The organism is Enterobacter cloacae complex sp. IR5401, assembly GCF_049238425.1.
Classification (GTDB): Bacteria; Pseudomonadota; Gammaproteobacteria; order Enterobacterales; family Enterobacteriaceae; genus Enterobacter; species Enterobacter hormaechei_C.
The window spans coordinates 115,343-173,013 of the sequence record NZ_JBMKHN010000005.1; the positions used below are offsets into that span (position 1 = coordinate 115,343).

49 protein-coding genes and 1 riboswitch (2 of these 50 running past the window's edge) are annotated in these 57,671 nt (G+C 55.9%); of the genes, 21 read left to right on the plus strand and 28 right to left on the minus strand.

Annotation, left to right across the window (positions count from 1 at the left end; translation table 11 throughout):
- The 20 genes from lpxC to leuO form a co-directional block, all read right to left on the minus strand.
- Positions 1 to 346, minus strand: the beginning of a protein-coding gene (gene lpxC, locus ACOTX1_RS09585) for a UDP-3-O-acyl-N-acetylglucosamine deacetylase (RefSeq protein ID WP_003856337.1). Its footprint begins 572 nt before the window's first position; 346 of the gene's 918 nt are visible here — the first part of the coding sequence; the start codon lies at positions 344 to 346; its stop codon lies off the left edge, out of view.
- Positions 347 to 447: 101 nt separating this feature from the next.
- A complete protein-coding gene (gene ftsZ, locus ACOTX1_RS09590) occupies positions 448 to 1,599 on the minus strand; it encodes a cell division protein FtsZ (RefSeq protein WP_003856338.1) in 1,152 nt (383 codons plus the stop codon).
- Positions 1,600 to 1,662: 63 nt separating this feature from the next.
- Positions 1,663 to 2,919, minus strand: a complete 1,257-nt coding sequence (gene ftsA, locus ACOTX1_RS09595) for a cell division protein FtsA (RefSeq protein ID WP_003856340.1) — start codon at positions 2,917 to 2,919, stop codon at positions 1,663 to 1,665.
- Entirely contained in the window at positions 2,916 to 3,758 is an 843-nt protein-coding gene (ftsQ, locus tag ACOTX1_RS09600; protein ID WP_003856342.1) for a cell division protein FtsQ, read from the minus strand. The genes ftsA and ftsQ overlap by 4 nt, the downstream gene beginning before the upstream one ends.
- A gap of 1 nt (position 3,759) precedes the next feature.
- Entirely contained in the window at positions 3,760 to 4,680 is a 921-nt protein-coding gene (locus ACOTX1_RS09605; protein ID WP_003856344.1) for a D-alanine--D-alanine ligase, read from the minus strand.
- The gene (gene murC, locus ACOTX1_RS09610) at positions 4,673 to 6,148 is read right to left on the minus strand and encodes a UDP-N-acetylmuramate--L-alanine ligase (protein WP_023315393.1); all 1,476 of its coding nucleotides are present in this window, start codon (positions 6,146 to 6,148) and stop codon (positions 4,673 to 4,675) included. Before murC ends, ACOTX1_RS09605 begins: the two co-directional genes overlap by 8 nt.
- 59 nt (positions 6,149 to 6,207) lie before the next feature.
- A complete protein-coding gene (gene murG, locus ACOTX1_RS09615) occupies positions 6,208 to 7,272 on the minus strand; it encodes an undecaprenyldiphospho-muramoylpentapeptide beta-N-acetylglucosaminyltransferase (RefSeq protein ID WP_003856347.1) in 1,065 nt (354 codons plus the stop codon).
- On the minus strand, positions 7,269 to 8,513 hold the full coding sequence (gene ftsW, locus ACOTX1_RS09620) for a cell division protein FtsW (protein WP_023315391.1): 1,245 nt from the start codon (positions 8,511 to 8,513) through the stop codon (positions 7,269 to 7,271). Before ftsW ends, murG begins: the two co-directional genes overlap by 4 nt.
- Entirely contained in the window at positions 8,513 to 9,829 is a 1,317-nt protein-coding gene (gene murD / locus ACOTX1_RS09625) for a UDP-N-acetylmuramoyl-L-alanine--D-glutamate ligase (RefSeq protein ID WP_023315390.1), read from the minus strand. The genes ftsW and murD overlap by 1 nt, the downstream gene beginning before the upstream one ends.
- A gap of 2 nt (positions 9,830 to 9,831) precedes the next feature.
- On the minus strand, positions 9,832 to 10,914 hold the full coding sequence (mraY, locus tag ACOTX1_RS09630) for a phospho-N-acetylmuramoyl-pentapeptide-transferase (RefSeq protein ID WP_003856353.1): 1,083 nt from the start codon (positions 10,912 to 10,914) through the stop codon (positions 9,832 to 9,834).
- Complete coding sequence (gene murF, locus ACOTX1_RS09635) at positions 10,908 to 12,266, minus strand: UDP-N-acetylmuramoyl-tripeptide--D-alanyl-D-alanine ligase (protein WP_023315389.1); 1,359 nt, start codon at positions 12,264 to 12,266, stop codon at positions 10,908 to 10,910. Before murF ends, mraY begins: the two co-directional genes overlap by 7 nt.
- Positions 12,263 to 13,750: a UDP-N-acetylmuramoyl-L-alanyl-D-glutamate--2,6-diaminopimelate ligase gene (gene murE / locus ACOTX1_RS09640; protein WP_023315388.1), complete on the minus strand. Its 1,488-nt coding sequence runs from the start codon at positions 13,748 to 13,750 to the stop codon at positions 12,263 to 12,265. The genes murF and murE overlap by 4 nt, the downstream gene beginning before the upstream one ends.
- Complete coding sequence (locus tag ACOTX1_RS09645) at positions 13,737 to 15,503, minus strand: peptidoglycan glycosyltransferase FtsI (RefSeq protein WP_023315387.1); 1,767 nt, start codon at positions 15,501 to 15,503, stop codon at positions 13,737 to 13,739. Before ACOTX1_RS09645 ends, murE begins: the two co-directional genes overlap by 14 nt.
- A 15-nt stretch (positions 15,504 to 15,518) precedes the next feature.
- Positions 15,519 to 15,884, minus strand: a complete 366-nt coding sequence (gene ftsL / locus ACOTX1_RS09650) for a cell division protein FtsL (RefSeq protein WP_003856363.1) — start codon at positions 15,882 to 15,884, stop codon at positions 15,519 to 15,521.
- Positions 15,881 to 16,822 carry a 16S rRNA (cytosine(1402)-N(4))-methyltransferase RsmH gene (rsmH, locus tag ACOTX1_RS09655; protein ID WP_003856366.1) on the minus strand — a complete coding sequence of 314 codons (942 nt, stop codon included), beginning with the start codon at positions 16,820 to 16,822 and terminating at the stop codon, positions 15,881 to 15,883. The genes ftsL and rsmH overlap by 4 nt, the downstream gene beginning before the upstream one ends.
- A gap of 2 nt (positions 16,823 to 16,824) precedes the next feature.
- Positions 16,825 to 17,283, minus strand: a complete 459-nt coding sequence (gene mraZ / locus ACOTX1_RS09660) for a division/cell wall cluster transcriptional repressor MraZ (protein ID WP_003856368.1) — start codon at positions 17,281 to 17,283, stop codon at positions 16,825 to 16,827.
- 591 nt (positions 17,284 to 17,874) lie between these two features.
- On the minus strand, positions 17,875 to 18,879 hold the full coding sequence (cra, locus tag ACOTX1_RS09665; protein WP_003856369.1) for a catabolite repressor/activator: 1,005 nt from the start codon (positions 18,877 to 18,879) through the stop codon (positions 17,875 to 17,877).
- 179 nt (positions 18,880 to 19,058) lie between these two features.
- Positions 19,059 to 19,550, minus strand: a complete 492-nt coding sequence (ilvN, locus tag ACOTX1_RS09670) for an acetolactate synthase small subunit (protein ID WP_003856371.1) — start codon at positions 19,548 to 19,550, stop codon at positions 19,059 to 19,061.
- A gap of 1 nt (position 19,551) precedes the next feature.
- Positions 19,552 to 21,276, minus strand: a complete 1,725-nt coding sequence (gene ilvI / locus ACOTX1_RS09675; RefSeq protein WP_003856373.1) for an acetolactate synthase 3 large subunit — start codon at positions 21,274 to 21,276, stop codon at positions 19,552 to 19,554.
- 376 nt (positions 21,277 to 21,652) lie between these two features.
- Positions 21,653 to 22,597, minus strand: coding sequence for a transcriptional regulator LeuO (gene leuO, locus ACOTX1_RS09680; RefSeq protein WP_023315386.1), 945 nt, complete (start codon positions 22,595 to 22,597; stop codon positions 21,653 to 21,655).
- Between the two features lie 628 nt (positions 22,598 to 23,225).
- On the opposite strand from leuO, the gene leuL reads away from it, so the two are divergent.
- The 5 genes from leuL (at position 23,226) to leuD (ending at position 28,085) form a co-directional block, all read left to right on the plus strand.
- Entirely contained in the window at positions 23,226 to 23,312 is an 87-nt protein-coding gene (gene leuL, locus ACOTX1_RS09685; RefSeq protein ID WP_057979999.1) for a leu operon leader peptide, read from the plus strand.
- Positions 23,313 to 23,403: 91 nt separating this feature from the next.
- On the plus strand, positions 23,404 to 24,975 hold the full coding sequence (leuA, locus tag ACOTX1_RS09690; protein WP_023315385.1) for a 2-isopropylmalate synthase: 1,572 nt from the start codon (positions 23,404 to 23,406) through the stop codon (positions 24,973 to 24,975).
- On the plus strand, positions 24,975 to 26,066 hold the full coding sequence (gene leuB / locus ACOTX1_RS09695) for a 3-isopropylmalate dehydrogenase (protein ID WP_023315384.1): 1,092 nt from the start codon (positions 24,975 to 24,977) through the stop codon (positions 26,064 to 26,066). Before leuA ends, leuB begins: the two co-directional genes overlap by 1 nt.
- Positions 26,067 to 26,068: 2 nt before the next feature.
- Complete coding sequence (leuC, locus tag ACOTX1_RS09700; protein ID WP_003856382.1) at positions 26,069 to 27,469, plus strand: 3-isopropylmalate dehydratase large subunit; 1,401 nt, start codon at positions 26,069 to 26,071, stop codon at positions 27,467 to 27,469.
- A 10-nt stretch (positions 27,470 to 27,479) separates the two neighbouring features.
- Positions 27,480 to 28,085 (plus strand): 3-isopropylmalate dehydratase small subunit, encoded by a 606-nt coding sequence (gene leuD / locus ACOTX1_RS09705; protein ID WP_023315383.1) that lies wholly within the window; start codon positions 27,480 to 27,482, stop codon positions 28,083 to 28,085.
- 91 nt (positions 28,086 to 28,176) lie between these two features.
- On the opposite strand, the gene ACOTX1_RS09710 is transcribed toward leuD, so the two are convergent.
- The 3 genes from ACOTX1_RS09710 to sgrT form a co-directional block, all read right to left on the minus strand.
- The gene (locus ACOTX1_RS09710) at positions 28,177 to 28,329 is read right to left on the minus strand and encodes a Hok/Gef family protein (protein ID WP_010427008.1); all 153 of its coding nucleotides are present in this window, start codon (positions 28,327 to 28,329) and stop codon (positions 28,177 to 28,179) included.
- Between the two features lie 216 nt (positions 28,330 to 28,545).
- Complete coding sequence (locus ACOTX1_RS09715; RefSeq protein WP_023315382.1) at positions 28,546 to 29,724, minus strand: sugar efflux transporter; 1,179 nt, start codon at positions 29,722 to 29,724, stop codon at positions 28,546 to 28,548.
- Between the two features lie 121 nt (positions 29,725 to 29,845).
- Positions 29,846 to 29,998 (minus strand): glucose uptake inhibitor SgrT, encoded by a 153-nt coding sequence (gene sgrT, locus ACOTX1_RS09720; protein ID WP_003856388.1) that lies wholly within the window; start codon positions 29,996 to 29,998, stop codon positions 29,846 to 29,848.
- Positions 29,999 to 30,086: 88 nt separating this feature from the next.
- Here sgrT and sgrR point away from each other — a divergent pair, with 88 nt between their 5' ends.
- The 4 genes from sgrR to thiQ all read left to right on the plus strand — a co-directional run bounded on the left by sgrR (position 30,087) and on the right by thiQ (position 35,165).
- Positions 30,087 to 31,742: an HTH-type transcriptional regulator SgrR gene (gene sgrR, locus ACOTX1_RS09725; protein WP_023315381.1), complete on the plus strand. Its 1,656-nt coding sequence runs from the start codon at positions 30,087 to 30,089 to the stop codon at positions 31,740 to 31,742.
- A gap of 36 nt (positions 31,743 to 31,778) precedes the next feature.
- A riboswitch (TPP riboswitch) is annotated at positions 31,779 to 31,879 on the plus strand.
- Positions 31,880 to 31,910: 31 nt separating this feature from the next.
- Positions 31,911 to 32,894 carry a thiamine ABC transporter substrate binding subunit gene (thiB, locus tag ACOTX1_RS09730; protein WP_003856391.1) on the plus strand — a complete coding sequence of 328 codons (984 nt, stop codon included), beginning with the start codon at positions 31,911 to 31,913 and terminating at the stop codon, positions 32,892 to 32,894.
- Complete coding sequence (gene thiP / locus ACOTX1_RS09735) at positions 32,870 to 34,480, plus strand: thiamine/thiamine pyrophosphate ABC transporter permease ThiP (RefSeq protein ID WP_023315380.1); 1,611 nt, start codon at positions 32,870 to 32,872, stop codon at positions 34,478 to 34,480. The genes thiB and thiP overlap by 25 nt, the downstream gene beginning before the upstream one ends.
- The gene (thiQ, locus tag ACOTX1_RS09740) at positions 34,464 to 35,165 is read left to right on the plus strand and encodes a thiamine ABC transporter ATP-binding protein ThiQ (protein WP_032608486.1); all 702 of its coding nucleotides are present in this window, start codon (positions 34,464 to 34,466) and stop codon (positions 35,163 to 35,165) included. The genes thiP and thiQ overlap by 17 nt, the downstream gene beginning before the upstream one ends.
- A gap of 477 nt (positions 35,166 to 35,642) precedes the next feature.
- Here the strand turns inward: thiQ and ACOTX1_RS09745 are convergent, their stop codons facing one another.
- On the minus strand, positions 35,643 to 36,410 hold the full coding sequence (locus tag ACOTX1_RS09745) for a DedA family protein (RefSeq protein ID WP_017383796.1): 768 nt from the start codon (positions 36,408 to 36,410) through the stop codon (positions 35,643 to 35,645).
- Positions 36,411 to 36,528: 118 nt separating this feature from the next.
- Positions 36,529 to 37,374: an arabinose operon transcriptional regulator AraC gene (araC, locus tag ACOTX1_RS09750; RefSeq protein WP_003856402.1), complete on the minus strand. Its 846-nt coding sequence runs from the start codon at positions 37,372 to 37,374 to the stop codon at positions 36,529 to 36,531.
- Between the two features lie 337 nt (positions 37,375 to 37,711).
- Here araC and araB point away from each other — a divergent pair, with 337 nt between their 5' ends.
- The 6 genes from araB to rluA all read left to right on the plus strand — a co-directional run bounded on the left by araB (position 37,712) and on the right by rluA (position 47,936).
- Positions 37,712 to 39,421, plus strand: coding sequence for a ribulokinase (gene araB / locus ACOTX1_RS09755; RefSeq protein WP_023315377.1), 1,710 nt, complete (start codon positions 37,712 to 37,714; stop codon positions 39,419 to 39,421).
- A gap of 10 nt (positions 39,422 to 39,431) precedes the next feature.
- Positions 39,432 to 40,934 carry an L-arabinose isomerase gene (gene araA, locus ACOTX1_RS09760; protein WP_003856405.1) on the plus strand — a complete coding sequence of 501 codons (1,503 nt, stop codon included), beginning with the start codon at positions 39,432 to 39,434 and terminating at the stop codon, positions 40,932 to 40,934.
- Between the two features lie 86 nt (positions 40,935 to 41,020).
- Positions 41,021 to 41,716, plus strand: coding sequence for an L-ribulose-5-phosphate 4-epimerase (gene araD / locus ACOTX1_RS09765; RefSeq protein WP_015572655.1), 696 nt, complete (start codon positions 41,021 to 41,023; stop codon positions 41,714 to 41,716).
- 156 nt (positions 41,717 to 41,872) lie between these two features.
- The gene (polB, locus tag ACOTX1_RS09770) at positions 41,873 to 44,230 is read left to right on the plus strand and encodes a DNA polymerase II (protein ID WP_023315376.1); all 2,358 of its coding nucleotides are present in this window, start codon (positions 41,873 to 41,875) and stop codon (positions 44,228 to 44,230) included.
- 127 nt (positions 44,231 to 44,357) lie between these two features.
- Positions 44,358 to 47,264, plus strand: a complete 2,907-nt coding sequence (rapA, locus tag ACOTX1_RS09775; RefSeq protein ID WP_003856411.1) for an RNA polymerase-associated protein RapA — start codon at positions 44,358 to 44,360, stop codon at positions 47,262 to 47,264.
- Between the two features lie 12 nt (positions 47,265 to 47,276).
- Positions 47,277 to 47,936: a bifunctional tRNA pseudouridine(32) synthase/23S rRNA pseudouridine(746) synthase RluA gene (rluA, locus tag ACOTX1_RS09780; protein WP_003856412.1), complete on the plus strand. Its 660-nt coding sequence runs from the start codon at positions 47,277 to 47,279 to the stop codon at positions 47,934 to 47,936.
- Positions 47,937 to 47,966: 30 nt separating this feature from the next.
- Here the strand turns inward: rluA and djlA are convergent, their stop codons facing one another.
- Positions 47,967 to 48,782, minus strand: coding sequence for a co-chaperone DjlA (djlA, locus tag ACOTX1_RS09785; RefSeq protein WP_023315375.1), 816 nt, complete (start codon positions 48,780 to 48,782; stop codon positions 47,967 to 47,969).
- A gap of 239 nt (positions 48,783 to 49,021) precedes the next feature.
- Here djlA and lptD point away from each other — a divergent pair, with 239 nt between their 5' ends.
- From lptD to apaH, 6 genes are read left to right on the plus strand one after another with little or no spacing between them, the layout of a single operon-like run.
- Positions 49,022 to 51,373: an LPS assembly protein LptD gene (gene lptD / locus ACOTX1_RS09790; RefSeq protein ID WP_006810140.1), complete on the plus strand. Its 2,352-nt coding sequence runs from the start codon at positions 49,022 to 49,024 to the stop codon at positions 51,371 to 51,373.
- A 53-nt stretch (positions 51,374 to 51,426) separates the two neighbouring features.
- The gene (gene surA / locus ACOTX1_RS09795) at positions 51,427 to 52,713 is read left to right on the plus strand and encodes a peptidylprolyl isomerase SurA (RefSeq protein ID WP_003856417.1); all 1,287 of its coding nucleotides are present in this window, start codon (positions 51,427 to 51,429) and stop codon (positions 52,711 to 52,713) included.
- On the plus strand, positions 52,713 to 53,699 hold the full coding sequence (gene pdxA, locus ACOTX1_RS09800; RefSeq protein ID WP_003856419.1) for a 4-hydroxythreonine-4-phosphate dehydrogenase PdxA: 987 nt from the start codon (positions 52,713 to 52,715) through the stop codon (positions 53,697 to 53,699). The genes surA and pdxA overlap by 1 nt, the downstream gene beginning before the upstream one ends.
- Positions 53,696 to 54,517, plus strand: a complete 822-nt coding sequence (rsmA, locus tag ACOTX1_RS09805; protein WP_023315374.1) for a 16S rRNA (adenine(1518)-N(6)/adenine(1519)-N(6))-dimethyltransferase RsmA — start codon at positions 53,696 to 53,698, stop codon at positions 54,515 to 54,517. Before pdxA ends, rsmA begins: the two co-directional genes overlap by 4 nt.
- 3 nt (positions 54,518 to 54,520) lie before the next feature.
- Entirely contained in the window at positions 54,521 to 54,898 is a 378-nt protein-coding gene (gene apaG, locus ACOTX1_RS09810; RefSeq protein ID WP_003856425.1) for a Co2+/Mg2+ efflux protein ApaG, read from the plus strand.
- 4 nt (positions 54,899 to 54,902) lie between these two features.
- The gene (gene apaH / locus ACOTX1_RS09815; RefSeq protein ID WP_015572649.1) at positions 54,903 to 55,751 is read left to right on the plus strand and encodes a bis(5'-nucleosyl)-tetraphosphatase (symmetrical) ApaH; all 849 of its coding nucleotides are present in this window, start codon (positions 54,903 to 54,905) and stop codon (positions 55,749 to 55,751) included.
- 39 nt (positions 55,752 to 55,790) lie between these two features.
- Here apaH and folA read toward each other — a convergent pair whose 3' ends face one another.
- Together folA and kefC are read right to left on the minus strand one after the other, a co-directional pair.
- Positions 55,791 to 56,270, minus strand: coding sequence for a type 3 dihydrofolate reductase (folA, locus tag ACOTX1_RS09820; RefSeq protein ID WP_003856431.1), 480 nt, complete (start codon positions 56,268 to 56,270; stop codon positions 55,791 to 55,793).
- A 114-nt stretch (positions 56,271 to 56,384) separates the two neighbouring features.
- Positions 56,385 to 57,671, minus strand: the 3' portion of a protein-coding gene (gene kefC, locus ACOTX1_RS09825; protein WP_003856433.1) for a glutathione-regulated potassium-efflux system protein KefC. It continues 579 nt past the right edge of the window; 1,287 of the gene's 1,866 nt are visible here — the last part of the coding sequence; the start codon falls outside the window, past its right edge — the gene reads right to left on this strand; it ends in the stop codon at positions 56,385 to 56,387.

Here is a 57,671-nt window from a genome sequence, read left to right on the forward strand (position 1 = left end):
GCAACAAATAAACGAACGGAGCAGCACTCCCGTCCATGATCGGGATTTCTGGCGCATCGACTTCAACCATAATGTTGTCGATACCCAGACCCGCCAGGGCGGCGTTCAGGTGCTCTACGGTAGAAATCCGCACGTCATGCTCGTTCACCAGACAAGTACAGAGCATAGTATCACGCACAGATTTGGCATCGGCCGGAAAATCTACCGGTGGATTCAAGTCGGTGCGACGATAGATGACCCCGGTATTGGCCGGCGCAGGGCGTAACGTCAGTGTGACTTTCTTGCCGGTATGTAAACCGACACCCGTCGCCTGAACGATACGTTTAAGTGTCCTTTGTTTGATCATCGTATAATCTCGCCAAATTAACTATCCAACCGAGAGTGTATATCACTAACGGTGGGCCAGTTTAGCACAAAGAGCGCAAATCCCCAAATTCCAGCCAATTCTTAGTCAGCTTGCTTACGCAGGAACGCCGGGATATCCAGATAATCTGGCTCTTTTGCCGTTTGTGGAGTCGGGTCGTTCACCACTTTCGCAGCGGGTTTTTGCTCCTGAGTCAGAGGCGCCATACCGTGCTGCTGGTAACGATCCATAACCGGCTGCTGAGTCTGTTTGTTAGTCACCAGGGTGATCTCAGGACGCTTGTCCATACCGATACCGGTGGCCACAACGGTCACACGCAGTTCGTCGTTCATTTCCGGATCAAGGGAGGTACCGATAACGACGGTCGCGTTGTCAGAGGCGAATGCACGGATGGTGTTACCCACAGTTTCGAACTCATCCAGACGCAGGTCAAAGCCAGCGGTAATGTTGACCAGCACGCCGCGCGCGCCAGACAGATCGATATCTTCCAGCAGTGGAGAGGAGATCGCCATTTCAGCAGCTTCTTCCGCACGGTCTTCGCCGCTCGCCACGCCAGAGCCCATCATCGCGTAGCCCATCTCGGACATCACGGTACGAACGTCTGCAAAGTCGACGTTCATCAGGCCAGGACGGGTAATCAGTTCAGCAATACCCTGAACCGCGCCTTTCAGCACGTCGTTTGCCGCGCCAAAGGCGTCCAGCAGAGAGATACCGCGACCCAGCACTTTCAGCAGCTTGTCGTTCGGAATGGTAATCAGAGAGTCCACGTGCTTGGACAGCTCGGTGATACCCTGCTCCGCGAAAGCCATACGCTTCTTACCTTCAAAGTTGAAAGGCTTGGTCACGACAGCAACGGTCAGAATACCTAAATCTTTAGCGACTTCCGCCACAACGGGTGCTGCACCGGTACCTGTACCGCCGCCCATACCCGCTGCGATGAAGACCATGTCTGCACCGTCCAGTGCAGCGCGCAGCGCTTCACGATCTTCTTCAGCCGCGTTGCGGCCCACTTCCGGGTTAGCCCCTGCTCCCAGACCTTTGGTGATGCCACCACCGATCTGAATCGTCTGGCCAACAGCCGTTTTACGCAGCGCCTGCGCATCGGTGTTCACCGCGAAGAATTCAACACCTTCGATGCGCTCGCGCACCATGTGCTCTACGGCGTTACCGCCGCCGCCACCGACGCCGATGACTTTAATCACCGCGTCGTTGGTTAATTCCATAGGTTCAAACATAATCTCTCTCTCCGTTGTGCCTGTCGCCCGAGACCGCTAATTCTCTCCGGTCTCTTAAAAAAATTAAAATTCTTTTCGCAGCCAGGTGTTAAGTCGTTTGACCCACGACCCCACCGAGACGCGTTTTTCCACCTCTGCCTCACCACTTAAATGGGACTCTTTCCCGTAGTGCAGCAGGCCCACCGCCGTTGAATAGTACGGCTCCTGGGCATAATCCGTTAAACCGGTGATATTCAGCGGCGCACCGATACGCACCTGCGTATGGAACACGCGCTGAGCGCAGGCCGCAAGACCTTCAATTTGCGCTGCCCCGCCGGTTAATACAATCCCCGCCGCGAGATGATGTTTCACACCCTGCTGGCGAAGCTGTTCCTGTAACTGCAAAATCTCTTCGTTGACCAGGTTGAGCAGCTCGGTATAACGCGGCTCAATTACCTCTGCCAGCGTCTGGCGTTGCAGGCTGCGCGGCGGTCGACCGCCTACGCTCGGCACTTCAACGCTCTCGTCTTTGCCGACGATAGAGCCCAGCGCGCAACCATGGCGCACTTTAATCGCCTCTGCATCGCTCGGTGGCGTACCAAAAGCGTAAGCAATATCGCTGGTCACGACGTTCCCTGCGTACGGGATCACTTTGGTGTGGCGTAACGCACCGCCGGTATAGACAGCCATGTCCATTGTACCACCACCAATATCGACCACACAGACGCCCAGTTCACGTTCGTCTTCGGTCAGCACGGAATAGCTCGCGGCAAGTCCGGCGAAAATGAGTTGGTCAACTTTCAGGCCACAACGTTCAACGGCTTTTACAATGTTCTTCGCCATATCGTTGTGACATGTGATCAGGTGCACTTTTGCCTGCATACGCACGCCCGACAGACCGACCGGATTCTTGATGCCTTCCTGGTAGTCGATCGCGTATTCCTGCGGGATCACATGCAGCACACGGTGCTCGTCGCGAACACGCACGGATTTCGCCGTGTGGACAACGTTCTCAACGTCTTCCTGCGTCACTTCTTCTTCGGAAATCGGAACCATACCGATTTCATTCTGGCAGCTGATATGCTTACCAGAAAGGGCCAGATAGACAGAGGAAATTTGGCAATCTGCCATCAATTCAGCCTGGTCGATGGCGCGCTGAACGCATTTCACCACCGACTCAAGGTCGTTTACCCCACCTTTATCCATACCACGGGAGGGGCAGCTGCCCACGCCAATGATATTGACCATACCGTCGGGCAGAACTTCCCCTACCAAAGCGGCAACCTTCGCGGTGCCAATCTCCAGTCCTACTACCAATTTTCTGTCCGTCGACTTGATCATTGTTGTTCTGCCTGTACCTGTGCCTGATTTTGTTGCTGATTAGGTTCCTCGACCGGAGCCGGCTCCCAACCGACTGCTGCGCCTGAGTCATAGCGCAAATCAACGTAGCTTATCCGTTTGCCATCCGTCTGCGCCTGCTGCTGTAAAACCGGGTAAAGTTCGACAAAACGCGCCAGACGTTTCATTGTATCGCCGCGGCCAAGGTTGAGCTTGATGCCATTCGTTAAGGTCAACTGCCAGGAACGGCGCGCCGTCATCGCAGCATCTTTTAACGTAAAGCGATCCTTAGCCAGCACCTGCCCCATCTCACGAAAACCCTGCAATACTTCGTTTTCGCTGCCTTCCGGCCCATACAACATCGGTAAATTCTGCTTGTTGACACGATCGCTCGGGACGCTGAACGAATTTCCGTCTACATCAACCATATGCTGATCATTCCAACGCGCAATCGGCACATATTCAACCAGATGAATCTTCAATTCATCAGGCCATTGCTTTCTGACACTTGCCTGTTTTATCCACGGCAGACGTTCAATCTGACTCTGAATAATGTTGACGTCCTGCGTCATAAAGGTGCCAGGCGACCCAAGCGCCAGAATCGACTGGCGAATATCATCGTTACGCGTGTAGTGTCGCTCCCCGGTCACCACCAGCTTTGAAAGCGGCAACCGCTGCGCATCTTCCATCCAGCCCAGCACCATCCAGCCGCTGATAAACACGGTGCACAGCACCCCGAGCAGGAAGATGATCCCTGCAAGACGCGTTCCATTACTCCGGCGCGAAGAGGAATATTCTTCTTCGTCATCGCGGTTGCGCGTGTTCAATGCAGCCTGAGACATATCAGCCTGCCTGGTCCAAAATACGTACAACTAATTGCGAGAAGCTCATTCCCGCCTGACGCGCCGCCATCGGCACAAGGCTATGGCTGGTCATACCCGGAGACGTGTTTGCTTCCAGCAGATAAAATTGCCCGTCACCGTCAAGCATTACGTCAATGCGTCCCCAGCCACGACATCCCAGAACATTCCACGCTTTAAGCACCAGAGACTGTAATTCGGCTTCACGCTCTGCTTCAAGACCCGCTGGGCAGAAATATTGCGTCTCATCAGAGAGATACTTCGCCTCATAATCATAGAAGACTCCGGCGGGTTGGATGCGAATTGACGGTAAAATTTCTTCGCCAAGCATCGCGACGGTAAATTCCGGCCCGCTAAGCCATTTTTCAATCAGAACTTCTTCATCATGTTGAAATGCCAGTGCTAAAGCGTCAGCCAAATCTACAGCTTTATCAACTTTGGACATTCCCACGCTCGACCCTTCACGGCTCGGCTTAACAATAACCGGTAAGCCCAGTGCCGCAATGCGTGTATTAACGCTGTCCGACAGACCCAATTCATATTCACGACGCGTCAGTGCAACCCATGGCGCAACGGGCAGGCCCGCGCCCTGCCACAGCAGTTTGCTGCGCAGTTTATCCATGGAGATGGCGGATGCCATCACGCCGCTGCCGGTGTACGGTATACCGATCAGCTCCAGCAGCCCCTGCAACGTGCCGTCTTCGCCACCGCGGCCGTGCAACGCGATGAAGGCTTTATCGAAGCCCATCGCTTTCAGCTGCGTGACGTCCACCTCTTTCGGATCAACCGGATGCGCGTCCACGCCACCTTCACGCAGGCCCGCCAGCACGGCAGCGCCCGAATTCAGAGAAACCTCGCGTTCGGCGGAAGTGCCGCCAAACAGGACAGCAATCTTATCAGCCATGACGCTCGTCCTCCTGAGTTTGCGGCTTCAGTTTGATTTCAGCTAAGGTACGGGCGATTTTGCCGATATTTCCCGCGCCCTGAATCAGGATCAGATCGTTACCCGTCAGGACCGGGGCAAGCATTTCAGCCACCTGCGCCGGGTCGGGAACCAGAATAGGATCCACTTTACCGCGTCCACGGATGGTACGACATAAAGAACGACTGTCCGCACCCGGAATCGGCGTTTCACCCGCAGCATAAACATCCAGCATCAGCAGGGTATCAACCTGAGAAAGGACGTTGGCAAAATCGTCATACAGATCGCGGGTACGCGTGTAACGGTGCGGCTGGAAGATCATGACCAGATTCTTTTCCGGCCAACCCGCACGTGCCGCTTTGATGGTTGCGTCCACTTCCGTCGGATGGTGACCGTAGTCATCCACCAGCATCGCAGACCCTGGCTTACCGTTTACCGGCTCCAGTGGGAATTCACCGAGGAAGTCGAAACGACGGCCCGTCCCCTGGAAGCTCTCCAGTGCACGCAGGATCGCTTCATCGCCAATGCCTTCTTCTGTCGCAACAGCCACCGCCGCCGCCGCATTCAGGGCGTTGTGACGTCCCGGCGCGTTCAGGGTGACATGCAGCAGGTCTTTATCCTGACGCGCGAGGGTGAAATGCCCCTGCGCACCGATCTGTTTGTAATCTTCTACGCGTACATCCGCGTCTTCGCTGAAGCCGTAGGTCGTAATTTGACGCCCGACGCGCGGCAGCAGTTCGCGAATAACCGGATCGTCCACGCACATCACCGCACGGCCATAGAACGGCAGGTTGTGCAGGAAGTTAATAAAGGTCTGCTTTAAGTTCTCGAAGTCACCCTGGTAAGTGTCCATATGGTCAGCTTCGATGTTGGTGATGATCGCCACCATCGGCTGTAGATGCAGGAACGACGCGTCGCTCTCATCCGCTTCCGCAATCAGATAACGGCTATGGCCCAGACGCGCATGCACGCCAGCGGCTTTCACCAGACCACCGTTAACGAACGTCGGGTCGAGACCCGCTTCCGCATAAATGCTGGAGACCATCGCTGTTGTGGTGGTTTTACCGTGCGTGCCGGCCACCGCAATGCCGTGACGGAAACGCATCAGTTCCGCCAGCATTTCCGCGCGACGGATCACCGGAATGCGCGCCTCATGCGCCGCAACGATTTCCGGGTTATCCGCGGAGATAGCGCTGGACACCACAACCACGCTCGCATCGCTCACGTTTTCCGGGCGATGATTGAAATAGATAGTCGCCCCCAGCGACGCCAGCTGCTGCGTAACAGGGTTTGGCGCCAGGTCAGACCCGCTGATCTGATAGCCTTCGTTAGCTAACACTTCGGCAATACCGCCCATGCCAGCACCACCGATGCCGACAAAGTGAATGTGCCGGACGCGACGCATCTCGGGCACGATAGAACGCAGTTTTGCCAGTTGTTGTGTATTCATTCTCTAAACGCCATCGACTACTTCAAAAAAATCGTGCAGCGCAACACGCGCTGCGAGAATTATGCCTGGGCTGCCAGGCTCACTTCTTTTGCCACCCGTTCCGTTGCATCCGGGATAGCGGTCGCGCGTGCGCGTTGCGCCATCTCCAGTAATACATCCCGGTTCCAGCCCGCCAGGGTAGTGGCGACCGCATCAGCGGTAAATTGTGGCTGCTCAAAAATCTTCGCGGCACCCGCTTTTTCAAGCGGCAGCGCATTCCAGTACTGCTGTCGATCTTTGTGCTGGAACGGCACAAACAGCGCCGGTAAACCGGCGGCGGCGATTTCGCTCACCGTCAGCGCGCCCGAGCGACAGACCACGACATCGGCCCATGCATAGGCTGCGGCCATATCATCAATAAATTCAGTTACTTTATGCTGCGGCTGACCTTCCTGCGCGTAGGCCTGCTCAACGGTCTGCTGAGCGCCCTTCCCGCTCTGGTGCCAGATGGTCACTGCATCACCCAGTTTTGCCGCAACCTGCGGCATCGTCTGGTTTAAAATACGCGCGCCCTGGGAACCGCCGACGACCAGCACCCGCACCGGCCCTTCACGACCCGCCAGACGCGTATCTGGCAGCGCCAGCGCCAGCACGTCCACACGTACCGGATTCCCTACGACATCCGCTTTCGGGAATGCCCCGGGGAAGGCCTGCATAACTTTGGTGGCGATTTTTGCCAGCCATTTGTTGGTCAAACCGGCAATACCGTTCTGCTCATGCAGAACAACGGGGATCCCTAATGACCACGCCGCCAGTCCGCCAGGGCCGGAAACGTAACCGCCCATGCCCAGAACGACGTCAGGCTTAAAGCGCTTCATGATGGCGCGCGCCTGACGCCAGGCATTGAAAATGCGCACCGGCGCCAGCAGCAGCGCCTTGATCCCTTTGCCACGAAGGCCAGAAATACGAATAAAGTCGATCTCGATACCGTGCTTAGGTACCAGGTCGGCTTCCATGCGGTCTGCGGTTCCCAGCCAGCGTACCTGCCAGCCCTGTTCCATTAAATGGTGCGCAACCGCCAGCCCCGGGAACACGTGTCCACCGGTACCGCCTGCCATCACCATTAACCGCTTCGGTTGATTCATCGTGAACCTCGTGTAAACGCCTGAGCTTTCTCCAGACGCGTTTCATAATCTATGCGTAACAAAAACATGATGGCCGTCGACATGATCAACAGACTCGAACCACCATAACTGATCAACGGTAACGTCAGACCTTTAGTCGGCAACATACCCGCTGCCGCCCCAACGTTTACCAGTGCCTGGAAGCTAAACCAGATACCAATAGAGCAGGCCAGGAAACCGGAGAAGCGGTGATCGATCTCCAGCGCTTTCCGGCCAATCGACATGGCGCGGAAAGCGACGAAGAATACCATTAATAGCGCCAATACCACACCGATATAACCCAGTTCTTCCCCAATAATGGAGAAGATGAAGTCGGTGTGCGCCTCCGGTAAATACTCCAGTTTTTGCACCGAGTTGCCCAGGCCTTGGCCCCAGACTTCGCCGCGGCCAAACGCCATCAGCGACTGCGTCAGCTGGTAACCGCTGCCGAACGGATCTTCCCATGGGTTCCAGAACGAGGTCACACGGCGGATACGGTAGGGTTCGGCGAGGATCAGCAGCACCACCGCCGAAATCCCCATCCCGATGATGGCAATGAACTGCCACAGTTTTGCGCCCGCCAGGAACAGCATCGCCAGCGTAGTGACAAACAGTACGACTACCGTACCGAGGTCGGGCTGCGCCAGCAGCAGGATCGCGAGGACCAGAATCACGCCCATCGGTTTTAAGAAGCCGCGAAGGTTGTTACGGACTTCGTCAACTTTACGCACCAGGTAGTTAGCCAGGTAGCAGAACAACGACAGTTTGGTGAACTCCGCCGGCTGAATACGCAGTGGGCCAAAGGCAATCCAGCGTGATGCCCCGTTAACGGAGCTCCCGACAACCAGCACGATCAACAGCATGATGATTGAGGCGATGAGCATGGCCGTACTGTGCCGCTGCCAGAACGACATCGGCAGGCGTAAGGTGATCAGCGCCAGGCAGAACGCGAGAATGATGTAAAGCCCGTCACGCTTGGCAAACAGGAAGGGGTCGTTTGCCAGACGCTGTCCGACAGGCATTGACGCCGAGGTGACCATAATAAAGCCGATCGCTGCCAGCCCCAGCGTGAGCCAGAACAGCGTGCGGTCGTACATGATCAGGCTGTCGGAATCTTTATCCCGTGAAGCCATCACCCAGCCTTTCAGCGCCGTAAACAGCCATACCAGGATACCAAATCCTGGCAGGCGCGGCATTTTCAGGAGAGGGAGAGATAAACGCATCAGCCTAACTCCTTCGCCAGGCGGGTAAAGACATCACCCCGCTGTTCGAAATTCTTGAATTGATCGAGGCTGGCACATGCTGGTGAGAGCAGCACCATATCGCCGGGCTTCACGCGTGGGGCGATAAGACGCATCGCCTGCTCCATGGTCTCGGTTTGCTCGGCGACCTCAGGACGCAACGCCGCCAGCTCGCTACCATCGCGGCCAAAGCAATACAGGCGCACGTTATCACCGTTGAGGTACTGCTTCAGCGAGGAGAAGTCAGCCGATTTACCGTCGCCGCCCAGCAGCAGGTGCAGCGTGCCATCAACGTGCAGACCGTTCAGTGCCGCCTCGGTGCTACCCACGTTGGTCGCTTTGGAATCGTTAATCCAGCGTACGCCGTTGTGCTCCAGCGCAAGCTGGAACCGGTGCGCCAGGCCGGTAAAGGTGGTCAGCGCCTTCAGGCTTGAAGATCGCGGCAGGCCAACGGCATCCGCCAGCGCCAGCGCCGCCAGGGCATTGGTGTAGTTATGCTGGCCGGAGAGCATCATCTCTTTCACGTTCAGCACCTTCTCACCTTTCACCCGCAGCCAGGTTTCGCCCTGCTGACGGTTAAGGTGATAGTCACCCATATTAATACCAAAGCTAATGCAGCGATCGTCTGCGCCGCGCACCGGCATGGTGAGTGCATCATCGGCATTCACCACGCAAACTTTGGCATTTTCATAAACGCGCAGTTTGGCCGCACGGTATTGCTGCAAGCCGAACGGGTATCTGTCCATATGATCTTCGGTGACGTTTAGGATCGTCGCCGCCGCCGCATGCAGGCTTGAAGTGGTTTCCAGCTGGAAGCTGGAAAGCTCAAGGACGAACAGCTCGCACCCTTTATCAAGCAGCATCAGAGCGGGCAGACCAATGTTACCGCCCACGCCGACATTTTTGCCCGCCGCCTTCGCCATTTCCCCCACCAGCGTGGTGACGGTGCTTTTACCGTTTGAACCAGTAATGGCGACGATCGGCGCCTGCGCCTCCCGGCAGAACAGTTCGATATCGCCGACAATCTCAACGCCTGCATCCGCGGCGGCGCTCAGGGAAGGATGCGCCAGCGCCATACCGGGGCTGGCAACAATCAGATCGGCGGCCAGCAGCCACTCATCATTCAGACCACCCAGGTGGCGTTCAACCTGCTCCGGCAGCTTGTCCAGACCCGGCGGAGAGACGCGCGTATCCATCACGCGCGGCGTCACGCCACGCGCAAGGAAAAAGTCCACGCAGGAGAGGCCGGTGAGGCCCAACCCGATGATAACGACTTTTTTGCCCTGGTAATCTGCCATGATTAACGTACCTTCAGCGTTGCCAGGCCAATCAGCACCAGCATCAGCGAAATAATCCAGAAGCGCACAATGACGCGCGGCTCCGGCCAGCCTTTCAGTTCATAGTGGTGGTGAATCGGTGCCATACGGAAGATGCGCTGACCGCGCAGCTTGAAGGAACCGACCTGCAAAATCACCGACAGCGTCTCAACCACAAACACACCGCCCATGATTACCAGCAGGAACTCCTGACGCAGCAGCACGGCGATAATACCCAGTGCGCCGCCCAGCGCCAGTGAACCGACGTCGCCCATAAAGACCTGCGCCGGATAGGTGTTGAACCACAGGAAGCCCAGCCCCGCCCCGACAATCGCCGTACAGACGATAACCAGTTCCCCCGCGTGTCGCAGGTACGGAATGTGCAGGTAATTTGCAAAGTTCATGTTACCGGTCGCCCAGGCTACCAGCGCGAAACCGCCCGCGACAAACACGGTTGGCATGATGGCCAGGCCATCCAGACCATCGGTCAGGTTGACGGCGTTGCCGGTACCGACGATCACAAAGTAAGCCAGCAAAATGTAGAACAGCCCCAGCTGCGGCATCACGTCTTTGAAGAACGGCACCACCAGCTCGGTAGCCGGGGTGTCTTTTCCTGCCAGGTAAAGGGCAAAGGCCACGCCCAGCGCAATCACCGACATCCAGAAATACTTCCAGCGGGCGATCAAACCTTTGGTGTCTTTGCGTACGACTTTGCGGTAGTCATCAACAAAACCGATGATCCCGTAGCCAACCAGAACGGTCAGCACGCACCAGACGTAGGGGTTAGACGGATACGCCCACAGCAGCACGGACACCACAATCGCGGTCAGGATCATGATCCCGCCCATGGTCGGCGTACCCCGCTTGCTGAAGTGCGATTCCGGACCGTCGTTGCGCACAACCTGGCCGAAAGAGAGTTTTTGCAGACGGGCAATCATGCGCGGGCCCATCCACAGCGAGATGAACAGCGCAGTCAGCAGGCTGACGATGGCACGAAACGTCAGATAGGAAAAGACGTTAAAGCCTGAGTAATATTTGACCAAATGTTCGGCCAGCCAAACTAACATGTCCCGTTCTCCTGTAATGCGTGCACAACCTCTTCCATGGCGGCACTACGTGAACCTTTAACTAAAACAGTCACAATCTGTTTTTCTGTAATCAATGCCTTCAGGCGTTCGATCAGTGCAGATTTATCGGCAAAATGTTCGCCAACTTCACTGGCATCGGAAATGGCCTTGCTCAGCGGGCCTGCGCTCAATACGCGGTCAAGCCCGGCGGCTTTCGCCGCTTCACCCACCTGAACATGGCAGGCTTCGCTTTCATCACCCAGCTCGGCCATATCGCCCACAACCATCACGCGATAGCCCGGCATTTCAGACAAGACCTGCACGGCCGCCGTCATTGAGCCAACGTTAGCGTTGTAGGAGTCATCCAGCAGGAGTTTGTTTTCAGCCAGCTGGATCGGGAACAGACGCCCCGGCACGGCTTTTAAATTTGCCAGACCTGCTTTGATCGCCGCGTGTGAGGCACCTACCGCCATTGAGAGCGCTGCCGCAGCAAGCGCATTGGCGATGTTATGACGACCCGGCAGGGGCAGCAGCACGTCGATGTCGCCCGTTGGGGTTGTGAGGGTGAACTCGGTGCCGTGTGACGTCACATGAATGTTGGTCGCCGAAAAATCACTGTTTGCCGCATTCGGTGAGAAGCGCCAGGTTTTACGTGAACCAATGATGCTCTGCCAGTTCAGCCAGTCGTTGTTATCGGCGTTCATAATGGCGATGCCGTCATCCGGCAGGCCGGTATAAATTTCACCTTTCGCTTTCGCCACACCGGCCAGAGAACCAAAACCTTCAAGATGTGCCGCCGCCAGGTTATTCACCAGCGCCGCTTCCGGACGGGTCAGGCTCACGGTCCAGGCGATTTCGCCCTGATGGTTAGCCCCTAACTCAATCACCGCATATTCATGCTCGTGGGTCAGGCGCAGCAGCGTCATCGGCACACCGATGTCATTATTAAGGTTGCCCGCCGTATAAAGCGTGTTACCGCACTGGCTAAGGATCGCCGCGGTCATCTCTTTAACGGAGGTTTTGCCCGACGAGCCCGTCAGTGCCACGACGCGTGTTGGCACCTGCTGGCGAACCCATGCCGCCAGCTCGCCAAACGCCAGGCGCGTATCTTTCACCACAATCTGCGGCAAATCGATATCGAGCTTACGACTGACCAGCAGCGCGCCCGCGCCGTTATCTTTAGCCTGTTGCGCAAAATCGTGGGCGTCAAAACGTTCACCCTTCAGCGCCACAAACAGGCAGCCCGCCGTCACCTTACGGGTGTCGGTGGTTACAGCCTCGATGGTCAGATCCTGACCATGCAGCACCCCCTGCAATACCGCAGCGGCCTGGCTTAACGTAATGCTAATCATGCCACCACTCCCAGCAGACGCGCTGCCGTCACGCGGTCGGAGTAATCCAGACGACGATTGCCGACAATCTGATAATCTTCATGACCTTTACCGGCCAGCAGAACCACATCGTTCTCCTGCGCCTGCATAATGGCGTTAGTCACGGCCTCCGCACGGCCTTCGACCACGCGCGCACGTCCCGCATCCAGCATGCCCGCCAGAATGTCGTTGATAATGGCCCGCGGCTCTTCGGTACGCGGGTTGTCATCGGTTACCACGGGAATATCCGCGAACTGCTCAGCGATGGCGCCCATCAGCGGACGTTTGCCCTTGTCGCGATCGCCACCGCAGCCAAACACGCACCAGAGCTTGCCAGCGCAGTGCAGACGCGCCGCTTCCAGCGCTTTTTCCAGCGCATCCGGCGTGTGGGCGTAATCCACAACCACCGTCGGCTTGCCCGGCGCGCTAAACACTTCCATGCGGCCACAGACCGGTTGCAAACGCTCAGCCGTTTTCAGCAGATCCGCCATCGGGTAACCCAGCGCCAGCAGCGTCGCCAGCGCCAGCAGCAGGTTACTGACGTTAAAGGCCCCCATCAGGCGGCTTTCAATTTCACCTTCGCCCCAGATGGAAGCGAAGCGGATCGTCGCCCCACTATCGTGGTAGTTCACCTCGACCGCCTTCAGCCAGCGGCCGCGGCAGTTCGGATTAATGCGATCTTCCATCGACACCGCCACCGCATCTGGCAGTTTTTCCAGCCAGCGGCGACCGACTTCGTCGTCGGCGTTAATGATCGCCTGCCCGTGGTGGTGAGTGGAATAAAGCAGCCATTTCGCCGCTTCGTAGTGCTCCATATCACCATGATAATCAAGGTGATCGCGGCTCAGGTTAGTAAAGACAGAGGCAGCAAATTTCAGGGCCGCCACGCGATGTTGTACCAGACCATGGGAAGAGACTTCCATCGCAGCGAAGGTCGCCCCCTGCTCAGCGAGGCCCGCCAGCACACGCTGCACGTCAACCGCCGAGCCTGTAGTGTTTTCCGTCGGGCTTACTTTGCCCAGAAGACCGTTCCCCACCGTGCCCATGACGGCACCGGTTTCGCCCAGCAGCTGCGCCCACTGCGCCATCAGCTGAGTGGTGGTGGTTTTTCCGTTGGTTCCTGTCACGCCAACCAGCTTTAACTGGTCGGAAGGTTCGTTGTAAAAACGTCCTGCCAGCGCGGAGAGACGCTCATTCAGCTGGCTGAGATAGATGACCGGCACGCCGTGCATTTCACGGATCTCACCGTCTGTTGCCTCATCTTTGGCCTCAGCAATAATGGCAGCAACACCTTGCGCAATCGCCTGCGGGATATAACGACGCCCGTCCGCCTGATGACCCACCACTGCCACAAAAAGATCGCCAGAAGCCGCTACGCGGCTGTCCAGTACCATCTCTCGCAGTGCTCGCGCAGGTAGCATAGGCACCCACGGAGCAAGAAGGTCGCGCAAATTACGATCTGCCACCTGTTCCCTCGCCTTGATTAATTACAACTTCACTTTTTTCGCCCGTCGCCAGCGCATCCGGTTCAATGTTCATGGTGCGCAACACGCCGCCCATAATAGCCCCGAACACAGGCGCGGAGACGGCGCCGCCGTAGTATTTACCCGCCTGCGGATCGTTGATGACGACCACCAGTGCAAAACGCGGATTGCTTGCAGGCGCTACGCCTGCGGTATAGGCAATGTATTTGTTGATATAGCGGCCGTCCGGCCCCACTTTTTTCGCTGTACCGGTTTTAATGGCGATACGATAGCCCTTAATTGCGGCCTTCACGCCGCCACCGCCAGGTAACGCGACGCTTTCCATCATATGCACGACGGTACGAACGATAGATTCCGGGAAAACACGTTCCCCCGGAACCGGTGGATCAACTTTGGTGATCGACAGCGGACGATAAATGCCATAGCTGCCAATCGTTGCGTAGACTCGCGCTAACTGTAAGGGAGTTACCATTAGCCCGTAGCCGAAAGAGAAGGTGGCCCTCTCTATGTCAGACCACCGTTGTTTTTGAGGATATAAGCCACTGCGTTCTCCGACCAACCCCAAATTGGTCGCCTTTCCCAGCCCAAAACGTGAGTAAGTATCTACTAACGCTGAGGACGGCATCGCTAACGCCAGTTTTGACACACCGACGTTACTCGACTTCTGTAAGACCCCGGTCAGGGTCAGTTCGCTGTAACGTGCCACGTCTTTGATTTCGTGACCGTTAATTCGATAAGGGATCGTATTCAGAACGGTATTTTCGTTGACGATGCCTCGCTGTAGAGCCGTCATCACCACCATGGGTTTTACGGTCGAACCGGGTTCAAACACATCGGTGATGGAGCGGTTACGCATTGCATCTTTTGCTGTACCGGCAAAATTATTCGGGTTGTATGAGGGGCTACTGGCCATCGCCAGCACTTCGCCTGTTGCCACATCCACCAACACGGCGCTGCCCGATTCCGCCTTGTTAAACGCGACGGCGTTGTTCAGCTCACGATAGACCAGCGCCTGCAAGCGTTCATCAATACTCAGGGCCAGGTTGTGCGCGGCCTGGCTGTCTGTCGAGGAAATGTCTTCAATGACGCGACCATAGCGGTCTTTACGCACGATTCGCTCGCCAGGCTGGCCGGTAAGCCACTTGTCGAAGCTTTTTTCAACGCCCTCAATCCCCTGGCTATCCACGTTGGTAAAGCCAATCAGGTGCGCGGTGACTTCGCCGGAAGGATAGTAACGGCGGGATTCTTCCCGCAGATGAATGCCCGGCAGCTTCAGTTTCTTAATGTAGTCAGCCATGTCAGGGTTCACCTGACGAGCAAGATAGATGAAGCGCCCTTTCGGGTTGGCGTTAACGCGTGACGCCAGCTGATCCAGCGGCATTTTCAACGCGTCTGAGAGCGCCTTCCAGCGGTTATCAAGGGTGATCCCGCCTGCGTCGTGTAACTCTTTCGGATCGGCCCAGATCGCCTTCACCGGCACGCTCACCGCCAGCGGACGGCCGGAGCGATCGGTGATCATCCCACGAGAGGTAGAAACTTCCTGCACGCGCAGAGAACGCATATCACCCTGACGCACCAGCATGTCAGGCGCGATGATTTGTAGCCACGCCACGCGTCCCAGCAGGAAACCCAGCGCCAGTAAAATGCAGCCGCAAAGCAACGCAAAACGCCAACTGACAAAGTTGGCCTGTTCTTCCTGGCGTTTTGGTTTTAGCGTTTTTGCCGCTGCTTTCATGCGTCGCGTTTTCCCTTATTTTTGTACTACGATATTTTCCTGCGAAGGATCAACATGCTGTAATTGCAGTTTTTCCGTTGCGATCCGTTCAACCCGGCTGTGATCGCCGAGCGCGTTTTCTTCAAGGATCAGATTTCGCCATTCAATATCCAGCGCATCGCGTTCCAGTACCATCTGTTCGCGCTGCGCAGTTAATAAACGGGTATGGTGAGCGGTGGTGACCACCATGACTGCCGTCACAATGATGCAAATGAACAAGCAGAGTGGCAGCTTCCCAAACCGCAAAAGATCGTCGCCGATCACGCCAGGCAAGGCATGGCGCTCGTTGCTTCCTAACGATCCCTTAACTTTGCTTAGGGTCTCTGTCACTCTGCTGATCATGCGTTCGTCCTCTCTGCAATACGCAGCACTGAACTACGGGCACGTGGATTCTCTGCCACCTCTTCTTCGCCCGGCATCAACTTGCCTAATGCTCGCAACTGACGGCCGCCCAGCTTTCTGAGTTGTTCTTCCGTCATCGGCAGCCCAGCTGGAACCTGCGGACCGCGGCTCTGTTCACGCATAAAGCGTTTTACGATGCGATCTTCCAGCGAATGGAAACTGATGATGGATAACCGCCCACCCGGGGCCAGCACGTCGAGCGAGCTTTTTAGCGCCAGCTCTATTTCCTCCAGTTCACTGTTTACCCAGATACGAACCGCCTGGAAGGTACGGGTCGCAGGATGTTTGTGCTTGTCCTTCACCGGCGTTGCCGCCGCGATGACTTCTGCCAGTTCTTTGGTACGGGTCATTGGCTCAACGCGGTTGCGCTCCACGATGGCGCGGGCAATACGTTTGCCAAAGCGTTCTTCGCCGAAGGTTTTGATTACCCAGGCAATATCCGCTTCGTCAGCAGTTTGTAACCATTCAGCGGCAGATTGGCCGCGAGTAGGGTCCATACGCATATCCAGCGGTCCATCACGCATAAAGGAAAAACCGCGTTCTGCATCATCAAGCTGTGGTGAAGAGACGCCAAGATCGAGGAGAATCCCGTCGATCTTGCCGGTCAGGCCGCGCTCAGCGACATAATCCGCAAGCGCAGAGAAAGGTCCATGCACGATGGAAAAGCGAGGATCATCGATGGTTTGCGCAACGGCAATCGCCTGCGGATCGCGGTCAATTGCCAGCAGGCGTCCTTCCGCTCCAAGCTGAGAGAGGATCAAACGCGAGTGACCACCGCGACCAAAAGTGCCATCAATATAGATGCCGTCTGGACGAATATTCAGGCCGTTAACGGCCTCATCCAGCAGCACCGTTGTATGTTTATAATTTTCCATCATATTTATAGAGACAAGTCCCGCAGCCGTTCCGATAATGTTTCGGAATCAGACTGCTCAGCGTCGATATCTTCCTTGACCTGTTGATACCAGGTCGTTTCGTCCCACAGTTCAAACTTGTTGAACTGTCCGACCAGCATCACTTCTTTAGTCAGACCGGCATGTTGCCGCAACACAGGCGCAATCAATAATCGCCCGGCGCTATCCATCTGACATTCACTGGCATGTCCCAATAACAGCCGCTGTACGCGGCGTTCCTGCGGGTTCATGCTCGACAGTCGCGACAGCTTTTGCTCAATGATTTCCCATTCAGGCAAAGGGTAAAGCAGCAGGCAGGGGGAGTTGATGTCAATGGTGCAAACCAGTTGACCCGAAGCGTTCTCAATCAGCTGGTCGCGGTATCGGGTTGGTACCGATAAACGCCCTTTGCTGTCGAGATTGACTAACGTTGCTCCACGGAACATGCCAGTCTCACCCCTCCTCACCACTTTAACCCACAAATTCCCACCTGAAGGAGTTTACGGAGCGAGGGAAAAGCTTGTCAAGCCAGGACTCTCTCTATACCGGCGCGAAAGCACCGTATTTACAGAGCAAGCGTGACCTGGCTAATTACTACACAACTGGCGAGGCAAAATTAACGTTATGAATATTTGTAAGAAAAAAACAGAATATGCACACGAGCGTAAAGACTCACTCAATATCATCGCAGGGAAATATAAAGTGTCAGTTTGCGACGCGGGCAGCATTTTAAGGCATATCGCCGGGGGATAACAGCGCCAGATTAACCTCAAAGCCAGATGGATTCGTTCGTGTGCGTTGAGGTCTGAAGGGGGGAGTAAAAAATGGCTGAATATTCATCGGCTGGCACATGTTTGTAACAAAACAATACAAAGAAATGCCCGTTAAAAATTATAATTGCACTTTTTAACGTCAAAATGGATTCAGAATAATAGCAGGCTATGAATCTTAGAGATAAATCCTAATTTTTATCCGGGAATTATTTCCCGCAATAAATGCGCTTCAAAAGGGGCAGTTTTACCGCCCCTGTGGAAATATTAATGGCGGCTCAAAATTCCGCGCCGATAGAGATTACGTTTGATACGCGTAAGTCCGGGTTTCGGTTTGCGGGGTTCATCCAGGCTTGCCAGAACAATCTCAAGCACGCGCTCGGCGACGTCGCGGTGACGCTGGGCCACGGCCAGCACCGGACATTGCAGGAAGTCGAGCAGTTCGTTATCGCCGAAGGTCGCAATCGCCAGATCGGATGGCAGTTTGCCATCGCGACGTAACGTCACATCCATCACCCCCTGCAACAGGGCAAACGAGGTGGTAAACAACGCCTGCGGCATCGGGTGCGTTTCCAGCCATTTCTCGAACAGCTGGGCAGCCGCTTCACGCTCATAGCTGTTGGCATACAGATAATGAACGTCACGCGGATCGTCTTTCCATGCCGTACGGAACCCTTGTTCACGCAGGAAGCTTACGGAAAGTTCAGGCAAAGCGCCAAGATACAGCACCGTTTCAGCCGGGAAGGTACGCAGCTCGGCAGCCAGCATTTCTGCATCGTCCTGATCGGCACCTACGACACTGGTGAAATGTTCACGATCCAGCGCACGATCCAGCGCCACAATCGGGAACGGATCGTTTGCCCAGCGCTGATAGAAAGGATGCTCTGGTGGTAAAGAGGTCGACACGATGATGGCGTCAACCTGACGTTGCAGCAGATGCTCAATGCAGCGCATCTCGTTGTCAGGCTGATCCTCGGAGCAGGCAATCAACAGCTGATAGCCCCGCTGACGAGCCTGACGTTCCAGATAGTTGGCGATGCGGGTATAGCTGGTATTTTCCAGGTCCGGGATCACCAGGCCAATCGAGCGGGTGCGCCCGGCACGTAAACCTGCGGCGACAGCATTCGGATGGTAATTATGCTCACGAACGACTGCCATCACTTTCTCAACGGTCTTATCGCTGACACGATACTGCTTTGCTTTACCGTTAATCACATAGCTGGCCGTGGTTCTCGACACGCCGGCGAGCCGGGCGATTTCATCCAGTTTCACAATTGCCCCTCAAAAAAAGAAAAAAGTCCATGGCCCTGTCAAGGTTATGGTTAAATATTTTAACATCTAAACGCAGAATAGCTTTCACGGCAACCGCTTTTGTCCGCGTTGTCGGTGGATTACGCAAAAAAAAGCCCGGCTTTGGCTACCGGGCTGAAAGAGGCGAACCTTTTGCGCAACTAACGCATGATTTTATCGCCGCGCGAGAGGCCAACAACGCCAGAGCGCGCAACTTCAACAATTTTTGCTACATCCCTGACGGAGGCCAGGAACGCATCCAGCTTATCGCTCGTTCCGGCAAGCTGCACAGTATATATAGAAGGCGTGACGTCGATGATCTGCCCACGGAAGATATCCGTGTTGCGCTTGACCTCTTCACGACCGTAACCGCTGGCCTGAATTTTCACCAGCATCACTTCACGTTCGACGTAAGCCCCCTGCCCCAGCTCGCTGACGCGCAACACGTCCACCAGTTTGTGCAACTGTTTTTCGATCTGCTCAAGCACTTTCGCATCGCCGACAGTCTGGATCGTCATGCGGGAGAGCGTTGGATCATCGGTCGGCGCAACGGTCAGGCTTTCAATGTTATAGCCGCGCTGCGCAAAAAGCCCAATGACGCGTGACAGTGCGCCCGACTCATTTTCCAGTAATACAGATAATATCCGGCGCATATCAGGTTCTCTCCGTTTTGCTTAACCACATTTCATCCATACCGCCGCCACGGATATGCATCGGATAAACGTGCTCTGTGCCGTCGACGATGACGTCCATGAAGACGAGGCGATTGTTTTTAACGTGCTCAAGCGCTTCGCCGAGCTTCGCTTCCAGCTCTGACGGATCGGTTACCCGCATGCCAATATGACCATAGGCTTCAGCCAGGCGGACAAAGTCAGGAAGTGACTTCATATAAGACTGAGAGTGACGGCCAGAATAAATCATATCCTGCCACTGCTTTACCATACCGAGGTAACCGTTATTCAGGTTCAGCACCAGCACTGGCAACTCATATTGCAGCGCAGTAGAAAGCTCCTGAATATTCATCTGTATGCTGCCATCACCCGTCACGCAGATCACCGTTTCGTTTGGCAACGCCAGCTTCACCCCCAGCGCGGCGGGCAGACCAAAGCCCATCGTGCCGAGCCCGCCAGAGTTGATCCAGCGACGCGGTTTATCAAACGGGTAATACAGCGCAGCGAACATCTGATGTTGGCCCACGTCAGATGTGACATACGCATCGCCATTGGTCAGACGCCAGATCGTCTCGATCACCGCCTGCGGCTTGATGTTCTCACTTTGTGTGTCGTACTTAAGGCACTGACGGCCACGCCACTGTTCGATTTGCTGCCACCAGTCGCGGATCTCGTCCAGCGGTTGAGACGCGGTCTCCTGCGCCAGCAGATCCAACATTTGATCCAGCACCTGTCGTGCGTCCCCCACGATCGGCACATCCGCCGGCACCGTTTTAGAGATTGAAGTCGGATCGATATCAATGTGCAGCACCGTCGCATGCGGACAGTATTTCGCCAGATTATTGGTGGTGCGATCGTCAAAACGCACGCCGACGGCAAAAATCACATCAGAATGGTGCATCGTCATATTGGCTTCATAGGTGCCGTGCATACCCAGCATGCCCAGCGCCTGACGGTGGGTAGCCGGGAATGCCCCCAGCCCCATCAGCGATGACGCGACAGGAAGATTCAGCTTCTCGATCAGTTCGCGTAGTTGCGTTTCACAGGCTGCATTGACGGCGCCGCCCCCCACATAGACTACGGGCTTTTTCGCAGCCAGCAGCGTTTGCAGCGCACGCTTAATCTGGCCTTTGTGCCCCTGCGTCGTCGGATTATATGAACGCATGCTCACCGACTCAGGCCACAGGTAAGGCAGTTTATTCGCGGGATTGAGAATATCTTTTGGCAGATCGACAACCACTGGCCCAGGACGACCGCTGGCGGCCAGCCAGAAGGCTTTTTTCAGTACGCCCGGGATGTCTTCCGTTTGTTTAACCAGAAAGCTGTGCTTCACCACGGGGCGTGAGATCCCCACCATGTCGCATTCCTGAAACGCATCATAGCCAATCAGTGACGTCGCCACCTGTCCGGAGAGAATGACCAGGGGAATGGAGTCCATATACGCAGTCGCAATGCCGGTAATGGCATTGGTCGCCCCCGGTCCGGAAGTGACGAGCACAACACCCACCTCGCCCGTGGCGCGGGCCAGGCCGTCTGCCATATGCACAGCAGCCTGTTCATGACGAACCAGAACATGATCAATACCGCCTACCGTGTGCAGCGCGTCATAAATATCAAGAACCGCACCTCCAGGATAGCCGAACACTTGCTTCACGCCCTGATCGATAAGCGATCGGACGACCATTTCCGCGCCAGACAACATCTCCATGCTTTGCCTCCAGGCTTTTGTTATAGACGGTCAACAGAATTCATTTCCGCGCCGTCTTCTGACAGGGTAAACCCATCTTATAATGTGCAGAGTGATGGATACCTTAACCGCTCGTTATGAGCCAGGCAATTAGCAAACGGAATGCAGGAATGGGCAATAAAAGCAGAAAAAACAGCTGTCAGACACGAATATGGTGAATTCATCTGCTATGAGGGGAGACGCTAATAATTCATCTCTTAAAAAGAGGATGGATCAGGAAATCATCTATTTTTAAGCCTCCCTGAGCGTCTGAAAAAATGCGCACAGAACAAAATATTGCTTGCATAAAAAACCACAGAATAAACCGCATGGTACCATGCGGTTTATTCATCCTGTCTTATCGACAACAAATATTGACCAGCAGCTCTTCCATCCATTGATGCCCTTTATCCCGCCCCGCCGCTTCATGCCAGGAAAGATAACAGGTACGGCTATTCAGCTTGAGCGGCAGAGGTAAAATTTGCAGGCTCAGCGAATCGGAGAACTCTTCAGCAAGCCAGCGCGGTGCAATAGCGACTAGCTGCGTCTGAGAAACGACATTCAATACGCTGACCATCGCCATTCCCTGATAGGCCACGCTGGCTTGTTTATCGGCAGTGTCATACCACGGCAGACTAAATGAGGCATATCTGTCCAGAGCAACCACGGCATGCTGCTCGCTGTAAACATCGCTTTCACGCAGTGGAGAATTCATACGGGGATGTTTTTTGCTGGCGACTAACACCATTTCATCTTTAAACAATGGAACACAGGCAAACTCTGGACGGCGAAACTCTTCATAGCCCAGAACGAACTCCGTTTCCTGATAACGAAGCTGGTGCTCAGTATTTTGATTTAATGATGATTTAAAAACGAGATGAATATTAGGAGCAATCTGTTCAACTTTATTATATATAACAGACGTCAAATAATTGTCTAACGGACTGCAAACACAGAGATGGAAAACCCGTTCACTGCTTAAGGGTTCAAAACCCGAGCCGGGAAGCTCATTTTGTACCAGCTGTAGCGCCTGACGAATCGAACCGAATAGCTGGAATGCACGCGCCGTGGGCTGGATACCTCTTCCATAGCGGACGAATAACTCGTCGTTAAACATCACCTTAAGTCTGGCTACGGCATTACTCACGGCAGGTTGAGACATTCCCAGAGATTGCGCTGCTCGCGTAATATTCTGCTCCTGCATAACTGCATCAAATACAGTTAACAGATTGAGATCCACTGTGCGCAACTGAGGCTTAACCCCATCATAAGTCTGTGGTTGGTTAATATTATTTTCTGGCATTTCTGACTCCACCGTCACGCTAAATTCCCTTTGCCAAGGTACAGTAATAACTTCGAAAAATATGATTTACCATGCATATACAACAAGCGAAAGGAAATTATTTAAAATTCGGAATATATAAAGAGACCCCATTCCACGAGCGACTTTACGCATCCCATAAATGAAGAGCTAAAGATCGTTCAAAAGATATCTCAAACTTTAATGTGGGCATGAAACCATAAATCAGACAAATGCACAATCAACGCACTCATTAATAATGACTTAAGTGTTATTAAACTATTAATGGCATACATCGCATTTTCATTAACAAAATGATATCAATTTTGATAACTTACTCACCCGCAAATCATTCATGTAATTTATAAATCAATGATATGAAACAGATTCCATTTCACAGCACATTGGTAAAAATAGTATGTTCAATTGCTACCAATTATATTCAAATTATTCCAGAGATGAATCGCCAGTCCAATAATAGACAATAAAATCGGTTAGACATGCAAAAACCAGCACAATTAGCTAATGTGTTTATCCTGTACTGAGTGGCCGTTTTGCCTGAGAGGGGTTGACATGAGTTGGCGTATCCAGTACCACTAAAAGCATATCGCATTCACCTGGAGCACGATTCATGATTCGCACCCTTCGTTTCACCGGTCTACTACTACTAAACGCATCCACTGTGCGCGGTAGACTGGCGGGCGAAATTCAGCGTTGAATCGTCTTCAGTAAAACTAAAAACCCGCGCCACTGCGCGGGTTTTTTTATGCTCGTAGCAAGGCGCCCTAAGACTGACAAGGACCTAACCCATGAGCCAGCAAGTCGTTATTTTCGATACTACTTTACGTGACGGTGAACAGGCATTACAGGCGAGCCTGAGTGTTAAAGAAAAACTGCAAATTGCTCTGGCCCTCGAACGCATGGGTGTAGACGTAATGGAAGTCGGCTTTCCCGTCTCCTCGCCAGGTGATTTCGAGTCAGTGCAGACCATCGCCCGCACCATCAAAAACAGCCGCGTGTGCGGTCTGGCTCGCTGCGTAGAGAAAGATATTGATGTGGCCGCGGAATCCCTGAAAGTTGCAGAAGCCTTCCGTATCCATACATTCATTGCCACTTCCCCCATGCACATTGCGACCAAGCTGCGCAGTACGCTGGATGAAGTGATTGAACGTGCGGTGTATATGGTCAAACGCGCGCGTAACTACACTGATGACGTCGAATTCTCCTGTGAAGATGCAGGCCGCACGCCGATTGATGATTTGGCCCGGGTAGTGGAAGCCGCGATTAATGCCGGAGCCAGAACTATCAACATCCCGGATACCGTCGGCTACACCATGCCGTTTGAGTTCTCCAACATCATCACCGGCCTGTACGATCGCGTGCCAAATATTGATAAAGCCATCATCTCCGTGCACACCCATGACGATTTGGGCCTGGCTGTGGGCAATGCCATCGCCGCCGTTCACGCCGGCGCGCGTCAGGTAGAAGGGGCAATGAACGGCATTGGTGAACGTGCCGGCAACTGCTCGCTGGAAGAAGTGATCATGGCGATCAAGGTGCGCAAAGACATTATGAACGTGCACACTCGCATCAATCACAACGAAATCTGGCGCACCAGCCAGACCGTGAGCCAGATTTGCAACATGCCGATCCCGGCGAACAAGGCGATTGTTGGGGCTGGCGCGTTCGCCCACTCCTCCGGTATTCACCAGGATGGCGTGCTGAAGAACCGTGAAAACTACGAAATCATGACTCCGGAATCCATCGGTCTGAACCAGGTTCAGTTGAACCTGACCTCGCGCTCTGGCCGCGCGGCGGTAAAACACCGTATGGAAGAGATGGGTTATAAGGACAGCGATTACAACATGGATCAGCTGTACGACGCATTCCTGAAGCTGGCTGACAAGAAAGGCCAGGTCTTCGATTACGACCTGGAAGCACTGGCATTCATCAATAAACAGCAGGAAGAGCCAGAACACTTCCGTCTGGACTACTTCACCGTTCAGTCAGGCTCAAGCGATATCGCTACCGCCTCCGTCAAGCTGGCCTGCGGCGATGAAATTAAAGCGGAAGCCGCCAACGGTAACGGCCCTGTGGATGCCATTTACCAGGCGATTAACCGCGTCACTGAGTACGACGTAGAGCTGGTGAAATACGACCTGACGGCAAAAGGGCACGGTAAAGACGCCCTGGGCCAGGTTGATATCGTCGTCAACTACAACGGTCGCCGCTTCCACGGTGTGGGTCTGGCGACAGATATCGTCGAATCCTCCGCGAAAGCGATGGTGCATGTCCTGAACAACATCTGGCGCGCCGCCGAAGTCGAAAAAGAGTTGCAACGCAAAGCTCAGAATAAAGAGAACAACAAGGAAACCGTGTGATGTCGAAGAATTACCATATTGCTGTGTTGCCGGGTGACGGTATTGGCCCGGAAGTGATGGCACAGGCGCTGAAAGTACTGGAAGCTGTTCGTTCGCGTTTTGCGATGAAAATTACCACCAGCCACTACGACGTGGGCGGTATTGCGATTGATAATCACGGTACTCCCCTGCCGAAAGGGACTGTAGAAGGCTGCGAAAATGCCGATGCCGTTCTTTTTGGCTCCGTGGGCGGCCCAAAATGGGAACACCTGCCGCCAGCAGAGCAGCCAGAGCGCGGTGCGCTGCTGCCGTTGCGCAAGCACTTCAAACTGTTCAGCAACCTGCGTCCGGCGAAACTGTACCCGGGGCTGGAAGAGTTTTGCCCGCTGCGCGCGGATATCGCGGCCAACGGTTTCGACATCCTGTGCGTGCGTGAGTTGACCGGCGGCATCTACTTCGGTCAGCCAAAAGGTCGCGAAGGCAGCGGTCAGCATGAGAAAGCGTTTGATACCGAGGTCTATCACCGTTTTGAAATCGAACGTATCGCCCATATCGCGTTTGAGTCAGCGCGCAAACGCCGCCGTAAAGTGACCTCTATTGATAAAGCAAACGTGCTCCAGTCGTCTATTTTGTGGCGCGAAATCGTCAGTGAAGTCGCTAAGCAGTACCCGGACGTTGCGCTGTCGCATATGTATATCGACAACGCAACGATGCAGCTGATCAAAGATCCGTCTCAGTTTGACGTGCTGCTGTGCTCCAACCTGTTCGGCGATATTCTCTCGGATGAATGCGCCATGATCACCGGCTCCATGGGTATGCTGCCCTCGGCCAGCCTGAACGAAGAAGGCTTTGGCCTGTACGAACCGGCGGGCGGCTCCGCGCCGGATATCGCAGGCAAAAACATCGCCAACCCGATTGCGCAGATCCTCTCCCTGGCTCTGCTGCTGCGCTATAGCCTGGATGCAGGCGATGCAGCAACCGCAATTGAAAACGCCATTAACCGGGCGTTAGAAGAAGGCGTCCGTACCGGCGATTTAGCACGCGGCACGGCGGCAGTCAGTACCGATGAAATGGGCGACATCATTGCCCACTATGTCGCTGAAGGGGTGTAATCATGGCTAAGACGTTATATGAGAAGTTGTTTGATGCGCACGTGGTCTACGAAGCACCAAACGAAACCCCACTGTTGTACATCGACCGTCATCTGGTACATGAAGTGACCTCTCCTCAGGCATTTGACGGCCTGCGCGCGCACAAGCGCCCGGTGCGTCAGCCGGGTAAAACCTTTGCCACGATGGATCACAACGTTTCCACCCAGACCAAAGACATCAATGCATCTGGCGAGATGGCGCGTATCCAGATGCAGGAGCTGATTAAGAACTGTAACGAGTTTGGCGTGGAGCTGTACGATCTGAACCACCCCTATCAGGGTATCGTCCACGTAATGGGGCCTGAGCAGGGGATTACCCTGCCAGGCATGACCATCGTCTGCGGCGACTCCCATACCGCAACCCACGGCGCATTTGGCGCGCTGGCGTTCGGGATTGGGACCTCTGAAGTTGAACACGTTCTGGCGACGCAGACCCTGAAGCAGGGCCGCGCCAAAACCATGAAGATTGAAGTGAAGGGCAAAGCGGCACCTGGCATTACCGCGAAAGATATCGTGCTGGCGATTATCGGCAAAACCGGCAGTGCAGGCGGCACCGGTCACGTCGTTGAGTTCTGCGGAGATGCTATCCAGGCGCTGAGCATGGAAGGTCGTATGACCCTGTGCAACATGGCCATTGAGATGGGCGCCAAAGCAGGACTGGTGGCCCCAGACGAAACCACCTTCAACTATGTGAAGGGGCGTCTGCATGCGCCGAAAGGTCAGAATTTTGACGACGCGGTAGCGTACTGGAAAACCCTGAAAACGGACGAGGGGGCAATTTTTGATACCGTTGTGACGTTACAGGCGGAAGAGATCGCCCCGCAGGTCACCTGGGGCACCAACCCGGGCCAGGTGATTTCTGTCAACGACAGCATTCCTGACCCGGCTTCCTTCGCCGATCCGGTCGAGCGCGCCAGTGCGGAAAAGGCGCTGGCCTATATGGGGCTGAAACCCGGCGTACCGCTGACCGACGTGAGCATTGATAAAGTGTTCATCGGCTCCTGTACCAACTCCCGTATTGAAGATTTACGCGCTGCGGCAGAAATTGCTAAAGGCCGCAAAGTGGCGCCGGGCGTGCAGGCGCTGGTTGTGCCGGGCTCCGGTCCGGTGAAAGCCCAGGCGGAAGCGGAGGGTCTGGATAAGATCTTTATCGAAGCAGGCTTCGAATGGCGCCTGCCCGGCTGCTCCATGTGTCTGGCGATGAACAACGACCGCCTGAATCCGGGCGAGCGATGTGCCTCCACCAGCAACCGTAACTTTGAAGGCCGTCAGGGCCGCGGTGGGCGCACCCACCTGGTCAGCCCGGCAATGGCCGCCGCTGCGGCAGTCACCGGTCATTTCGCCGATATTCGCAGCCTGAAATAAGGAGACAATCATGGCAGAGAAATTTACCCAACATACGGGCCGTGTTGTCCCGCTGGATGCCGCTAACGTCGATACTGACGCTATCATTCCTAAGCAGTTTTTGCAGAAAGTGACGCGCACGGGTTTTGGTGCGCATCTGTTCAACGACTGGCGCTTCCTCGACGATAAAGGCGAAGTGCCAAACCCGGAATTCGTCCTGAACTTTCCGGAATACAAAGGCGCCTCCATTTTGCTGGCGCGGGAAAACTTTGGCTGTGGATCGTCGCGTGAACATGCGCCATGGGCATTGACCGACTACGGCTTTAAGGTGGTTATCGCCCCAAGCTTCGCGGATATCTTCTACGGCAACAGCTTTAACAACCAGCTGCTGCCGGTGACGCTGAGTGACGAACAGGTCGATGAACTGTTTGCGCTGGTGCAGGCAAATCCGGGGATTTCGTTTGAAGTGGATCTGGAAGCGGAAGTGGTGAAGGCCGGTGACAAGACCTACAGCTTCAGCATTGATGCGTTCCGTCGCCACTGCATGCTGAACGGTCTGGACAGCATTGGCCTGACGCTGCAACACGAAGAGGCTATAGCCGCCTACGAGAAAAAACAGCCTGCGTTTATGGGTTAAAGGCAATGGCCCGCAGGGCGCGGGCCATTGATAAGGGTGCGTTGAGGCTCAACCACTCTGGAGAGGCGGGGAAAAACCCCCGCCAATACCGCTAACGTTTTGCTTCGTAAGCCAACACTGCTGCCAGCTCTGTTTTCTCCTGTCTGAAGTGCAGCTCACACAGCGAGTCGCGCACCATCCAGGTGAAGATCAACAGCGTCGTACAGATCAGAAACAAACCTAACAGCAGAGTACGTTTTGGCATTCCAGCCTCCTTATTGCTTTTCGGCAATGAAGAGACTAACCTCGCAATGTGGGTTGTGAAGTTAATCTCCCCATCAGTTTTTTGATGTGGGACTCTCCACTGTTTGCCTCTTGCGAAAGCCTGAGGCAAACAGCCTCAAGCACCCGTCACGCACTCTATGCGCCTTCTCTGCGCCTGTCAGAAAGTCGTTTCATTTCGTGAAGCCGCCTTCCAGAATCAAACGTCTTTTACCCGGCACGTCAGCATCAGCGTGACAAGCGAAATCGCTGCGATCACCCAGTACACGGATGCATGTCCATAGCTTTGCGACAGTCCCCCCTGAATCACCCCTGCCAGAATCACGCCGGTAGAGATACTGTTGGTAAACAGCGTGGTCGCGGAGCCTGCGCGCCCCGGCATTAAATCCTGGAACCAGAGCATGCCGATCCCGGCAACGATGCCGATAAATACCGCGTTAAACAGCTGTAACGTCAGCAAAGCTTCACGCGAATGGAACAGGATCAGCCCCGCGTAGAACACCACCCCAGCCGCCACGGCGACGACCATCATCCGACGCTTTCCGAAACGTTTCACGTAGTAACCCGCCAGAATCATCGCCGGGATCTCCAGCCCGGCAGCGGTGCCCATCAGAATACCCGCGAGCTTGTCGGGCAGTCCCAAATCGCTGCTGATCCACAGCGGCATATCGATGATGTACATGGTGTTACAGGTCCACATCAGCGTGGAGGCGATAAACAACATGCGGACGTTTTTATCCTGCCAGCCGCTCACCTGCGTGATGGGCTTGTCCGTCACCTGCTCTACGCGCGCCACCGATGGCAGCGCAAAGGCTATCAGCGCCAGGCTGATGACAAAAATCCCCGCCGCGATGGAAAACATGGTGGTGAAGCCGTAGTTCAGCGCCAGCATGAACGCCAGCGGGGGACCGATGACCCACGCGAGAGAGAGCTGCGCACGCATCACCGAGCTGAACATCACCACTTCCCTCGCCGAGTTGTCGGCGTACTCCCGTGCCAGGGCGAAGAGCTGCGGCATGGCGGTGTTCGCCAGAGAGGCCAGCAGCACGCCGCAGGTAATGAGCGTCAGGTAATGGCGGTTGAAGGCAAACAGCAGCGCGTTGCCCACGGCCATTGCGCAACAAAAGAGGATCAGCTTGCGGCGATCGCCCTGGCTGTCGGATCGTTTCGCCAGCCACAGGCTGACGAGGATCCCGGCAATGGCGTTGACGGTGTAGAACAGGCCCACCCAAAACGGCTGCGCCCCCACCTCGCGGCTGAGAAACAGGCTCAGCGTCGGCGCCTGTAGCGCGCCGGCTACGCCCATCATGAAGGCCACCAGCATAAAAGCGGCGTACACGCCATTCAGGCGTCGCCCCATCGTCATCAACCAGAGCATGCGCAAGTCCTTATGAAAGCGAATCGAAATTGGGTGAAATAGTAAACGAAAAAAGCCAGCAAAAAACATTTTGCTGGCGGGTGATTAGCACCAATACTCAGTCACACATGATCGAGGCGAGTTAGCGAGAAGAGGTCGGTTTCGTAACGTCCCACTGCATCAGATCTTCCAGTATTCTCAGCCGCTGCTCTGCGCACTGGCGGGCCAGCCAGGACACTCCCTTTGTCGCTGAAAAATAGTGCTGATAAAACTGACGTGCGGTAGACCTCTTCATAATTTACCTCCTCGCTTCATCGATAAGGATTATTGGCTTAATATAGGGATTAATAAATTGCTGATTTTTTGTCAGGAGTTCCCCTTTTATGCCTTCTGGTCGTCTGCAACAACAATTTATCCGCCTCTGGCAGTGCTGCGAGGGGCAATCGCAGGAGACCACGCTGAACGAGCTGGCTGAACTCCTCAACTGCTCCCGGCGTCATATGCGTACCCTCCTCAACACCATGCAGCAGCAGGGCTGGCTAAACTGGGAGGCTGAAGCCGGACGCGGCAAGCGCTCGCGCCTGACTTTCCTTTATACCGGCCTGGCGCTACAGCAACAGCGGGCGGAGGATCTGCTGGAGCAGGACCGCATCGATCAGCTGGTCCAGCTGGTGGGCGACAAAGCCGCCGTGCGCCAGATGCTGGTCTCGCATCTGGGACGCAGCTTTCGTCAGGGACGCCACATTCTGCGGGTGCTCTACTACCGTCCGATGAAAAATCTGTTGCCCGGCACGGCGTTACGGCGTTCTGAAACCCACATGGCCCGACAAATCTTCAGCGGCCTGACGCGAATAAATGAGGAAAACGGGGAACTGGAGGCGGATATCGCGCACCACTGGCAACAGCTTTCCCCGCGCCACTGGCGCTTTTTCTTACGCCCCGGCATTCATTTCCACCATGGACGCGAGCTGGAGATGCGCGACGTTATCGATTCCTTAGAGCGCGCCCGCACGCTGCCGCTCTATTCGCATATCGCGCGGATCCACTCCCCAACGGCCTGGACGCTGGATATTGAGCTATCGCAGCCGGACAAATGGCTTCCGTGGCTTCTGGGCTACGTCCCCTCAATGATCCTGCCTGCCGAGTGGCGCTCCCTGAACAATTTTTCCAGCCAGCCGATTGGTACGGGCCCCTACTCCGTTACACGAAACAACAGTAATCAGCTGAAGATCCGCGCCTTTGATGATTACTTTGGCTACAGGGCGTTGATCGACGAAGTGAACGTCTGGGTGTTACCGGATCTCAACGAAGAGCTGAGCGCAGGCCTGACCCTGGAAGGGCCAACAGCCGGTGAAAAGGCGTTCGAAAGCCGCCTGGAGGAGGGCTGCTACTACCTGCTCTTTGATAGCCGCAGCCATCGCGGGACAAACCACGACGTACGCAAGTGGATCAGCCATATTCTTGCCCCTGCTAACCTGATTTATCACGCAGAGGAGCAATACCAGACCTGGTGGTTCCCGGCCTATGGCCTGCTTCCGCGCTGGCACCATGCGCAGCCAGTGCGCAGTGAAAAACCTGCCGGACTGGAGACCATTACCCTCAGCTACTATCGCGATCACATTGAGCACAGGTTTATAGCAAGGATCATGAGTACGCTGCTGGCAGCCGAAGACGTGACGCTGGCGATACAGGAAGTCGATTATGATGAGTGGCATCGCGGAGACGTCATCAGCGATATCTGGCTCAACAGCGCAAACTTTACGCTGCCGCTTGATTTCTCGCTCTTTTCTCACCTGTACGAAGTGCCCCTGATTCAGCACTGTATCAACCGGGACTGGCAGCAGGACGCCGCACGGTGGCGGGCAGGAGAAATGGATCTGGCCGCCTGGTGTCAGGAATTACTGGCCGGGCAGACGATCGTACCGTTGATTCACCACTGGCTGCTGATCCAGGGCCAGCGCAGCATGCGCGGCCTGCGGATGAACACCCTGGGCTGGTTTGATTTTAAATCCGCCTGGTTTGCGCCGCCGGAGCCATAACGCTTTCGTAATATTCACCAAATCATTACAATAGCGCCGTTCTCAACGGGGTGCTGCATCACTGATGTGCGCTGAGATAATACCCGTCGAACCTGATCCGGATAACGCCGGCGAAGGGATTTGAGGCTGTCTCTCAAAATCCTTTGCCACTCAACCCTGAGGTGCAAAGTGTTAAAAAACGTTCTTCCTCTGCTGGCGCTGTTTGCGCTGCCTGTTTTTGCTAAGCCTGTTCTGACGGTCTACACCTACGACTCCTTCTCCGCCGACTGGGGCCCTGGCCCGGTGGTAAAAAAAGCCTTTGAAGCGGACTGCAACTGCGAGCTGAAATTCGTGGCGCTGGAAGATGGCGTCTCGCTGCTTAACCGGCTGCGCATGGAAGGCAAAAACAGCAAAGCCGACGTGGTGCTCGGGCTGGATAACAACCTGCTGGAAGCCGCCACCCAAACCAGACTGTTCGCCAAAAGCGGCGTGGCGGCAGATGCCGTTAACGTACCGGGCGGCTGGAAAAACGACACCTTCGTTCCCTTTGATTACGGTTACTTTGCGTTTGTCTACGATAAAAACAAGCTGAAGAATCCGCCCAAAAGCCTGAAAGAGCTGGTCGAAAGTGACCAGAAATGGCGCGTGATTTACGAAGATCCGCGTACCAGCACGCCGGGTCTGGGGCTGCTGCTGTGGATGCAAAAAGTTTACGGGGATAAAACGCCGGAAGCGTGGCAGAAGCTGGCCGCGAAAACCGTTACCGTCACCAAAGGCTGGAGCGAAGCCTATGGCCTGTTCCTGAAAGGCGAAAGCGACCTGGTGCTGAGCTACACTACCTCTCCGGCCTACCACATTATCGCCGAGAAGAAAGACAACTACGCCGCCGCGAACTTTGCTGAAGGGCATTATTTGCAGGTGGAAGTGGCCGCCCGCACCGCCGCGAGCAAACAGCCGGAGCTTGCCGAAAAATTCCTGAAATTTATGATCTCCCCGGCATTTCAGAACGCTATTCCGACCGGCAACTGGATGTACCCGGTCACTGACGTTGCGCTGCCGGCAGGCTTTGAGCAGCTAAACAAGCCGCAAACCTCACTGGAATTTACGCCGCAGCAGGTTGCCGCCCAGCGCGCCGCATGGATTAGTGAATGGCAACGCGCCGTCAGCCGCTGATCCCCGGCTGGTTAGTTCCCGGGCTGCTCGCCGCCGTACTGATGGTCGTCGTCAGCCTGGGTGCATTCCTTGCGCTGTGGTTTAACGCGCCAGAGAGCGATCTGCTCGCCCTCTGGCACGACAGCTATCTCTGGCACGTCATCCGCTTCTCCTTCTGGCAGGCGTTTCTCTCCGCGCTGCTGTCGGCGATCCCGGCCATTTTCCTTGCACGCGCCCTCTATCGCAGACGTTTCTCCGGCAGGCTTGCCCTGCTGCGGCTGTGCGCGATGACGCTGATCCTGCCCGTGCTGGTGGCGGTGTTCGGCATTCTGAGCGTCTATGGTCGGCAGGGCTGGCTGGCATCCCTCTTCAACCTGCTTGGTCTGGAATGGACCTTCTCCCCTTACGGCCTGAAAGGCATTCTGCTGGCGCATATTTTTTTCAATATGCCGATGGCGACGCGCCTCTTTTTACAGGCGCTGGAAAACATTCCCGGTGAGCAGCGTCAGATTGCCGCCCAGCTTGGCATGCGCGGCTGGTCGTTCTTCCGCTTTGTCGAATGGCCGTGGCTGCGACGCCAGATTGCTCCGGTTGCCGCGCTAATCTTTATGCTCTGCTTCGCCAGCTTCGCGACCGTACTTTCTCTCGGCGGCGGGCCGCAGGCCACCACCATTGAGCTGGCGATCTATCAGGCCTTAAGTTACGACTACGATCCGGGCCGCGCCGCGCTGCTAGCGATCGTGCAGATGGTCTGCTGCCTGGCGCTGGTGTTACTCAGCCAGCGGCTAAGTAAAGCGATCCCCACAGGTAGCAATAACCTGACAGGCTGGCGCGATCCGCAGGACAGCCTGCACAGCCGCGTCGCGGATTTTATGCTAATCGCATTGGCACTCCTGCTTCTGCTGCCCCCGCTGCTGGCCGTTATCGTTGATGGCCTGAATCGCAATGTGTTGTCGGTACTGCAACAGCCTGTCCTGTGGCAAGCAACGTGGACCTCATTGCGCATCGCGCTGGCTGCCGGGCTACTGTGCGTGATCCTGACCATGATGCTGCTCTGGAGCAGCCGCGAACTGTACGCGCGTCATGCCCGTAAAGCCGGACAAGCGCTGGAACTGACGGGTATGCTGATCCTGGCGATGCCGGGCATTGTGCTGGCGACCGGATTCTTTTTACTGTTCAACAGCACCATCGGCCTGCCGGAAAGCGCCGACGGCATCGTCATTTTTACCAACGCATTGATGGCCATCCCTTACGCGCTCAAGGTGCTGGAAAACCCGATGCGCGACGTCAATAGCCGCTACAGTTTGCTGTGTCAGTCGCTGGGCATGCAGGGCTGGCAGCGTCTGAAGGTGGTCGAACTGCGCGCGCTAAAGCGTCCGCTGGCCCAGGCGCTGGCGTTTGCCTGCGTGCTGTCGATTGGCGATTTTGGCGTTGTGGCCCTCTTCGGCAACGAGGATTTCCGCACGCTGCCGTTCTGGCTTTATCAGCAAATTGGCTCCTATCGTAGCCAGGACGGCGCCGTCACGGCGCTACTCCTGTTGCTGCTGTGCTTTGCGTTATTTACCGTTATCGAAAAACTTCCGGGGCGTGATGTTAAAACTGACTGATGTAACCTGGCTTTATGAGCACCTGCCAATGCGTTTTACCCTCTCCGTTCGTCAGGGAGAGCGAATCGCAGTGCTTGGCCCCAGCGGGGCCGGAAAAAGTACCCTGCTCAATCTGATTGCCGGTTTTTTACAGCCTGCCAGCGGGTCGATCGTCATTGATAATGGCGAGTATACCTACGCTCCGCCGGCTAAGCGCCCGGTGTCGATGCTGTTCCAGGAAAACAATCTGTTCAATCATCTTACGGTGTGGCAGAACATCGCGCTGGGTATGGATCCGGGGTTGAAGCTCAATGTTGCGCAGCGTCAGACGCTGGAGGCGATCGCCGAACAAATGGGCCTGGCTGCGTTTATCAACAGACTACCGGGTGAGCTTTCCGGCGGCCAGCGCCAGCGCGTGGCGCTGGCGCGCTGCCTGGTGCGCAAGCAGCCGCTGCTGCTGCTCGATGAACCCTTTTCGGCGCTCGACCCCGCTCTGCGTCAGGAAATGCTCTCGCTGGTTGAGGAGGTTTGCGAGCGCGAACAACTGACGATGCTGATGGTTTCGCATAGCATCGAAGATGCCGCACGCATCGCGCCGCGATCGGTGGTGATCGCGGAGGGACGTATTTTGTGGGATGGGGAAACAGAAGAACTTCTGAGTGGTAAGGCGGGGGCATCTTCACTTTTAGGTATTCGTGAGGTCTGATGCCCTCACCCTTGCCCTCTCCCACAGGGGAGAGGGATCCCCAGTAATTTGAAAGCAAAAGCGATAACGTTGCCTTCAGAATAACTGAGGGCTTTCAGCGATGCCCTGGTCCGGCTGTAAATCGCTGAGGCGTTTCCTGTAGGCCGGGGCGAGGCGCAGGGATGCGCCGAGAGGGCGTGGCCTGCATGGATGCAGGCTCCTGCCCGACCCGATAGCCTGAAGGAATAAGCCGAAGGTACCGCGAAGCGGCGATTTTCCGCCGGGAGCCCGGGTCGCCAGGGTGGTGGCGACTGAGCCACCCTGGCACGTTCACCGGCCATGTCGTGACAGAGTAGCAAGGAACATATAGTGAACGGAATGACCACCAGAGCCGTATGTTCCCCCTCACCCCAGCCCTCTCCCTCAAGGGAGAGGGGGCCGTCTGTGCAGGCATTATTTTGTGGGGAACCCTCAGCCCACAGGGAGAGGGAAAACACCTTAACGGCTCACCACCTTTAACAGGATCTCACCGTACACCGGCATCAGCGGGTGACGAATCAGCGCGACCAGCGCGACCACTGCCACGCCGAGCGTCAGCGGGGCCAGCCAGAGCAGGCGAGTGCGCGGAAGATAGCGCGTCAGACGATCAACACTGGCTTTCGCGCTGCGCCACAGGCGCCAGCAGAGCCAGACCGCCAGCCACAGCAGCACCGCCGTGCCCAGCAGCAGCCATTTAAACTCTCCGCTTTGCATACCGTCAGGAATATCAATCGCCGCGCCCGCCAGGATACCCGGCAGGAAGTAGAACGGCGGCCAGAAGACGCAGCCGATGATATTCGGCACCACAAACTTCGCGACGGGCAGATCCAGCATCCCGGCCACCATCGGCACCAGCGGACGCGTTGGGCCAACGAAGCGCCCCACGAGGATGGTGAACATGCTGTGCTGGTGCAGCGCATGCTCGGTTTTATCCAGCAGCGCTTTGTTTTTTTTCATGAACGACCAGCGGTGCAGCGGCTTCTTAAAGCGCCAGCCCAGCCAGAAGGAGATCCAGTCCCCCAGCAAACAGCCGATAATACCGGCCATCCACGCCTGCCAGAAATTGACCTCGCCGCTGCCGATAAGCGCCCCAAGCCCCGCCATCATCACGGTGCCGGGCAGGATCAGCCCGACCAGCGCCAGCGACTCCAGAAACGCCACCAGCGCCACGGCGATGAGCGAATACATAACGGACTGGGTAATAAAATGTTCCAGCAATGCCTGCATAACTATTCCGGTCAGAAAACGAATCAGCGATTCTGCTTAGCGCCCTGCACCGCGTCAAGGCATCAATTGTCTGAATAGTTTACAAGATGCGCCTGAAGTTCACCTGAATGTTTACCGATTATTCACATCCCGCACGGAATTCGCTCGGGCTGGCACCGGTGCACTTCTTAAACACGCGAGAGAAATAGAGCTGATCTTCAAAGCCGACGTTACGCCCGACGGTGGCGATAGGCATTCGGGTGGTGCTGAGCAGCAGTTTCGCCTGGCTGATGCGCTGATCCTCGCGCCAGCTGAGTACGCTCACGCCAAGCTGCTGGCGGAACAGATGCGACAGCCGTGACGGCGACAGGCACACATGCTGGGCGACGCTGGCAATATCAAACTGGCTGTCGGCAAGGTGGTCGCTGATGTACTGGCAGGCGTCGCGGACGCGGTTGTCCAGCGGCGGATTAAGCGACTCGTTGATGGCCTCCATGCGGCGCAGCAGCACCTGTTCAAGCAGGTTGATGGCCAGCAGTTCGGCGTAGCGCCCGCCCGCCTGCCCTGCCTCAATAATCTGTGCGAACAGCTCACGGAACTGCGCCAGATGCGCCTCATCCGGGCGATATAAACCGGTATGGGCGAAAATGGCCGGCCACGAGAGCCACTCCTGCCAGTAGGCGCGCGGACGGAAATAGACCCACTGGTGATACCACTCTTTGGCATCCGGGTGGCGCCCGTAGTGATGGATCTCCCCCGGCGGGAACAGCAGCATATCACCGGGGCGGCAGATAAACTGTTGATCCCCATTTTTGACGACTCCTTCTCCGCGTACGGTCAGGTTCAGGATATATCCCTTCATGCCAAGAGGGCGATCGACGTAAAAATCGAGATATCCCTCGGCCTCAATTGGCGTCAGTCCCGCCACCAGATGGGCGTTAAATGAGTAGCCCGGCAGTAAGGGATCGTTTTGCGGTTCGGCCATAGATTCAGTTCTCCCAAGGGTCCTGAAGGAAACCAATTGTCCATATCGATAAAAGCAGTATAAAAATGGCCCGCGAAAAGATCCAAAAAGCATCACGCCTCTTTTACGTCCGCCATGTTTCAGCCTTTCCCCCTGATTTCTCCGCCAGCACGGGCGGATAAGCAGTAACAAAAGTGTCTATAAGTGCGGCAGAAATGTCCACATAGAATATTTGCACGGCGTCACACTTTGCGTGGCTACAGCAATTTAGTCCATAAGATTAGCGGATCCTGCCTGACGATTTTTGTCCCTAGTCTCTAATGTTCTTCCATACCTGTTTTTTGGATGGAGCAACACCATGGCAATTGCAATTGGCCTCGATTTTGGCAGCGACTCAGTTCGCGCGCTGGCAGTGGACTGTACGACTGGCCAGGAGATAGCAACCAGCGTTGAGTGGTATCCGCGCTGGCAAGAGGGGCGCTACTGCGATGCGCCAAACAACCAGTTCCGTCACCACCCGCGGGACTACATCGAGTCGATGGAAGCGGCGATCAAAACCGTTCTGGCGGAGTTGACCGACGCCCAGCGGGCCGATGTCGTGGGGATTGGCGTCGACAGCACCGGCTCAACGCCTGCCCCTGTCGATGCCGAAGGCCGCGTACTGGCGCTGCGACCGGAGTTTGCCGACAACCCGAACGCCATGTTTGTGCTGTGGAAAGACCATACCGCCGTGGAAGAGGCGGAAGCCATCACCCGCTTATGCCATCAGCCGGGCAAAACTGACTACTCCCGCTACATCGGCGGGATTTACTCCAGCGAGTGGTTCTGGGCCAAGATCCTGCACGTTACCCGCGCGGACGCGTCGGTCGCACAGGCAGCGGCGTCATGGATTGAGCTGTGCGACTGGGTTCCCGCCCTGCTCTCCGGCACCACGCGTCCGCAGGATATTCGCCGCGGCCGTTGCAGCGCCGGGCATAAATCGCTGTGGCATGACAGCTGGGGTGGTCTGCCTCCGGCAGCGTTCTTCGATGAACTCGACCCGATCATCAACAAAAACCTGACATACCCGCTGTTCACCGACACCTTCACCGCCGATATTCCGGTCGGCACGCTCTGCGAAGAGTGGGCGAAACGCCTCGGTCTGCCGCAAAACGTGACCATTTCCGGCGGCGCGTTCGACTGCCATATGGGGGCCGTGGGCGCGGGTGCGCAGCCCAACACGCTGGTGAAAGTTATCGGCACCTCCACCTGTGACATTCTGACGGCAGATAAAGCCAGCGTCGGCGACCGCGCGGTGAAAGGCATCTGCGGCCAGGTTGACGGCAGCGTGGTGCCTGATTTTATCGGCCTTGAAGCGGGCCAGTCCGCCTTCGGTGATATCTATGCCTGGTTTGGCCGCGTGCTCGGCTGGCCGCTGGATCAGCTGGCTGCCGCGCATCCTGAGCTGAAAACGCAGATTACGGCGAGCAAAAAACAGCTCCTGCCGCAGCTCACCGACGCCTGGGCAAAAAATCCGTCTCTCGACCACCTGCCGGTGGTGCTGGACTGGTTCAACGGCCGTCGTACGCCGTTTGCCAACCAGCGTCTGAAAGGAGTGATTACCGATCTCAACCTCGCGACCGACGCGCCCGCGCTGTTTGGCGGCCTGATCGCCGCCACCGCGTTCGGCGCGCGCGCCATCATGGAGTGCTTCATCGACCAGGGCATTGACGTGAACAACGTGATGGCGCTGGGCGGCATCGCCCGTAAAAATCCGGTGATTATGCAGGCCTGCTGCGACGTGCTGAACCGGCCGCTGCAAATTGTGGCCTCCGATCAGTGCTGTGCGCTGGGTGCCGCGATTTTCGCTGCCGTGGCCGCAGGCGTCCATGCGGATATCCCGACCGCGCAACAGCATATGGCGAGCGCCGTCGAAAATACGCTCCATCCGCAGACTCAGCAGGCACAACGCTTTGAACAGCTTTATCAGCGCTACCAGCAATGGGCAAAAAGCGCCGAACTTCACTATCTCCCTGTCGCCGCCCCGGCCAAAAGCACCGCGGACACTACGGCAACCCTGACACATTAAGGACACGATAATGACCATTTTTAATAATTATGAAGTGTGGTTTGTGATTGGCAGCCAGCATTTGTACGGACCGGAAGCGTTGCAGCAGGTGACGAAACACGCGGAGCACGTTGTGAATGCGCTGAACGCGGAAGCCAAACTGCCGTGCAAACTGGTGCTGAAGCCGCTGGGGACTACCCCGGACGAAATCACCAACATTTGCCGCGATGCCAATTACGATGACAAATGCGCTGGCCTGGTGGTGTGGCTGCACACCTTCTCACCAGCCAAAATGTGGATCAACGGCCTGGCTATCCTCAACAAACCGCTGTTGCAATTCCACACGCAGTTCAACGCCTCCCTGCCGTGGGACAGCATCGACATGGACTTCATGAACCTGAACCAGACCGCGCACGGCGGCCGCGAGTTCGGCTTCATCGGCGCGCGCATGCGTCAACAGCATGCCGTGGTGACCGGCCACTGGCAGGATGGCCAGGCACAAAAACGCATTGGCTCCTGGATGCGTCAGGCGGTATCTAAGCAGGATACCCGTCACCTGAAAGTGGTGCGTTTCGGCGACAACATGCGCGAAGTGGCGGTCACCGACGGTGATAAAGTGGCCGCGCAGATTAAATTTGGCTTTTCCGTCAACACCTGGGCGGTGGGCGACCTGGTGCAGGTGGTGAATGACATCAGCGATGGCGACGTTAACGCGCTGGTGGACGAGTACGAAAGCAGCTACCGCCTGACGCCTGCGGCACAAATCAACGGCGACAAGCGCCAGAATGTGCTGGACGCGGCGCGCATCGAGCTGGGCATGAAGCGCTTCCTGGAACAGGGCGGCTTCCACGCTTTTACCACTACCTTTGAAGACCTCCACGGTCTGAAACAGCTCCCGGGTCTGGCGGTACAACGTCTGATGCAGCAGGGCTACGGCTTTGCGGGCGAAGGCGACTGGAAAACTGCCGCTCTGCTTCGCATCATGAAGGTGATGTCAACCGGTCTACAGGGCGGCACCTCTTTTATGGAGGACTACACCTACCACTTCGAGAACGGCAACGATCTGGTGCTCGGCTCGCACATGCTGGAAGTGTGTCCATCCATCGCGGTTGAAGAAAAACCGATCCTCGACGTGCAGTACCTCGGCATTGGCGGCAAAGCGGATCCGGCCCGTCTGATCTTCAACACCCGTACCGGCCCGGCCATTAACGCCAGCCTGATCGACCTCGGCGACCGTTTCCGCCTGCTGGTGAACTGCGTCGATGCGGTGGAAACTCCGCATTCTCTGCCGAAACTGCCGGTCGCCAACGCCTTGTGGAAAGCGCAGCCTGACCTGCCAACCGCGTCGGAAGCCTGGATCCTGGCCGGCGGCGCGCACCACACCGTATTCAGCCACGCGCTTGACCTGAACGATATGCGTCAGTTTGCCGAGCTGCACGACATCGAACTGACCGTGATTGATAACGATACCCGTCTGCCAGCCTTTAAAGACGCGCTGCGCTGGAACGAAGTCTATTACGGTTCAAAACGCTAAGCCCTGAATGCCCGGTGGCACTTCGTTTACCGGGCCTACGGTTCTGTAGGCCGGATAAGCGAAGCGCCATCCGGCAGGAGACGACAATGTTAGAAGATCTCAAACGTCAGGTACTCGAAGCCAACCTGGCGCTGCCAAAACATAACCTGGTGACCCTGACCTGGGGCAACGTCAGCGCCGTTGACCGGGAAAAAGGGGTGTTCGTGATCAAGCCTTCCGGCGTGGATTACACGGTAATGACCGCAGAAGACATGGTGGTGGTCAGCATCGAAACGGGTGAAGTGGTTGAAGGCAATAAAAAGCCCTCCTCCGATACGCCCACTCACCGCCTGCTGTATCAGGCCTTCCCGACCATCGGTGGGATTGTGCATACCCATTCGCGTCACGCGACCATCTGGGCGCAGGCGGGCCAGCCTATTCCGGCGACCGGCACCACCCACGCGGACTACTTTTACGGCACCATTCCCTGCACGCGTCTGATGACCGATGCGGAGATCAACGGTGAGTACGAATGGGAAACCGGGAACGTGATCGTCGAAACCTTCGAAAAACAGGGAATCGACGCGGCGCAAATGCCCGGCGTGCTGGTGCACTCCCACGGCCCGTTTGCCTGGGGTAAAAACGCGGAGGACGCTGTGCACAACGCGATCGTGCTGGAGGAAGTCGCCTATATGGGGATCTTCTGCCGCCAGCTGGCACCGCAGCTGCCGGATATGCAGCAAACCTTGCTGGATAAGCATTACCTGCGTAAGCACGGTGCGAAAGCCTACTACGGGCAGTAAACCTTTGCCCGGTGGCGCTGCGCTTACCGTGACTGCGGAACCTGTAGGCCGGATAAGCGCAGCGCCATCCGACTGAACAGGCACTGTATAAAACCCCAGCAAACACCCCTCAACCAGGCTATAATCAGGCCTGGTTTTGTTTTATGGGATAACGCCGTGACGCAGGCGCAAGAAGGCTTTTTACTGACCAGACACTGGCGGGATACCCCTCAGGGTACTGAGGTTGAATTCTGGCTGGCAACGGACAACGGCCCGCTAAACGTTACGCTCCCGCCGCAGGAGTCCGTGGCCTTTATTCCTGAAGCTCACGTCGAGAAAGTGAAACAAATGCTGCGCGGCGAAAACGGCTGGCGCATAACCCCGCTTGAACTGAAAGATTTCCACCGCCAGCCGGTTTACGGCCTCTATTGCCGCGCCCATCGCCAGTTAATGCGCTATGAAAAACTGCTCCGTGAAGCGGGCGTGACGCTTTACGAGGCCGACATTCGCCCGCCTGAACGCTTTCTGATGGAGCGGTTTATCACCGCCCCCGTCTGGGTAGATGGCACCGCGCAAAATGGCAGGATCGTTAACGCGCGTCTCAAGCCTAGCCCGAATTATCGCCCCCCGCTCAAGTGGGTCTCGCTGGATATCGAAACCACCCGCCACGGCGAACTGTACTGCATTGGTCTGGAAGGCTGTGGGCAGCGGGTTGTCTATATGCTCGGGCCGCCAAACGGCGATGCGTCCGCGCTGGATTTTAATCTGGAGTACGTCCACAGCCGCCCGCAACTGCTGGAGAAGCTTAACAAGTGGTTTGCCGAGCACGATCCGGATGTTCTGATCGGCTGGAACGTAGTGCAGTTTGACCTGCGCGTGCTGCAAAAACATGCCGAGCGTTACCGTATCCCGCTGATGCTGGGGCGCGGAAACAGCGAGCTGGAGTGGCGCGAGCATGGTTTTAAGAACGGTGTTTTCTTCGCGCAGGCCAATGGTCGCCTGATTATCGACGGCATCGAGGCGCTGAAATCCGCCTTCTGGAACTTCTCTTCCTTCTCGCTGGAAGCGGTCGCCCAGGAACTGCTCGGCGAAGGTAAATCCATCGACAATCCCTGGGACCGAATGGACGAGATCGACCGGCGCTTTAATGAAGATAAACCCGCGCTCGCCACCTATAACCTGAAAGATTGCGAGCTGGTGACGCAGATCTTCCACAAAACCGAGATCATGCCCTTCCTGCTGGAGCGGGCGACGGTGAACGGCCTTGCGGTCGACAGGCACGGCGGCTCGGTAGCGGCCTTCAGCCACCTCTATTTCCCGCGGATGCACCGGGCGGGCTATGTCGCCCCTAACCTCGGCGACGTGCCGCCGCAGGCCAGCCCCGGCGGTTACGTGATGGATTCACGGCCCGGGCTGTATGACTCGGTGCTGGTGCTGGATTATAAAAGCCTGTATCCATCCATTATCCGCACGTTTCTGATTGATCCGGTGGGGCTGGTGGAGGGGATGGCGCAGCCAGACGATGCGCACAGCACCGAAGGTTTTCTTGGAGCACGCTTCTCGCGGGAAAAACACTGCCTGCCCGAAATTGTGGGAAACATCTGGCACGGCCGCGATGAGGCCAAGCGCCACGGCAACAAGCCGCTCTCACAGGCGCTGAAAATCATTATGAACGCCTTTTACGGCGTGCTGGGTACCAGTGCCTGCCGCTTCTTTGATCCCCGTCTGGCGTCGTCCATCACCATGCGCGGGCACGAGATTATGCGCCAGACCAAAGCGCTGATTGAATCCCGGGGCTATGATGTGATTTATGGCGATACAGACTCCACCTTTGTCTGGCTGAAAGCCGCCCATTCGGAAGACGACGCCGCACAAATCGGCAAAGATCTGGTCGCCTTTGTGAACGACTGGTGGCGCGAAAGTTTGCAAAAAGAGCGGTTAACCAGCGCGTTAGAGCTGGAGTTTGAAACCCATTTTGCCCGCTTTTTAATGCCGACCATTCGCGGAACCGACCAGGGCAGCAAGAAGCGCTACGCCGGGCTGATTCAGGAAGGTGACACGCAGCGGATGGTGTTTAAAGGGCTGGAGACAGTGCGCACCGACTGGACGCCGCTGGCACAGCAGTTCCAGCAGACGCTCTACCTGCGGGTGTTCCGCAATGAGCCTTATCAGGATTATGTGCGCGACACCATCGCCAGCCTGATGGCGGGTGAACTGGATGACCAGCTGGTGTATCGCAAGCGCCTGCGCCGCCCGCTGGCCGAATATCAACGTAACGTTCCTCCCCACGTACGCGCCGCGCGGCTGGCGGATGAAGAGAACGTTCGCCGGGGCCGTGCGCCGCAGTATCAGAACCGGGGAACGATCAAATACGTCTGGACCACTAACGGCCCGGAACCCGTTGATTACCAGCAGTCTCCGCTTGATTACGATCACTACCTGACCCGCCAGCTTCAGCCGGTTGCGGAGGGAATTTTACCGTTCATCAATGACGACTTTGCTACACTAGTGACAGGACAACTTGGGCTATTTTGACGCGTGACGAAACCGTTGCCATCCAGTACCATAGCGCCCTTTCCATTCCCGGACCCATTTTTCGATGACCGTCTTTTTTGACGGGGTCGAACTATTGCCTGCAATTAAAGATTAGAGCCGAACAACTATGCCTTTTACACTTGGTCAACGCTGGATCAGCGATACAGAAAGCGAACTTGGATTAGGAACCGTCGTTGCCGTCGATGCGCGCATGGTTACCCTCCTTTTCCCTGCTACCGGTGAAAACCGCCTGTACGCTCGCAATGACTCCCCTGTTACCCGCGTAATGTTCAATCCGGGCGACACCGTGACCAGCCACGAAGGCTGGCAGCTGAAGGTTGAAGACGTAAAAGAAGAGAATGGACTGCTCGCCTACATCGGTACGCGTCTTGATACCGACGAGACGAATGTTATCCTGCGTGAAGTGCTGCTCGACAGCAAACTGGTTTTCAGCAAGCCGCAGGACCGTCTGTTTGCCGGGCAAATCGACCGAATGGATCGCTTCTCTCTGCGCTACCGCGCGCGTAAGTTCCAGAGTGAACAGTACCGCATGCCGTGGAGCGGCCTGCGCGGTCAGCGTACCAGCCTTATACCCCATCAGCTGAATATCGCCCATGACGTGGGCCGTCGCCATGCGCCTCGCGTGCTGCTGGCTGACGAAGTGGGCCTGGGTAAAACCATCGAAGCAGGCATGATCCTGCACCAGCAGCTGCTCTCTGGCGCTGCCGAGCGCGTGCTGATTGTGGTGCCGGAAACGCTGCAACACCAGTGGCTGGTCGAGATGCTGCGCCGCTTTAACCTGCGCTTCTCCCTGTTCGACGACGAGCGCTATGCCGAAGCCCAGCACGACGCGGACAACCCGTTTGAAACCGAACAGTTGGTCATTTGTTCCCTGGACTTCGTGCGCCGCAGCAAGCAACGCCTGGAGCATCTGTGCGACGCTGAATGGGATCTGATGGTCGTCGACGAAGCACACCACCTCGTCTGGAGCGAGGACGCGCCAAGCCGCGAATACATGGCGATTGAGCAGCTTGCCGAGCGCGTACCAGGCGTTCTGCTTCTGACCGCCACCCCGGAGCAGCTGGGTCTTGAGAGCCACTTCGCCCGTCTGCGCCTGCTCGATCCGAACCGTTTCCACGATTTTGAGCAGTTTGTTGAAGAGCAGAAAAACTATCGTCCGGTGGCGGACGCCGTCGCGCTGCTGCTGGCCGGTAATCGTCTCTCTAATGATGAACTTAACACCCTCAGCGATCTTATCGGCGAGCAGGATATTGAGCCGCTGCTTCAGGCCGCGAACAGCGACAGCGATAATGCGGGATCTGCGCGTAAAGAGCTGATCGACATGCTGATGGACCGCCACGGCACCAGCCGCGTGCTGTTCCGTAACACCCGTAACGGTGTAAAAGGCTTCCCGAAACGCGAACTGCACACCATCAAATTGCCGCTGCCGACCCAGTACCAGACGGCGATCAAAGTCTCCGGCATTATGGGCACCCGTAAATCTGCGGAAGATCGCGCGCGCGACATGCTCTATCCGGAGCAGATTTATCAGGAATTTGAAGGCGACACTGGCACCTGGTGGAACTTCGATCCGCGCGTGGAGTGGTTGATGGGTTATCTGACCGCGCACCGTTCCCGGAAGGTGCTGGTGATCTGCGCCAAGGCAGCCACCGCCCTGCAACTTGAACAAGTGCTGCGCGAGCGCGAAGGTATTCGCGCCGCCGTGTTCCATGAAGGCATGTCTATTATCGAGCGCGACCGCGCTGCGGCGTGGTTTAGTGAAGAGGACAGCGGCGCGCAGGTTCTGCTGTGCTCCGAAATCGGTTCTGAAGGCCGTAACTTCCAGTTCGCCAGCAATCTGGTGATGTTCGATCTGCCGTTTAACCCAGATCTGCTTGAGCAGCGTATCGGCCGTCTGGATCGTATCGGTCAGGCGCACGATATCCAGATCCACGTTCCGTATCTGGAGAAAACCGCCCAGTCCGTTCTGGTTCGCTGGTACCACGAAGGCCTGGATGCGTTTGAACATACCTGCCCGACCGGCCGCACCATTTACGATCAGGTGCATGCAGACCTGATCGGTTACCTTGCGGCGCCGGAAAACACCGAGGGCTTTGATGAGCTGATCAAATCCTGTCGAGAGAAGCACGACGCGCTGAAAGCCCAGCTGGAGCAGGGGCGCGATCGCCTGCTGGAGATCCACTCCAACGGCGGTGAAAAAGCGCAGCAGCTGGCCGAAAGTATTGAAGAACAGGACGATGACACCAGCCTGATTAGCTTCTCCATGAACCTGTTCGACATCGTCGGCATTAACCAGGACGATCGCGGCGAGAACATGATCGTGCTGACCCCGTCCGATCATATGCTGGTGCCGGATTTCCCGGGCCTGCCGGAAGACGGCTGCACCATCACCTTTGAGCGTGATGTGGCGCTGTCCCGCGAAGATGCACAGTTCATCACCTGGGAGCACCCGCTGATCCGCAATGGCCTGGATCTGATCCTCTCAGGCGATACCGGCAGCAGCACCATCTCCCTGTTGAAGAACAAAGCCTTACCTGTGGGCACGCTGCTGGTGGAGCTGATCTACGTTGTGGAAGCGCAGGCGCCGAAACAGCTTCAGCTTAACCGCTTCCTGCCGCCAACCCCGGTGCGTCTGCTGCTGGATAAAAACGGTACGAACCTGGCCGGTCAGGTGGAGTTTGAAAGCTTCAACCGTCAGCTGAGCGCGGTTAACCGCCATACCGGCAGCAAGCTGGTGAATGCGGTGCAGCAGGACGTGCATGCCATTCTGCAACTGGGTGAAGCCCAGGCCGAAAAAGCGGCCAGAGAACTGATCGATGCGGCGCGTAGCGAAGCCGATGAGAAGCTTTCTGCCGAGCTGTCGCGCCTGGAAGCGTTGAAAGCGGTGAACCCGAACATTCGTGACGATGAGCTGGCCGCTATTGAGAGCAATCGCCAGCAGGTGCTGGAAAGCCTGAATCAGGCGGGGTGGCGTCTCGACGCCCTGCGTCTTATCGTTGTGACGCATCAGTAAGCGGAGCGCAAGATGGTAATGGAGCCCTACAATCCCCCGATGGATCCGTGGCTGGTCATTCTGTATCAGGATGAGCACATTATGGTGGTTAACAAGCCGAGCGGCTTGTTATCCGTGCCGGGGCGTCTGGAAGAGCATAAAGACAGCGTGATGACGCGTATCCAGCGTGATTATCCCCAGGCCGAGTCTGTCCATCGTCTGGATATGGCGACCAGCGGCGTGATTGTGGTGGCTCTGAATAAAGCGGCAGAACGCGAGCTGAAGCGTCAGTTCCGCGAGCGCGAGCCGAAGAAGCAGTATGTCGCGCGCGTCTGGGGTCATCCGGCGCAGGCGGAAGGGCTGGTGGATTTACCGCTGATTTGCGACTGGCCGAACCGGCCAAAGCAGAAGGTGTGTTATGAAACCGGCAAGGCCGCGCAAACCGAGTATGAAGTGCTGGAGTACGCGCCGGATAACACCGCGCGCGTCCTGCTAAAGCCGATTACCGGGCGCTCCCATCAGCTGCGTGTGCATATGCTTGCGATGGGTCACCCGATTCTGGGGGACAGATTCTATGCGCCGCCAGAAGCGCTGGCCTTAGCGCCGCGCCTGCAACTGCATGCGCAGACGCTCACCATTACCCACCCTGCTTTCGGCAACGCCATGACGTTCAAAGCCCCGGTGGACTTCTGAAAAAATGGCCCGACACTGTCGGGCCATTTTTTATTTAAAACCTTTCTGCTCTTTAATCAGCTCGTAGGCTTTCTGAATTTCCTGCGCTTTTTGCTTCGCCATCTCCATCATCTCTGGCGGCAGGCCTTTCGCCACCAGCTTATCCGGATGGTGCTCGCTCATCAGCTTACGATAGGCGCGTTTGATGGTCGTGACATCGTCAGACGGCTTCACGCCGAGGACGTTGCAGGCATCTTCAAGCGTGGGGCCACGCTGCGCCTGCTGCCAGCCGCCGGAGGAGTGCTGTTGCTGATAACCACCGCCAAACTGCGCGCCGCCCTGCATCATACGCAGGAACTGGTCGAACTGCATGCGGGAAATGCCCAGCTCTTCGGCAATCACATATAAAACGTCCCGTTCATTCGGATGCAGAGAACCATCCGCGAAGGCGGCCTGGATTTGAATTTCCAGAAACATCCGAATTAAATCAAAACGCCCGAAACAGATGCTACGGAACTGCCGCATTTTTTCACGCAGCGGGTAGTTATCTGATTTACCAATCCGGAACGCATTCTGCGCCGCGATGCGGGATTCGCCGTGCAGATTCATGCGATCCATAAAGACGCTGGCCACCTGAATATCGGCTTCCGTTACGCGCCCTTTTGATTTGGTTAAGTGCCCCATCACCTCGAAGGTGGTGGAGAAGAAGAGTGACTGGCGCTCGCGCTGGTTGGCAAACCAGGCCATTTTGCGGCTGCGTGCTTTATCAAACATATGGCCGATAATGAGGCCAAGAACGACACCCCAGAATCCGGCACCCATAATAATTGCGAACGCAACGCCGATTATTTTACCCCAATACTGCATATACTCCCCGAATGGTCATGTTCCTGGCCGACGCAACGCCATCATTACAGTGGTCGCGCCACGGTCAATTGAGGGACATCGCCTATAATTTGCATTATCATACTCGTCATTCGATAGCGAGCCTAACACTCTGGCGCGCAAACGGGCAGGATTAACGCTGGTACTGCGCTGATGAGTAAGATAGTCTCTGAGCGTTTGTAAGCCGTAGCCACTGATGACGGAACAATAAAATACAACGTATGAAAAAACGTATCCCCACCCTTCTGGCCACAATGATTGGCACCGCCCTGTATAGCCAACAGGGGCTCGCAGCCGATCTCGCCTCGCAGTGTATGCTTGGCGTCCCAAGTTACAATCGCCCACTGGTGAAAGGCGATACGAATGACTTACCCGTCACCATTAATGCCGACAGCGCAAAAGGTAATTATCCTGACAATGCAACCTTTACGGGCAATGTCGATATTAACCAGGGCAACAGTCGCCTGCTTGCTGACGAAGTGCAATTGCACCAGAAGCAACCGGAAGGTGCTCAGGCGCCTGTCCGTACGGTGGATGCGCTGGGTAATGTGCACTATGACGACAATCAGGTCATCCTGAAAGGTCCGAAAGCCTGGTCGAATCTGAATACCAAAGACACCAACGTCTGGGAAGGTGATTACCAGATGGTCGGTCGTCAGGGGCGCGGTACCGCGGACCTGATGAAGCAGCGCGGCGAAAACCGCTACACCATTCTCGAAAACGGCACGTTTACCTCCTGTTTGCCAGGGTCAAATACCTGGAGCGTTGTAGGCAGTGAAGTGATCCACGACCGTGAAGAACAGGTTGCAGAGATCTGGAACGCTCGTTTTAAACTCGGCCCGGTGCCCATTTTCTATAGTCCTTACCTGCAACTGCCCGTGGGTGACAAACGTCGTTCAGGTTTCCTGATCCCGAACGCCAAGTACAGCACATCGAACTACTTTGAGTTCTACCTGCCGTACTACTGGAACATTGCGCCTAACATGGACGCCACGATCACGCCGCACTATATCCATAAGCGCGGCAACATCATGTGGGAGAACGAATTCCGCTATCTGACCAAGGCGGGCGCGGGTCTGATGGAATTTGATTATCTGCCATCAGATAAGGTCTTCCAGGACGAGCATCCGAGCGAAGGTGATAAGCACCGCTGGATGTACTACTGGAAGCACGCCGGGGTATTGGATCAGGTGTGGCGCTTCAACATCGACTACACCAAAGTCAGCGATCCGTATTACTTCAACGACTTTGATTCTAAATACGGCTCCAGTACCGACGGTTACGCCACGCAGAAATTCAGCGTGGGCTACGCCATTGAGAACTTTGACGCGACGGTGTCGACCAAACAGTTCCAGGTGTTTGATACGCAATCGCGTAGTACCTATGGTGCCGAGCCGCAGCTGGACGTGAACTGGTATCAGAACGATGTGGGTCCTTTCGACACGCGCGTTTACGCTCAGGCGGTCCATTTCGTCAACACCAACTCGGATATGCCGGAATCAACGCGTCTGCATATCGAGCCGACGATCAACCTGCCGTGGTCAAACGACTGGGCGAGTCTGAATACCGAAGCCAAAGTGATGGCCACCCACTACCAACAGAAGAATCTGGACTGGTATAACAAACGTTATGGCACCGATCTTGAAGAATCGGTAAACCGTACGCTTCCGCAATTCAAAATGGACGGGAAGCTGATTTTCGAACGTGATATGGCTCTTCTCGCGGATGGATACACCCAGACGCTTGAGCCACGTATGCAGTATCTTTATGTGCCTTATCGCGATCAGAGCAAAATTCAAAACTATGACTCGTCCTTCCTGCAATCAGACTACAGCGGCCTGTTCCGTGACCGTACCTACGGCGGCCTTGACCGTATTGCGTCTGCTAACCAGTTAACGACCGGCGTCACAACGCGCGTATATGATGATGCTGCCGTTGAACGTTTTAACGTTTCTGTTGGTCAAATCTACTATTTCACCGAGTCTCGCACCGGTGATGACGACATTAACTGGGAGAAAGACAACAAAACGGGCTCACTGGTATGGGCAGGCGACACCTACTGGCGCATGACGGATCGTTGGGGTCTGCGCGGTGGTGTTCAATACGATACACGACTGGACAATATCGCGACGGGCAGCGCTGCCATCGAATATCGTCGTGATGAAGACCGCATGTTGCAGTTAACGTACCGTTACGCCAGCCCGGAGTATATCCAGGCGACACTGCCAAACTATGCGAATACAGACCAATACAAAGACGGTATTTCACAGGTGGGTACCGCCGCGAGCTGGCCGATTGCCGATCGTTGGTCAGTCGTCGGGGCCTACTACTATGACACGAATGCCCAAAAACCTGCTGACCAGATGCTGGGTCTGCAATATAACTCCTGCTGTTACGCAATACGTGTCGGTTACGAACGCAAACTTAACGGTTGGGATACGCAAAACAGTCAGGGCAAATACGATAACGTGATTGGCTTTAATATCGAGTTGCGCGGCCTGAGTTCTAACTACGGTCTGGGCACGCAGCAGATGCTGCGCTCGAACATTCTGCCGTATCGTAGTTCATTGTAATATGCTTGATTTACAACGTAATCCGCTTTGCGGTTAATTGAAATGGAAAAAGTATGAAGAACTGGAAAACGCTGCTACTCGGTGTCGCTATGGTTGCGAATACCAGCTTCGCGGCCCCACAGGTTGTCGATAAAGTCGCGGCTGTGGTTAACAACGGCGTCGTGCTTGAAAGTGACGTTGACGGTTTGATGAAATCTGTAAAGCTCAACTCGGGCCAGGCAGGTCAACAACTTCCGGATGACGCTACGCTGCGCCACCAGATCCTGGAACGTCTGATCATGGATCAGATTGTCCTGCAAATGGGCCAGAAAATGGGTGTGAAGATCTCTGACGAGCAGCTCGATCAGGCGATCGCCAACATTGCAAAGCAGAACAACATTACCCCGGACCAGATGCGTAGCCGCCTCGCCTATGACGGCATCAGCTACGCCACCTACCGCAATCAGATCCGTAAAGAGATGCTGATTTCAGAAGTGCGTAATAATGAAGTCCGTCGCCGCGTCACCATCCTGCCGCAGGAAGTGGATGCCCTGGCAAAACAGGTGGGGAATCAGAATGATGCCAGCACAGAGCTTAACCTGAGCCACATCCTGATCCCACTGCCGGAAAACCCAACCTCCGATCAGGCGGCAGAGGCGGAAAGCCAGGCGCGCGCTATCGTTGAGCAGGCGCGTAATGGCGATGACTTCGGCAAGCTGGCGATCACCTATTCCGCTGACCAGCAGGCGCTGAAAGGCGGCCAGATGGGCTGGGGGCGTATTCAGGAGCTGCCATCCCTGTTTGCCCAGGCGCTGAGCACCGCGAAGAAAGGCGATATCGTCGGTCCAATCCGTTCCGGTGTGGGCTTCCACATTCTGAAAGTGAACGACCTGCGCGGCCAGAGCCAGAACATTTCGGTTACTGAAGTTCACGCGCGTCATATCCTGCTTAAGCCGTCTCCGATCATGACTGACGATCAGGCCCGTGCGAAGCTGGAACAGATCGCCGCAGACATCAAGAGCGGTAAAACCACCTTCGATAAAGCAGCAAAAGAGTTCTCTCAGGATCCTGGCTCTGCAAACCAGGGCGGTGACCTGGGTTGGGCGGCCGCTGATATTTACGATCCGGCTTTCCGCGATGCGTTAATGAAGCTGAATAAAGGCCAGATGAGCGCGCCGGTACACTCTTCCTTCGGCTGGCATCTGATCCAGCTGATGGACACGCGCAACGTGGATAAAACCGACGCGGCGCAGAAAGACCGCGCGTATCGCATGCTGTTTAACCGTAAGTTCTCTGAAGAAGCCGCAACCTGGATGCAGGAACAACGCGCCAGCGCTTACGTGAAAGTGTTGAGCAACTGATGAAACCGCATCGTGTTGTGATCACCCCCGGCGAACCCGCCGGGATTGGGCCTGACCTGGTGGTTCAGCTCGCCCAGCGCAGCTGGCCGGTAGAGTTGGTTGTCTGTGCAGATGCAACACTGTTACAAGACCGGGCAGCTTTGCTCGGTCTGCCTTTAACGCTCCTCCCTTACGTTGAAGGCCAACAGCCCGCACCGCAGCAGTCTGGTACTCTCACCCTGCTTTCTGTTCCGCTCCGTGCGCCTGTTGTCCCCGGCGAGTTACACACCGAAAACGGCCACTACGTTGTCGAGACGCTGGCGCGCGCCTGTGACGGTTGCCTTCAGGGCGAATTTGCCGCCCTGATCACCGGTCCGGTGCATAAAGGCGTGATCAATGACGCGGGCATTCCGTTTACCGGGCATACGGAATTTTTCGAAGAGCGTTCGCACAGCCCGAAAGTGGTGATGATGCTGGCAACCGAAGCAATGCGCGTTGCGCTGGTAACAACGCACCTGCCGATCAAAGCCATTCCGGATGCCATTACGCCTGAACTCCTGCGTGAGATCATTGGCATTTTGCATCACGATCTGCAAACCAAATTCGGCATTCCGCAGCCGCATGTGCTGGTTTGCGGCCTGAATCCGCACGCGGGTGAAGGCGGACATATGGGCACCGAAGAGATAGACACCATCATTCCAGTGCTTGAGGAGATGCGGGCGAAGGGGATGAACCTCAGCGGGCCTCTGCCTGCCGACACCCTTTTCCAGCCCAAATACCTGGATAATGCCGACGCCGTACTCGCGATGTACCACGATCAGGGTCTGCCCGTGCTAAAATACCAGGGCTTTGGCCGCGGGGTGAATATCACCCTCGGTTTACCCTTTATTCGAACGTCCGTTGACCACGGTACTGCGCTGGATCTGGCAGGCCAGGGAAAAGCGGATGTCGGCAGTTTTATTACGGCGCTTAATCTCGCCATCAAAATGATTGTTAATACTCAATGACTAATCGAGTCCATCAGGGCCACTTAGCCCGTAAACGCTTCGGGCAAAACTTCCTCAACGATCAGTTTGTGATCGACAGTATCGTTTCTGCCATTAATCCGCAGAAAGGTCAGGCCATGGTCGAAATCGGCCCGGGACTTGCCGCGCTGACCGAGCCGGTAGGCGAACGCCTCGACGAACTGACCGTTATCGAACTCGACCGCGATCTGGCCGCGCGTCTGCAAACGCACCCGTTCCTCGGGCCGAAGCTGACGATTTATCAGCAGGATGCGATGACCATGAACTTTGGCGAACTGTCAGAAAAAATGGGACAGCCGCTGCGCGTGTTCGGTAACCTGCCGTACAACATCTCCACCCCGCTGATGTTCCATCTGTTTAGCTATACTGATGCCATTGCCGACATGCACCTCATGTTGCAAAAAGAGGTCGTTAACCGTCTGGTTGCAGGGCCGAACAGTAAAGCGTATGGTCGTTTAAGCGTGATGGCGCAATATTACTGCAACGTGATCCCGGTATTAGAAGTACCGCCTTCCGCATTCACGCCACCGCCAAAGGTAGATTCTGCGGTTGTGCGCCTGGTGCCACATAAAACGATGCCGTACCCGGTCAAAGACCTGCGCGTGCTGAGCCGTATCACGACAGAAGCCTTTAACCAGCGCCGTAAAACGATTCGTAACAGCCTTGGCAATCTGTTTACCGTTGACGTATTAGCTGAGTTGGGCATCGACCCGGCAATGCGTGCGGAAAATATTTCCGTAGAGCAGTACTGCAAGCTGGCTAATTACATCAGCGACAATGCGCCGCCGAAGGAGAGCTAAGCCATGATTGATTCGCCCCGCGTCTGTGTTCAGGTTCAAAGCGTCTACATTGAGTCCCAATCCACACCGGATGAAGAACGTTTTGTCTTTGCTTATACCGTAACCATTCGCAATCTGGGGCGGATGCCTGTGCAACTGCTCGGGCGCTACTGGCTTATCACCAACGGCAATGGCCGTGAAATTGAAGTCCAGGGCGAAGGTGTGGTCGGTGAACAACCCCATATCGCCCCTGGCGAAGAGTATCAGTACACCAGCGGCGCGGTAATTGAAACGCCGCTGGGTACCATGCAGGGCCATTACGAAATGGTCGATGCCGACGGTAATGCTTTCCGCATTGCTATTCCCGTATTCCGTCTCGCCGTACCTACACTTATTCATTAATCTAATGTCTACATATCTGATTGGCGACGTTCACGGTTGCTACGATGAACTGATCGCATTATTAAAACAGGTCGACTTCACCCCCGGGCAGGATACGCTCTGGCTGACGGGCGACTTAGTGGCGCGCGGTCCCGGTTCCCTGGACGTTCTCCGCTATGTCAAATCGCTGGGCGACAGCGTGCGCATGGTGCTGGGCAACCACGATCTGCATCTGCTGGCCGTATACGCCGGGATCAGCCGTAATAAGCCGAAAGATCGCATTACCCCCCTGCTGGAAGCGCCGGATGCCGATGAGTTGCTCAACTGGCTGCGTCGCCAGCCGCTGCTACAGATTGACGAAGAGAAAAAACTGGTGATGGCGCATGCCGGCATCACGCCTCAGTGGGATCTTGAGACGGCAAAAACCTGCGCGCGCGACGCCGAAGCGGTGCTGGCGAGCGACTCCTACCCGTTCTTCCTCGATGCGATGTACGGCGACATGCCAAATAACTGGAGTGATGATCTCAGCGGCCTGGCGCGACTGCGTTTTATCACCAATGCCTTTACGCGCATGCGCTACTGCTTCCCGAACGGACAGCTGGATATGTATTGCAAAGATACGCCGGAAAATGCGCCTGCGCCGCTTAAGCCGTGGTTTGCCATTCCGGGCCCCGTGACAAACGAATATAGCGTGGTATTTGGGCACTGGGCATCGCTGGAAGGAAAAGGCACCCCGGAAAATATCTACGCGCTGGATACCGGATGCTGCTGGGGCGGGGATTTAACCTGCTTACGCTGGGAAGATAAGACCTACTTTGTGCAGCCATCCAACCGACAGCTGGACTTAGGCGAAGGTGAGGCGGTCGCCTCCTGAAGATGTTTATCCTCTCCCTTCGAGGAGAGGATAAAACCGTTAACGACGTTCCAGAATTTCGAAGCAGTAGCTGTGCGAGTTTTGCGCATCCGCATCGTGAAACTCACTGAATACAGACTCCCACTCGTCCGGATCGTAATCCGGGAAATGGGTATCCCCTTCCACTTCCGCATCAATGTGCGTCAGATACAGTTTCTGCGCTTTTGGCAGGAACTGCTCATACACACGCCCGCCGCCGATCACCATGATCTCTTCGGCATCGCCGCAGGCGGCAATGGCTTCATCAACGGACTTAACCCACTGCACGCGATCGTCAGTGCCCGGCTGGCTACTGATCACAATATTCTTACGACCCGGCAATGGACGACCAATCGACTCCCAGGTCAGGCGGCCCATCACTACCGGCTTGTTTAACGTAGTACGTTTAAACCATGCGAGATCGGCAGGCAGGTTCCACGGCATGGCGTTTTCCATGCCGATAACGCGGTCTACCGCCAGCGCTGCAATCAGACTGATCATTGAAAATTTCCCGGATGCAAAAAATTGCCGCCACTATACGGAAAGCTTAATCTTTCGTCGACTGGCGGCAGGGTAAAGAATTAGAAATTTTTTAATATTGCTGGCAACTCCACTTCACGCAGAGGGTTTACTCTCCGGTTCATCCTCAGGATCACCGGTATGCTTGCCCTCTTCCGTTCCTTGCCAGCCGTGGCGCTGAACCAGCGACAGGTGATTACGATCCTCGTTGATGATCTCCGTCAGCATGGTGCTGGTGCGTTTAAACACCGCAGCGCGTTCGGTTGCCGTACTGCTCGCCATCGCCACCATCTCTTCCACCATCTCATGGTTAAAACGGCGGAATAAATCGGCACGCTCACGCGCTTCATACGCGCCAAGTCCCAGGCTTTCAAGCGCCATGCGGCCAGATTTGAGCGCCCCTTCGAAGGTTTCACGTTCAGGGGCTGCCACACCCGCCTGACGGAGCTGGATGTAATGATCCACATCGCGCGCACGAGAGATAATGGTCAGATGCGGAAAATGCTCTTTGACCAGCTCAACCATCTGCATACTGGTCTCTGGATCGTCGATGGCGTTAATCAGCACCTCGGCCTTCGCCGCGCCGGCGGATTCCAGCAGATCAACCCGGGTCGCATCACCGTAAAATACTTTCATATCGAATTTACGCAGCGTATCCACATGGTCAGGATCGTGATCGAGGATAACCATTTTGACTCCGCTGGAGAGCAGTAAACGGCCGGTAATCTGCCCGAAGCGGCCAAATCCGGCGATGATCACCCGCGGCTGCTCCTCGTCGATCTCATCGGCTTCTCGTTCCTGTTCGCTTCCCGTTTTTTCCAGACGCGTCAGCAACACCAGCAGGATCGGCGTTGCGGCCATCGACAGCGCAACCGCCAGCGTCAGCGCTTTTGCCCATTCCGGATCGAGTACATTTGCCATCTGCGCTGCGCCAAAGACCACGAAAGCAAACTCACTCCCCTGCCCCAGCAGCACGGCAAACCAGCGGCGCTGCGGTTTTGGCACGTTTAACGGGCGGGCGATCAGCCACAGCATCGCCATTTTAATGACCAGGAAACCTACCAGCAGAATGATGATGCGCAGCGGATGGGTCACCAGCGTCCCGAAGTCGATAGACATCCCGACGCCGATGAAAAACAGCCCCAGCAGCAATCCTTTAAACGGCTCGATATCGCTTTCCAGCGCGTGACGGTATTCGGAGCTAGCCAGTAAGACCCCCGCGAGGAAGGCGCCCATTGCCATCGACAGCCCGGCCTCTTCAAGCAGCAATCCAAAACCAAACACCAGGAATAACGCAACGGCGCTGAATACTTCGCGCAGGCCAGAGCGAGCAACAAAGCGCAGCAGCGGACGCGTTACGTAGCGACCAAGCAGAACAACCAG

Coding starts and splice junctions, on each gene's coding strand:
- ftsZ (WP_003856338.1), bottom strand. CDS start 1,599: ATGTTTGAACCTATGGAATTAACCAACGACGCGGTGATTAAAGTCATC.
- ftsA (WP_003856340.1), bottom strand. CDS start 2,919: ATGATCAAGTCGACGGACAGAAAATTGGTAGTAGGACTGGAGATTGGC.
- ftsQ (WP_003856342.1), bottom strand. CDS start 3,758: ATGTCTCAGGCTGCATTGAACACGCGCAACCGCGATGACGAAGAAGAA.
- ACOTX1_RS09605 (WP_003856344.1), bottom strand. CDS start 4,680: ATGGCTGATAAGATTGCTGTCCTGTTTGGCGGCACTTCCGCCGAACGC.
- murC (WP_023315393.1), bottom strand. CDS start 6,148: ATGAATACACAACAACTGGCAAAACTGCGTTCTATCGTGCCCGAGATG.
- murG (WP_003856347.1), bottom strand. CDS start 7,272: ATGAATCAACCGAAGCGGTTAATGGTGATGGCAGGCGGTACCGGTGGA.
- ftsW (WP_023315391.1), bottom strand. CDS start 8,513: ATGCGTTTATCTCTCCCTCTCCTGAAAATGCCGCGCCTGCCAGGATTT.
- murD (WP_023315390.1), bottom strand. CDS start 9,829: ATGGCAGATTACCAGGGCAAAAAAGTCGTTATCATCGGGTTGGGCCTC.
- mraY (WP_003856353.1), bottom strand. CDS start 10,914: ATGTTAGTTTGGCTGGCCGAACATTTGGTCAAATATTACTCAGGCTTT.
- murF (WP_023315389.1), bottom strand. CDS start 12,266: ATGATTAGCATTACGTTAAGCCAGGCCGCTGCGGTATTGCAGGGGGTG.
- ACOTX1_RS09645 (WP_023315387.1), bottom strand. CDS start 15,503: ATGAAAGCAGCGGCAAAAACGCTAAAACCAAAACGCCAGGAAGAACAG.
- ftsL (WP_003856363.1), bottom strand. CDS start 15,884: ATGATCAGCAGAGTGACAGAGACCCTAAGCAAAGTTAAGGGATCGTTA.
- rsmH (WP_003856366.1), bottom strand. CDS start 16,822: ATGATGGAAAATTATAAACATACAACGGTGCTGCTGGATGAGGCCGTT.
- mraZ (WP_003856368.1), bottom strand. CDS start 17,283: ATGTTCCGTGGAGCAACGTTAGTCAATCTCGACAGCAAAGGGCGTTTA.
- ilvN (WP_003856371.1), bottom strand. CDS start 19,550: ATGCGCCGGATATTATCTGTATTACTGGAAAATGAGTCGGGCGCACTG.
- ilvI (WP_003856373.1), bottom strand. CDS start 21,276: ATGGAGATGTTGTCTGGCGCGGAAATGGTCGTCCGATCGCTTATCGAT.
- leuO (WP_023315386.1), bottom strand. CDS start 22,597: ATGCCAGAAAATAATATTAACCAACCACAGACTTATGATGGGGTTAAG.
- leuL (WP_057979999.1), top strand. CDS start 23,226: ATGATTCGCACCCTTCGTTTCACCGGTCTACTACTACTAAACGCATCC.
- leuA (WP_023315385.1), top strand. CDS start 23,404: ATGAGCCAGCAAGTCGTTATTTTCGATACTACTTTACGTGACGGTGAA.
- leuB (WP_023315384.1), top strand. CDS start 24,975: ATGTCGAAGAATTACCATATTGCTGTGTTGCCGGGTGACGGTATTGGC.
- leuC (WP_003856382.1), top strand. CDS start 26,069: ATGGCTAAGACGTTATATGAGAAGTTGTTTGATGCGCACGTGGTCTAC.
- leuD (WP_023315383.1), top strand. CDS start 27,480: ATGGCAGAGAAATTTACCCAACATACGGGCCGTGTTGTCCCGCTGGAT.
- ACOTX1_RS09710 (WP_010427008.1), bottom strand. CDS start 28,329: ATGCCAAAACGTACTCTGCTGTTAGGTTTGTTTCTGATCTGTACGACG.
- ACOTX1_RS09715 (WP_023315382.1), bottom strand. CDS start 29,724: ATGCTCTGGTTGATGACGATGGGGCGACGCCTGAATGGCGTGTACGCC.
- sgrT (WP_003856388.1), bottom strand. CDS start 29,998: ATGAAGAGGTCTACCGCACGTCAGTTTTATCAGCACTATTTTTCAGCG.
- sgrR (WP_023315381.1), top strand. CDS start 30,087: ATGCCTTCTGGTCGTCTGCAACAACAATTTATCCGCCTCTGGCAGTGC.
- thiP (WP_023315380.1), top strand. CDS start 32,870: ATGGCAACGCGCCGTCAGCCGCTGATCCCCGGCTGGTTAGTTCCCGGG.
- thiQ (WP_032608486.1), top strand. CDS start 34,464: ATGTTAAAACTGACTGATGTAACCTGGCTTTATGAGCACCTGCCAATG.
- ACOTX1_RS09745 (WP_017383796.1), bottom strand. CDS start 36,410: ATGCAGGCATTGCTGGAACATTTTATTACCCAGTCCGTTATGTATTCG.
- araC (WP_003856402.1), bottom strand. CDS start 37,374: ATGGCCGAACCGCAAAACGATCCCTTACTGCCGGGCTACTCATTTAAC.
- araB (WP_023315377.1), top strand. CDS start 37,712: ATGGCAATTGCAATTGGCCTCGATTTTGGCAGCGACTCAGTTCGCGCG.
- araA (WP_003856405.1), top strand. CDS start 39,432: ATGACCATTTTTAATAATTATGAAGTGTGGTTTGTGATTGGCAGCCAG.
- araD (WP_015572655.1), top strand. CDS start 41,021: ATGTTAGAAGATCTCAAACGTCAGGTACTCGAAGCCAACCTGGCGCTG.
- rapA (WP_003856411.1), top strand. CDS start 44,358: ATGCCTTTTACACTTGGTCAACGCTGGATCAGCGATACAGAAAGCGAA.
- rluA (WP_003856412.1), top strand. CDS start 47,277: ATGGTAATGGAGCCCTACAATCCCCCGATGGATCCGTGGCTGGTCATT.
- djlA (WP_023315375.1), bottom strand. CDS start 48,782: ATGCAGTATTGGGGTAAAATAATCGGCGTTGCGTTCGCAATTATTATG.
- lptD (WP_006810140.1), top strand. CDS start 49,022: ATGAAAAAACGTATCCCCACCCTTCTGGCCACAATGATTGGCACCGCC.
- surA (WP_003856417.1), top strand. CDS start 51,427: ATGAAGAACTGGAAAACGCTGCTACTCGGTGTCGCTATGGTTGCGAAT.
- pdxA (WP_003856419.1), top strand. CDS start 52,713: ATGAAACCGCATCGTGTTGTGATCACCCCCGGCGAACCCGCCGGGATT.
- rsmA (WP_023315374.1), top strand. CDS start 53,696: ATGACTAATCGAGTCCATCAGGGCCACTTAGCCCGTAAACGCTTCGGG.
- apaG (WP_003856425.1), top strand. CDS start 54,521: ATGATTGATTCGCCCCGCGTCTGTGTTCAGGTTCAAAGCGTCTACATT.
- apaH (WP_015572649.1), top strand. CDS start 54,903: ATGTCTACATATCTGATTGGCGACGTTCACGGTTGCTACGATGAACTG.
- folA (WP_003856431.1), bottom strand. CDS start 56,270: ATGATCAGTCTGATTGCAGCGCTGGCGGTAGACCGCGTTATCGGCATG.